The sequence below is a fragment of the Flavobacterium sp. GNP011 genome (genome assembly GCF_056428925.1).
Genome location: NZ_JBWJVJ010000009.1, coordinates 1 through 57,671, shown reverse-complemented (window position 1 = coordinate 57,671; position 57,671 = coordinate 1). Strand labels below are relative to the sequence as shown.

56 protein-coding genes and 1 other RNA gene (1 of these 57 running past the window's edge) are annotated in these 57,671 nt (G+C 32.4%); 14 read left to right on the top strand and 43 right to left on the bottom strand.

The window, feature by feature from the left end; all coding sequences use genetic code 11:
- A protein-coding gene (locus AC061E_RS09655; protein WP_478286054.1) for an NADP-dependent glyceraldehyde-3-phosphate dehydrogenase crosses the window boundary here: on the top strand, positions 1 to 369 show its final stretch. The gene continues 1,212 nt to the left of window position 1, outside the view; only the last 369 of its 1,581 coding nucleotides appear in the window; its start codon lies beyond the left edge, outside the window; the stop codon is at positions 367 to 369.
- A gap of 156 nt (positions 370 to 525) precedes the next feature.
- Here the strand turns inward: AC061E_RS09655 and katG are convergent, their stop codons facing one another.
- Positions 526 to 2,778: a catalase/peroxidase HPI gene (gene katG, locus AC061E_RS09650; RefSeq protein WP_478286053.1), complete on the bottom strand. Its 2,253-nt coding sequence runs from the start codon at positions 2,776 to 2,778 to the stop codon at positions 526 to 528.
- A gap of 258 nt (positions 2,779 to 3,036) precedes the next feature.
- On the opposite strand from katG, the gene AC061E_RS09645 reads away from it, so the two are divergent.
- Positions 3,037 to 3,474: a TerB family tellurite resistance protein gene (locus tag AC061E_RS09645; protein ID WP_478286052.1), complete on the top strand. Its 438-nt coding sequence runs from the start codon at positions 3,037 to 3,039 to the stop codon at positions 3,472 to 3,474.
- Between the two features lie 71 nt (positions 3,475 to 3,545).
- Here the strand turns inward: AC061E_RS09645 and AC061E_RS09640 are convergent, their stop codons facing one another.
- The 14 genes from AC061E_RS09640 to AC061E_RS09575 all read right to left on the bottom strand — a co-directional run bounded on the left by AC061E_RS09640 (position 3,546) and on the right by AC061E_RS09575 (position 15,817).
- On the bottom strand, positions 3,546 to 4,976 hold the full coding sequence (locus AC061E_RS09640; RefSeq protein ID WP_478286051.1) for an OprD family outer membrane porin: 1,431 nt from the start codon (positions 4,974 to 4,976) through the stop codon (positions 3,546 to 3,548).
- Positions 4,977 to 5,116: 140 nt separating this feature from the next.
- Positions 5,117 to 6,811 carry a bifunctional metallophosphatase/5'-nucleotidase gene (locus tag AC061E_RS09635; protein WP_478286050.1) on the bottom strand — a complete coding sequence of 565 codons (1,695 nt, stop codon included), beginning with the start codon at positions 6,809 to 6,811 and terminating at the stop codon, positions 5,117 to 5,119.
- Between the two features lie 88 nt (positions 6,812 to 6,899).
- Complete coding sequence (locus tag AC061E_RS09630) at positions 6,900 to 7,325, bottom strand: DsrE family protein (protein ID WP_478286049.1); 426 nt, start codon at positions 7,323 to 7,325, stop codon at positions 6,900 to 6,902.
- 12 nt (positions 7,326 to 7,337) lie between these two features.
- Positions 7,338 to 8,429 (bottom strand): c-type cytochrome, encoded by a 1,092-nt coding sequence (locus tag AC061E_RS09625; protein ID WP_478286048.1) that lies wholly within the window; start codon positions 8,427 to 8,429, stop codon positions 7,338 to 7,340.
- A gap of 8 nt (positions 8,430 to 8,437) precedes the next feature.
- Entirely contained in the window at positions 8,438 to 8,935 is a 498-nt protein-coding gene (locus AC061E_RS09620; RefSeq protein ID WP_144893674.1) for a DUF6691 family protein, read from the bottom strand.
- Positions 8,936 to 8,945: 10 nt separating this feature from the next.
- Positions 8,946 to 9,509, bottom strand: a complete 564-nt coding sequence (locus tag AC061E_RS09615; RefSeq protein WP_478286103.1) for a YeeE/YedE family protein — start codon at positions 9,507 to 9,509, stop codon at positions 8,946 to 8,948.
- Between the two features lie 101 nt (positions 9,510 to 9,610).
- A complete protein-coding gene (locus AC061E_RS09610) occupies positions 9,611 to 10,180 on the bottom strand; it encodes a TlpA family protein disulfide reductase (RefSeq protein ID WP_478286047.1) in 570 nt (189 codons plus the stop codon).
- A 60-nt stretch (positions 10,181 to 10,240) separates the two neighbouring features.
- Positions 10,241 to 11,455, bottom strand: coding sequence for an MFS transporter (locus AC061E_RS09605; RefSeq protein WP_478286046.1), 1,215 nt, complete (start codon positions 11,453 to 11,455; stop codon positions 10,241 to 10,243).
- Between the two features lie 49 nt (positions 11,456 to 11,504).
- Positions 11,505 to 11,813 (bottom strand): DUF202 domain-containing protein, encoded by a 309-nt coding sequence (locus tag AC061E_RS09600; RefSeq protein WP_478286045.1) that lies wholly within the window; start codon positions 11,811 to 11,813, stop codon positions 11,505 to 11,507.
- Positions 11,814 to 12,135: 322 nt separating this feature from the next.
- Positions 12,136 to 12,351, bottom strand: coding sequence for a hypothetical protein (locus AC061E_RS09595; RefSeq protein ID WP_478286044.1), 216 nt, complete (start codon positions 12,349 to 12,351; stop codon positions 12,136 to 12,138).
- Positions 12,352 to 12,433: 82 nt separating this feature from the next.
- Positions 12,434 to 12,751 carry a rhodanese-like domain-containing protein gene (locus AC061E_RS09590; RefSeq protein WP_478286043.1) on the bottom strand — a complete coding sequence of 106 codons (318 nt, stop codon included), beginning with the start codon at positions 12,749 to 12,751 and terminating at the stop codon, positions 12,434 to 12,436.
- Positions 12,752 to 12,762: 11 nt separating this feature from the next.
- Positions 12,763 to 14,163 (bottom strand): MBL fold metallo-hydrolase, encoded by a 1,401-nt coding sequence (locus AC061E_RS09585; protein ID WP_478286042.1) that lies wholly within the window; start codon positions 14,161 to 14,163, stop codon positions 12,763 to 12,765.
- Between the two features lie 84 nt (positions 14,164 to 14,247).
- On the bottom strand, positions 14,248 to 14,916 hold the full coding sequence (locus AC061E_RS09580) for a carbonic anhydrase (protein ID WP_478286041.1): 669 nt from the start codon (positions 14,914 to 14,916) through the stop codon (positions 14,248 to 14,250).
- A gap of 103 nt (positions 14,917 to 15,019) precedes the next feature.
- Positions 15,020 to 15,817, bottom strand: a complete 798-nt coding sequence (locus AC061E_RS09575; protein WP_478286040.1) for a sulfite exporter TauE/SafE family protein — start codon at positions 15,815 to 15,817, stop codon at positions 15,020 to 15,022.
- 415 nt (positions 15,818 to 16,232) lie between these two features.
- Between AC061E_RS09575 and AC061E_RS09570 the strand changes: the two genes are divergently transcribed.
- Positions 16,233 to 17,477: an acyloxyacyl hydrolase gene (locus AC061E_RS09570; RefSeq protein ID WP_478286039.1), complete on the top strand. Its 1,245-nt coding sequence runs from the start codon at positions 16,233 to 16,235 to the stop codon at positions 17,475 to 17,477.
- A 278-nt stretch (positions 17,478 to 17,755) separates the two neighbouring features.
- Here AC061E_RS09570 and ssrA read toward each other — a convergent pair.
- Both ssrA and AC061E_RS09560 read right to left on the bottom strand, forming a co-directional pair.
- Positions 17,756 to 18,152, bottom strand: a transfer-messenger RNA (tmRNA) gene (ssrA, locus tag AC061E_RS09565).
- A 64-nt stretch (positions 18,153 to 18,216) separates the two neighbouring features.
- On the bottom strand, positions 18,217 to 19,416 hold the full coding sequence (locus AC061E_RS09560; protein WP_478286038.1) for a serine hydrolase domain-containing protein: 1,200 nt from the start codon (positions 19,414 to 19,416) through the stop codon (positions 18,217 to 18,219).
- Between the two features lie 246 nt (positions 19,417 to 19,662).
- On the opposite strand from AC061E_RS09560, the gene AC061E_RS09555 reads away from it, so the two are divergent.
- Both AC061E_RS09555 and AC061E_RS09550 read left to right on the top strand, forming a co-directional pair.
- Positions 19,663 to 20,865 carry an NAD(P)-dependent oxidoreductase gene (locus AC061E_RS09555; RefSeq protein WP_478286037.1) on the top strand — a complete coding sequence of 401 codons (1,203 nt, stop codon included), beginning with the start codon at positions 19,663 to 19,665 and terminating at the stop codon, positions 20,863 to 20,865.
- Between the two features lie 321 nt (positions 20,866 to 21,186).
- Positions 21,187 to 22,251, top strand: a complete 1,065-nt coding sequence (locus tag AC061E_RS09550; protein ID WP_478286036.1) for a tetratricopeptide repeat protein — start codon at positions 21,187 to 21,189, stop codon at positions 22,249 to 22,251.
- A gap of 56 nt (positions 22,252 to 22,307) precedes the next feature.
- Here the strand turns inward: AC061E_RS09550 and fumC are convergent, their stop codons facing one another.
- A complete protein-coding gene (gene fumC, locus AC061E_RS09545; RefSeq protein WP_478286035.1) occupies positions 22,308 to 23,690 on the bottom strand; it encodes a class II fumarate hydratase in 1,383 nt (460 codons plus the stop codon).
- Between the two features lie 203 nt (positions 23,691 to 23,893).
- Between fumC and AC061E_RS09540 the strand changes: the two genes are divergently transcribed.
- The gene (locus AC061E_RS09540; protein WP_086453821.1) at positions 23,894 to 24,064 is read left to right on the top strand and encodes a hypothetical protein; all 171 of its coding nucleotides are present in this window, start codon (positions 23,894 to 23,896) and stop codon (positions 24,062 to 24,064) included.
- 94 nt (positions 24,065 to 24,158) lie between these two features.
- Here the strand turns inward: AC061E_RS09540 and AC061E_RS09535 are convergent, their stop codons facing one another.
- A complete protein-coding gene (locus tag AC061E_RS09535) occupies positions 24,159 to 26,615 on the bottom strand; it encodes a TonB-dependent receptor (protein ID WP_478286034.1) in 2,457 nt (818 codons plus the stop codon).
- 92 nt (positions 26,616 to 26,707) lie between these two features.
- Complete coding sequence (locus tag AC061E_RS09530; RefSeq protein ID WP_478286033.1) at positions 26,708 to 27,052, bottom strand: ArsC/Spx/MgsR family protein; 345 nt, start codon at positions 27,050 to 27,052, stop codon at positions 26,708 to 26,710.
- 79 nt (positions 27,053 to 27,131) lie between these two features.
- On the opposite strand from AC061E_RS09530, the gene AC061E_RS09525 reads away from it, so the two are divergent.
- A complete protein-coding gene (locus AC061E_RS09525) occupies positions 27,132 to 28,052 on the top strand; it encodes a CPBP family intramembrane glutamic endopeptidase (RefSeq protein ID WP_478286032.1) in 921 nt (306 codons plus the stop codon).
- 26 nt (positions 28,053 to 28,078) lie between these two features.
- Complete coding sequence (locus AC061E_RS09520) at positions 28,079 to 29,128, top strand: AMP-binding protein (RefSeq protein ID WP_478286031.1); 1,050 nt, start codon at positions 28,079 to 28,081, stop codon at positions 29,126 to 29,128.
- A gap of 72 nt (positions 29,129 to 29,200) precedes the next feature.
- On the opposite strand, the gene AC061E_RS09515 is transcribed toward AC061E_RS09520, so the two are convergent.
- The 4 genes from AC061E_RS09515 to prfB all read right to left on the bottom strand — a co-directional run bounded on the left by AC061E_RS09515 (position 29,201) and on the right by prfB (position 33,972).
- The gene (locus AC061E_RS09515) at positions 29,201 to 30,829 is read right to left on the bottom strand and encodes an acyl-CoA carboxylase subunit beta (protein ID WP_478286030.1); all 1,629 of its coding nucleotides are present in this window, start codon (positions 30,827 to 30,829) and stop codon (positions 29,201 to 29,203) included.
- 163 nt (positions 30,830 to 30,992) lie between these two features.
- A complete protein-coding gene (gene lpxD, locus AC061E_RS09510; protein WP_478286029.1) occupies positions 30,993 to 31,991 on the bottom strand; it encodes a UDP-3-O-(3-hydroxymyristoyl)glucosamine N-acyltransferase in 999 nt (332 codons plus the stop codon).
- 117 nt (positions 31,992 to 32,108) lie between these two features.
- A complete protein-coding gene (locus AC061E_RS09505; RefSeq protein WP_478286028.1) occupies positions 32,109 to 32,804 on the bottom strand; it encodes an energy transducer TonB in 696 nt (231 codons plus the stop codon).
- Between the two features lie 72 nt (positions 32,805 to 32,876).
- A protein-coding gene (gene prfB, locus AC061E_RS09500; RefSeq protein WP_478286027.1) for a peptide chain release factor 2 occupies positions 32,877 to 33,972 on the bottom strand; the annotation gives its coding sequence in 2 pieces (ribosomal slippage) (positions 32,877 to 33,908 and positions 33,910 to 33,972; 1,095 coding nt in all).
- 178 nt (positions 33,973 to 34,150) lie between these two features.
- Here prfB and AC061E_RS09495 point away from each other — a divergent pair.
- Positions 34,151 to 35,173 carry a threonine aldolase family protein gene (locus AC061E_RS09495; protein WP_478286026.1) on the top strand — a complete coding sequence of 341 codons (1,023 nt, stop codon included), beginning with the start codon at positions 34,151 to 34,153 and terminating at the stop codon, positions 35,171 to 35,173.
- 75 nt (positions 35,174 to 35,248) lie between these two features.
- Here AC061E_RS09495 and AC061E_RS09490 read toward each other — a convergent pair whose 3' ends face one another.
- Entirely contained in the window at positions 35,249 to 35,569 is a 321-nt protein-coding gene (locus AC061E_RS09490) for a YbaB/EbfC family nucleoid-associated protein (protein WP_478286025.1), read from the bottom strand.
- A gap of 66 nt (positions 35,570 to 35,635) precedes the next feature.
- Here AC061E_RS09490 and AC061E_RS09485 point away from each other — a divergent pair, with 66 nt between their 5' ends.
- Both AC061E_RS09485 and capA read left to right on the top strand, forming a co-directional pair.
- On the top strand, positions 35,636 to 37,771 hold the full coding sequence (locus AC061E_RS09485; RefSeq protein WP_478286024.1) for a S9 family peptidase: 2,136 nt from the start codon (positions 35,636 to 35,638) through the stop codon (positions 37,769 to 37,771).
- A gap of 70 nt (positions 37,772 to 37,841) precedes the next feature.
- A complete protein-coding gene (gene capA, locus AC061E_RS09480; RefSeq protein WP_086453818.1) occupies positions 37,842 to 38,882 on the top strand; it encodes a cysteate synthase in 1,041 nt (346 codons plus the stop codon).
- Between the two features lie 137 nt (positions 38,883 to 39,019).
- Here capA and AC061E_RS09475 read toward each other — a convergent pair whose 3' ends face one another.
- A complete protein-coding gene (locus AC061E_RS09475; RefSeq protein ID WP_144893803.1) occupies positions 39,020 to 39,730 on the bottom strand; it encodes a YebC/PmpR family DNA-binding transcriptional regulator in 711 nt (236 codons plus the stop codon).
- Positions 39,731 to 39,788: 58 nt separating this feature from the next.
- The gene (gene gcvT / locus AC061E_RS09470; RefSeq protein ID WP_478286023.1) at positions 39,789 to 40,871 is read right to left on the bottom strand and encodes a glycine cleavage system aminomethyltransferase GcvT; all 1,083 of its coding nucleotides are present in this window, start codon (positions 40,869 to 40,871) and stop codon (positions 39,789 to 39,791) included.
- Between the two features lie 455 nt (positions 40,872 to 41,326).
- On the opposite strand from gcvT, the gene AC061E_RS09465 reads away from it, so the two are divergent.
- From AC061E_RS09465 to AC061E_RS09455, 3 genes are all read left to right on the top strand, one after another.
- Positions 41,327 to 42,175, top strand: coding sequence for an NAD(P)H-hydrate dehydratase (locus AC061E_RS09465; protein ID WP_478286022.1), 849 nt, complete (start codon positions 41,327 to 41,329; stop codon positions 42,173 to 42,175).
- 79 nt (positions 42,176 to 42,254) lie between these two features.
- Positions 42,255 to 43,049, top strand: coding sequence for a HipA family kinase (locus AC061E_RS09460; protein ID WP_478286021.1), 795 nt, complete (start codon positions 42,255 to 42,257; stop codon positions 43,047 to 43,049).
- Positions 43,027 to 43,410 (top strand): DUF3037 domain-containing protein, encoded by a 384-nt coding sequence (locus AC061E_RS09455; protein WP_478286020.1) that lies wholly within the window; start codon positions 43,027 to 43,029, stop codon positions 43,408 to 43,410. The genes AC061E_RS09460 and AC061E_RS09455 overlap by 23 nt, the downstream gene beginning before the upstream one ends.
- Positions 43,411 to 43,435: 25 nt before the next feature.
- Here the strand turns inward: AC061E_RS09455 and AC061E_RS09450 are convergent, their stop codons facing one another.
- The 16 genes from AC061E_RS09450 to AC061E_RS09375 form a co-directional block, all read right to left on the bottom strand.
- Positions 43,436 to 43,960: a GNAT family N-acetyltransferase gene (locus tag AC061E_RS09450; protein WP_478286019.1), complete on the bottom strand. Its 525-nt coding sequence runs from the start codon at positions 43,958 to 43,960 to the stop codon at positions 43,436 to 43,438.
- A gap of 714 nt (positions 43,961 to 44,674) precedes the next feature.
- Positions 44,675 to 45,301 (bottom strand): hypothetical protein, encoded by a 627-nt coding sequence (locus AC061E_RS09445; protein WP_478286018.1) that lies wholly within the window; start codon positions 45,299 to 45,301, stop codon positions 44,675 to 44,677.
- Positions 45,302 to 46,166: 865 nt separating this feature from the next.
- On the bottom strand, positions 46,167 to 47,132 hold the full coding sequence (locus tag AC061E_RS09440) for a hypothetical protein (RefSeq protein ID WP_478286017.1): 966 nt from the start codon (positions 47,130 to 47,132) through the stop codon (positions 46,167 to 46,169).
- A 76-nt stretch (positions 47,133 to 47,208) separates the two neighbouring features.
- Positions 47,209 to 47,769, bottom strand: coding sequence for a helix-turn-helix domain-containing protein (locus AC061E_RS09435; RefSeq protein ID WP_478286016.1), 561 nt, complete (start codon positions 47,767 to 47,769; stop codon positions 47,209 to 47,211).
- A 221-nt stretch (positions 47,770 to 47,990) separates the two neighbouring features.
- Complete coding sequence (locus AC061E_RS09430) at positions 47,991 to 48,641, bottom strand: SCO family protein (RefSeq protein WP_478286015.1); 651 nt, start codon at positions 48,639 to 48,641, stop codon at positions 47,991 to 47,993.
- On the bottom strand, positions 48,610 to 49,203 hold the full coding sequence (locus tag AC061E_RS09425; RefSeq protein ID WP_478286014.1) for a toxin-antitoxin system YwqK family antitoxin: 594 nt from the start codon (positions 49,201 to 49,203) through the stop codon (positions 48,610 to 48,612). Before AC061E_RS09425 ends, AC061E_RS09430 begins: the two co-directional genes overlap by 32 nt.
- On the bottom strand, positions 49,203 to 49,979 hold the full coding sequence (locus AC061E_RS09420; RefSeq protein ID WP_478286013.1) for a YHYH protein: 777 nt from the start codon (positions 49,977 to 49,979) through the stop codon (positions 49,203 to 49,205). The genes AC061E_RS09425 and AC061E_RS09420 overlap by 1 nt, the downstream gene beginning before the upstream one ends.
- A gap of 463 nt (positions 49,980 to 50,442) precedes the next feature.
- Positions 50,443 to 51,189, bottom strand: coding sequence for an SDR family oxidoreductase (locus tag AC061E_RS09415; protein ID WP_478286012.1), 747 nt, complete (start codon positions 51,187 to 51,189; stop codon positions 50,443 to 50,445).
- A gap of 5 nt (positions 51,190 to 51,194) precedes the next feature.
- On the bottom strand, positions 51,195 to 51,737 hold the full coding sequence (locus tag AC061E_RS09410) for an NADPH-dependent FMN reductase (RefSeq protein WP_478286011.1): 543 nt from the start codon (positions 51,735 to 51,737) through the stop codon (positions 51,195 to 51,197).
- Positions 51,738 to 51,746: 9 nt separating this feature from the next.
- Positions 51,747 to 52,829, bottom strand: a complete 1,083-nt coding sequence (locus tag AC061E_RS09405) for an alkene reductase (protein WP_478286010.1) — start codon at positions 52,827 to 52,829, stop codon at positions 51,747 to 51,749.
- 11 nt (positions 52,830 to 52,840) lie between these two features.
- The gene (locus AC061E_RS09400; protein ID WP_478286009.1) at positions 52,841 to 53,710 is read right to left on the bottom strand and encodes a pirin family protein; all 870 of its coding nucleotides are present in this window, start codon (positions 53,708 to 53,710) and stop codon (positions 52,841 to 52,843) included.
- 71 nt (positions 53,711 to 53,781) lie between these two features.
- Complete coding sequence (locus tag AC061E_RS09395; protein ID WP_478286008.1) at positions 53,782 to 54,210, bottom strand: nuclear transport factor 2 family protein; 429 nt, start codon at positions 54,208 to 54,210, stop codon at positions 53,782 to 53,784.
- A 112-nt stretch (positions 54,211 to 54,322) separates the two neighbouring features.
- Complete coding sequence (locus AC061E_RS09390; protein WP_478286007.1) at positions 54,323 to 54,901, bottom strand: Crp/Fnr family transcriptional regulator; 579 nt, start codon at positions 54,899 to 54,901, stop codon at positions 54,323 to 54,325.
- Positions 54,902 to 55,099: 198 nt separating this feature from the next.
- Positions 55,100 to 55,699: an NUMOD4 domain-containing protein gene (locus tag AC061E_RS09385; protein WP_478286006.1), complete on the bottom strand. Its 600-nt coding sequence runs from the start codon at positions 55,697 to 55,699 to the stop codon at positions 55,100 to 55,102.
- Positions 55,700 to 56,406: 707 nt separating this feature from the next.
- The gene (locus tag AC061E_RS09380; protein WP_478286005.1) at positions 56,407 to 56,745 is read right to left on the bottom strand and encodes a hypothetical protein; all 339 of its coding nucleotides are present in this window, start codon (positions 56,743 to 56,745) and stop codon (positions 56,407 to 56,409) included.
- Between the two features lie 162 nt (positions 56,746 to 56,907).
- Positions 56,908 to 57,501: a hypothetical protein gene (locus AC061E_RS09375; protein ID WP_478286004.1), complete on the bottom strand. Its 594-nt coding sequence runs from the start codon at positions 57,499 to 57,501 to the stop codon at positions 56,908 to 56,910.
- Positions 57,502 to 57,671: the final 170 nt, after the last annotated feature.

The window sequence follows — 57,671 nt, the reverse complement described above, 5'->3', positions numbered from 1 at the left end:
CCTGTTGTTCCTGTCATGACTTTCAAAGATATTCAAGAGCCATTAAACGATATGGCTGAGTCTAACTATGGACAACAAGTAAGTTTATTTGGTAGGGATATTAAAACCATTGCACCATTAATTGATAGTTTAGTAAATTTAGTGTGTCGAGTAAATTTGAATAGCTCTTGCCAAAGAGGTCCAGATGTGTATCCCTTTACAGGTCGAAAAGACTCAGCAGTGGGAACACTGAGTATTCATGATGCGCTGCGCTCGTTCTCCATTAGAACCTTTGTTGCCTCAAAGGATAATGAGTACAATAATGAAATTTTACAAGCATTATTAAACAGCAAAGAATCAAATTTTGTAAACACTGATTATACTTTATAATCCGATTTAGTAGTTTTATAAAGCCATCTCAATGAACATGCCCCAATAAGTTAGACACTAATTGGGGCAATTTTTATGGAGAGAAAAATAAAATAGATTTCATAAAAAAGGTGATCTATTGCTAGACCACCTTTTAAACAAATTAAAATTAAAGTTTTAAACCAAGTCAAAACGATCAAGGTTCATCACCTTAGTCCATGCAGCTACGAAGTCAGTTACAAATTTTTCATGTGCATCGTGGTATCCGTAAACTTCTGCAAGTGCTCTTAATTCAGAGTTAGAACCAAAGATTAAATCAACTCTTGTTCCAATCCATTTTAAACCACCAGCCATTCTATCACTACCTACAAAAGCATCATCAGATTCTGAAACGGCTTTCCAAGTTGTTCTTAAATCTAATAAGTTTACAAAGAAATCATTAGTAAGTGTTTCTGTTCTGCTTGTAAAAACTCCATTTTGAGATTTATCAAAATTAGTGTTCAATACGCGCATACCACCTACCAAAACTGTCATTTCTGGAGCTGTTAATGTCAATAACTGTGCTTTGTCAATTAACATTTCCTCGGCAGAAACGGTATATTTAGTTTTTACATAATTTCTAAATCCATCAGCTTGTGGCTCTAAAACTGCAAACGAATCAACATCTGTTTGCTCTTGTGAAGCATCCGTTCGTCCAGCGGCAAAAGGAACTTGAACTTGAATTCCTGCATTTGCTGCAGCTTTTTCAACTGCTGCATTTCCAGCTAGTACAATTAAATCGGCAATTGATACTTTTTTATCAGTATTATGAGAATTGAATTCATTTTTGATATTCTCTAGCGTAGTTAAAACACGATCTAATTGTGAAGGATTGTTTACTTTCCAACTTTTTTGTGGTTCTAATCGAATACGAGCACCGTTTGCTCCACCACGCTTATCAGATCCTCTAAAAGTAGATGCCGATGCCCAAGCGGTACTTACTAACTCTGAGATACTTAATCCAGATGATAAAACAGAAGCCTTAAGTGCTTCAACGTCTTGCTCGTTAATTAATTCAAATGTAACCTCAGGAACTGGATCTTGCCAAATTAACTCTTCAGCTGGCACTTCATTTCCTAAATAACGTACTTTTGGCCCCATATCTCTGTGGGTCAATTTAAACCATGCTCTTGCAAAAGCGTCATTAAATGTATTAGGATTTTCTAAAAAGTGACGAGAGATTTTCTCATAAGCAGGATCAACACGCAAAGATAAATCAGTTGTAAGCATCATTGGTTGGTGCGTTTTTGATGCATCATGAGCATCTGGAACTGTTCCTGAACCGCCATTATTTACTGGTTTCCATTGGTGAGCTCCTGCAGGGCTTTTTGTTAATTCCCATTCAAAACCAAATAAGTTTTCAAAATAATTATTACTCCAATTTACTGGTGTAGTAGTCCAAGCTCCTTCAAGACCACTTGTAATCGTATCTGCTCCATTTCCTGTACCAAACGTATTTCTCCAGCCTAAACTTTGCTCTTCAATAGATGCACCTGCTGGTTCAGCTCCTACATAAACATTTGGATCAGCAGCACCATGAGTTTTTCCTAGTGTGTGTCCTCCAGCAATCAAGGCAACTGTTTCTTCGTCATTCATGGCCATACGTGCAAATGTCTCTCTAATGTCACGTGCTGCTAATAACGGATCAGGGTTTCCATCTGGTCCTTCTGGGTTTACATAAATAAGTCCCATTTGTACTGCTGCAAGCGGATTTTCAAGCTCACGATCTCCTGAGTAACGGCTGTTCGGTTCAGTACTCAATGACAACCATTCTTTTTCTGGTCCCCAGTAAATATCTTCTTGTGGTTCCCAAACGTCTACACGACCTCCAGCAAAACCAAACGTTTTAAATCCTGCTGATTCTAAGGCACAGTTTCCTACTAATACCATTAAATCTGCCCATGAAACTTTGTTACCATATTTTTGCTTTATTGGCCACAATAACAAACGAGCTTTATCTAAGTTGGCGTTGTCTGGCCAGCTGTTTAATGGTGCAAATCTTTGTGTTCCAAAACCTGCTCCACCACGACCATCAGCAATACGGTATGTTCCTGCACTGTGCCAAGCTAAACGTATAAAAAAGGGACCGTAGCTACCATAATCAGCCGGCCACCAGTCTTGAGAAGTTGTAATGACTTCTTTGATATCATTTTTTAAAGTCTCTAAATCTACTTTTTTGAATTCTTCGGCATAATTAAAGTTGGCTCCCATGGGATTGTTCTCTAATGAATTCTGACGAAGGATATTCAAACGGAGTTGGTTAGGCCACCAATCACGATTTGTTTTACCGTGAGTAACACTTTGTTTTGGAGCAGATGTTGAAGCTCCCGAGAAAGGACATTTACTCTCTCCGTTTACATTGTAAGAGGTTGGTTTTGCATTATGTTCCATAGTATGTTTGTTTTTTATTTTTCTGGATACAAAGTTATTTAAAAAACTCGTAGTAAATTAAAAAATCAATAGATAAAAATTATAGTTTGAATTGTTATTTATATGCTAATATATAAAATGTTACTCTTTTAACCTCAATTTTAAGGTGTTAAGTTCGTGTTAGTCTCTTATTATTTTGAATTTCTTTGTGACATTAAAATATGCACACTCTAGATTGTTTTTATAAATGGTTAATTGTAAATTTAGAAAAAAAATATTTTGGAAAAAGACATTATTACTATGGAAGAAAACCCAATTCAATCTGAAGCTGAGGCCTGGTTAGGAATTTTATATACTTGTATAAAAGCTGATCATTATATATATGAAGCCGAAAGAAAATCACTATCAAGAATTCTGTATTCTAAAGAAAAATTTAAGCATGTAGATTTCGGACCTTATTATGAAACTGCCGTCGTATTATATCAAGAGTTGGGACAGCTTAAATATATAAAGGCTTGTTGCTCTTGGATAGAAACCGAAGATAAAGAAACCTTGTTTGCTCTTGCCTTAGACGTCTTATTGGCTGACGGAACATTAGAAAAAGAAGAAAAAAGTCTTATTGAAATTTTATCCAATCATTTAGGTGTGAGTAGCTCTATGTCTAGTAAAATTATAGAAGTTATGTTTTTAAAAAACAGAGGGAATATTAAAGTGTAGTTGTGGTTTAGCGCTAAATAAATGTTTTTTTTTAGTAATTGAGACTACAGTCTTTACTATAAAACAAGGTTTTAAAAATTGAAGTTGACTATTAAATTGATGTTACTCATGTTGGTCTTATTGAAAATAAAATTTTTATTGCCGTAAGTTTCAACTTCATTAAATTTGTGTACAAACAATAATTGAGCGTCAAAACCTTTTAACATTCCTTGAAATTGATAGCGAAAATCTACATTTGTTTGAACATAAGAAGGTAATCCGTATTTATTTAGGGTAACGTTTTTTACATCTGGTAAATCAAAATATCCTATAGCTAGTTGCGATTTGAATCTCTTTTTAGGATTTGAATATTGTATTTTGGTCATTAAAGCGTGCACATCCCCAAAACCTTCATTTCGTTCTCTGGCCATAAAGGTGTAAAACGGGTCTCGACCCCATTCTCTGGGCATGAGATACCGACCTTTAGCCGTTATTCGGTTGTAGTTTAAAGTAAATTCTATTTTTTTATTTTGCCAACCTAATCTTCCTCCAAAGGTTTGAGAAGTACCATTTTTTTCGAAATAAGTTTTGCTTTGATCCTCATTTCCGCCAAAATTCAATGCATTTTGATAAATTGATTGAAAGCCAAAAAGCAGTTTAGAATTGGGATTCAAATCGTATTTATAATCCATTTGGAACAATGCAGAATTGAATATATCCTCAGCATATTGGTTCCATAAAAGTATCTTTAAATTTTTTATAGATTCATTTTGTAAACCAACAATATAAATTCCGCTATTGTTTAAATTTCCAGCATAATTAGATTTTGTTCCATCGGGATTGATGCCGGAGGGATAAATGCCTATAGATTCTCCCACGTCAAAATATTTCATGGTGCTTCGTGGTGAAATTCCATATAGGTAGCCCAGATTTATTTTAGTTTTCTTGAGTTCATTAAAATCAATCCAAATTCCATCCACTACGGTTGGGCGCATTCTGCCGTCTTGCAGATTTATAAAGGACGTATTGAGTAATTGTTTTCCAAGAGTTATATTCGAATTTTTGAAATTGTATTTCAAGTACAATTCTTCTAGTCGGCTTAAATTGTCTTTGTTTGATGGATTTTGAATGTCAAAAAGCGCTACCTCGTATCTGTTTGATAAATTGGTCACAGGATCTTTTTTAGAAAAATTAGAAGAACCAATATTGAATATGTAATAACCGCTGACACCAAATTGAAAATTATGAAATTTGGCCGTTTCAAATTTCACGCCTCCACCAAGTGCATTGGCATAATAATCAGATAAGCCACTTTCATTATTAGTACTCATAAAAAAATAGCGGAAGTGACCATTGAAATTCCCGTTTTTGAAAGTATTTAGAATTGAGGTAGAATCAACTTTTTCGTTATTTTTTTCTTTCCAAACCGTTGGCTTTTCTGAAATTTCCTGATGTTGCGCTATTGTATTTATAGAAAAAAAGAGAGTGGTAAGTATATAAATTAATACGAAAAACTTTTTCATTTTTGAACGTTTAGATTTGGTACAAAAATAACTCCATCAATATAAATGGGAAGTAACTTTTATCACATTGACCCATAAAAACAAAGCCGAATGTTTTTTATACATTCGGCTTAATGACTTTATAATTAAATACTTAAATTTTATCTGAAAGTATAATCAACACCAGAAACCTGAGTTAGTAGTGTTTCTGGAGCATCAAGAATGATTGCATTTTTTTGAGGTGTAGGCGTTACGGGAGAGTTTTGTTTTAAATATTCTCTCATTACCGTATGCAATGTTGAAGTTGTATTTTTGGCATCCATAACGCCTTTCATTCTGCATAACATGTCTACAGGATCTCCGTCCCGTTCACAAGCCATTATAGTATATATTTTTTCAGGATCTAATGGTATATTTTTAACGGTAATGCTTTGCACTCTTTTGTCTATTTCTGCAAAAGCGTTAAATTGTACTTCCATTCCTTTGAATTTCACGACCCATCCACCAAAACGTTTTGAAGCATCTTGTGCAAAGACATTATTTAATTCTTTTTCGAGCCAGTTTTTCAATTGCTTTCCAGTCACTTTTGCGGTTCTTACGGTGCTGTCTACGGGAAGCATATCAAAAATAAATCCGTTTGTGATAGGGATATTTCCGGTTTGATCAGGAGTCGTTTTTGGCGGACAAAAACGAAATCCATTAGAAAGATTAATGTCAATTTCTGGAAATTTCCAGTTTAGTGCATTCAGAATCATCGTGTCAATAGGATTTTCCACCACAAAATAACGGTACAAAGGAATCGTGCTGTAACCAATAACCTGATTTATTTTTTCTTGGTAAACGGCTTCTTTCTCTTTCAATAATTTTTCAATTTTTGCATCCGGTTTTATTTTTGGAGAATCAACTTCTATTAATTCATAACTGTCTTCAATCACTTTTCCGTTAATAATGGTCAAATCTAATTTACCAATAAATGAACCGAAGGCTCCCGGTTCCACCACTTTTGAATATTTACAAACAATAGGTTTTCGGACTCTCTCGTGCGTGTCGCCTCCTAAAATATAATTGACACCTTCACATTCTGGTCGGTTTGCCAACGCTATTTGCTGCGATAAACCCAAATGTGCAATCATAATGACATAACTGCATTGTTCTTGATTTCTAAGTACATCTACATAATGAGCCAGATTTTCTTCGGGATTGGTGTATAAAATTCCCTTACTGTAATTAGGACTTTGTCTCAAAGGTACTAGTGGATCAGTGTACCCAAGAAAACCAATTTTTGCTCCCGCAATATGCCAAATTGTGTAGGGTTGAAAAATAAGTTCACCTCTTTTTCCTTCACCTAAATCATGGTACATATTGGTGCAAATTTTTGGAGCATCCAAAGAACCCAATAAGGTTTGCATTTTTCTTTTTCCATAAATTACTTCCCAATTTCCCGGAAGATACAAATCGTAATTCAATGCATTTAAAATGGGAACAAAAGCTTCGCCAGTGGTTTCTACGCTTAATTCGCTGCCTTGAAACATATCTCCAGTATCAATAGTAAAAGTGTTTGGGTTTTTCTTTTTTAATTGATTTAGCAACGTTGCCATATAAGAGTAACCTCCTGTTTTTCTAAAAACAGCTTTTCCATTTTCCCAAAATAATTCGTCGTGCGGATGAATCTGACAATGCACATCGGTGGTTTGAAGAATAGAAATAGTTTGGGGTTTATTTGGGTCAACATTAGTATCTATTTTTGCTACCTCTATTTTGTTTGTATTTGCAATACTAGAAATTGGCGAAATTATTGTTGCTCCTATACCTAATGTCCCTACTGATTTTAGAAAATTCCTTCGGTTGTTACTCATCTTTTTTAGTTGTTTAGTTTTGTTTTCTGCAGTTGTAATGAAACAACTATTGCCAATGTAGTAGTAAAACCATAATCTACATTTTAATTTAAAACCCACCTTTTATATAACTCCAGCCTTGTTCTTGTTTTTCAACAATTTCAGCGATTCCGGCCGTTACATACTCCACTTCTGGAATGAACTGCTCTTTGCTTATTTTTCGAGTTGTCATTGTATTTTCGCAAACTATAAAACGAACTCCTTTAGCATGAAGCGCTTTAATTGTTGTAATATGTTTTGATTTTGAGGGCATTAAAAACTCTAATCCCATATTGTAAACCACAACCTCGTATTTTGCTTTAGGCCAATGGTTCGTTAAATTATTTAGTTGGTTAGCAAATGCTTTTTGTTGTAGCGTATCGATAGCATTTGTAAACTGAAAAACTATTTTATGATTGTTAGGTCTTTTTTGGGCATAGGCAAATACTGTAAATAATCCAATAAGAATGAGAGTGGTTAGTTTCAAATTTTTCATTTGTTTTATGTTTTAGTTTTTTAATTTTCCCTTAACTTCTTTCATTTTCTTTTTGACTTCTTTAATAGGTTTGAAAGGACCAAATTTATGTTGAGTTTCCGTAAACGAATCTGAAAAAGGACCAAAAGGATGATCGATTGTTTTTTTAGAAATATCGGGCCAGTCTTGACTTAAATCTTTTTTAGGTCTGTCAAGACTTTCCACATAAGCTGCAATATCCCAGGACTCTTCATCAGTTAATTGGGGATTTTCATACATTGCACCCAAGGGCATATTGTATTTAATGTAACCAGCAAAACGACTAATTCTAAAAAGTCCTGCACCGTTATTATATGAATTTTTGCCCCAAAGTGGCGGATACGTATATTCTTTTTTGTCCGCTGCCAAAATTCCCTCACCATTCAATTGATGACAACTTGCACATTTGGCATCATATAATGCTTTTCCTTTGGCAGGATCAGCAGCACGATCTAAATATTCTAAATCAATAATTCCAGATGCGTTTGCTTCTTTACCCTTTGGAACATTACTGCCAATGTATTCAATGTAGGCAATCATGGCTTTCATTTCTTTATCATCTTCTTTGAGTGGCTGGCCATTTAAGCTTCTTTCCATACAATCATTTACTCTTTTATATAGATTTTCTACTTGTCCACTTCTGGCTCTCATTTTTGGATACATTGAATATACGGAACCATAATTGTTTCCCCAAGGTTTTGTACCCGCATCCAGGTGGCAGTTGTTGCAATTCATCCCATTGGTAATTTGTTTCACACTTCCATTTGGGCCCAAGTATTTAGCCGTATGTGCAATTAGATCTTTGCCATATTCGACTTCTTGTTTTAAATTGGTATCTGTAATCAAATTAATATCAGCTGGCTTCCAGAATTTTGCCGTCTCATTTTGTAAAATCACTTTTTTCTTTGCATCAATATAAAGAGAATCGAGGTTTGAATCACTATTTTGAAACCAAGCGGTGATGGATGAATGAAAAAACACAAGTAATAACAACCCCATGACTAAGAAAATAATAGTCATGAAGAGATAAATCAGTCTTTTTACAACCAACTTAAATTGGACGATATTTTGTTTTTCTGGAATCATAAAATATATTAATGAGGCAGTTTATCTCTAAAATAACCATAAACCCATGTTCCAACGATTGCAAAGAATAGGGTTACAATCATCACGGTGGCTCCCGTTCCAATTTGTGCAAACAACGGTCCTGGACAAGCTCCGGTTACTGCCCAACCCAATCCAAAGATAAGTCCACCATAAATTTGCCCTTTATTGAAGGTTTTGTCGTGGAACTCAATTTTTTCTCCATAAATGGTTTTGATATTGAATTTTTTTATCAGGAAAACGGATATTATTCCCACAACAACTGCACTTCCAATTACGCCGTACATGTGAAAAGATTGGAAACGAAACATTTCCTGAATGCGATACCAACTGATAATTTCTGCTTTGATGAAAACAATTCCAAACAATATACCAATAACAAGATATTTTAAATTATGGTACCATTTGTGTTGTAATTGACTTTCGTTAATACAAACCGTGTCCAAGGAACGCGTTTCGAAATCTGTATTTTGATCTTTAATATTCATAATTCGTAATTTAAAGTGAAAGAATAAATGGTAAAATAAGGTTTGCCATAATCAATCCGCCAATGAAGAAACAACATGTCGCAATTAATGATGGTATTTGTAAATTAGACAAACCAGAAATAGCGTGACCACTAGTGCAACCTCCCGCATAACGAGAACCAAAACCAATGAAAAAACCACCAACGACCATCATGAAAAATCCTTTAAGTGTAAACAAACTTTCCCAAGAGAATAATTGTTCTGGCAACATTCCGTAAATTTCAGTAATGCCGTAACCTGCCAATTCGGTTTTTAGATTTCCATCAATGACAATCGGATTAGGATTTGACAAAAAGCTGTAAGCAAGTATACCACCCAATAAAATACCGAAAACAAAAAACATATTCCAGATTTCTTTTTTCCAATCGTATTTGAAAAATTTGATATTTGCTGGTAAACAAATGGCACAAGTATGACGTAATGAGGCGCTGATACCAAATGATTTGTTGCCAATGATTAACAAAGCTGGAACTGTAAGTCCAACTAATGGGCCTGCAATATACCACGGCCAAGGTTCTTTGATCAATTCTAAAATTTCCATAATTATATTTTTATGGTAACAAAGGTTGTAATTACAAATGAGTAGTTATGTTACTTTTGTCACACAAGGAAAAAAAAGTAAAAATGAAATCGATTTTATTTTTTTAGTAACTCCTCTAGCTTTACTCGAAAAGAATCACTGTTCCAATTTGCTGTTCCAATTTTGGCTACAATTATATTTCCTTGTTGATCAATAAGATAAGTTACTGGAATTGTTGAAGATTCCATTTCTATAGGAGGATTTGTAACCGATTGATAAACAGGAAGTGTCAAATTTTCTTTGACCATAAAAGCATTTGCTTTGTCAAAAGAATCTGTTGTCACAAATAAAAAGACCATTTTATCTTGATAATCAACATATAATTTTTGAATACTTGGCATTTCGGCAATACAAGGCGGACACCATGTTGCCCAGAAATTAATGAATATTATTTTTCCTTTGTATGTTGATAATGACACAGTTTTTCCGTCTACGTCTTTTAATTGCCATTGAAAACTGGAAAGCATTTTTTGGTCTTTAACTGCGATAGTTTTAGGTGGAAAAGAAATTAAACGGTTTAAATGCACTTTTACAAAAGTTCCCAGCGGACTAAATAAAAGCAGTGCTATCAATACGATAAAAACAATATTTTGAATAGTGGACTTTTTTGAATTTTTTGATTCCATTTTTTTAATTGTTATCCTCTAAAAAGAGATGACTTTAGATTAAAATTTGCGGCTTACTTTTTAAAAAGAGTCTTTCGGCATTCGGATTTCAATAATCACCGATGATACAATGGTGATGACACCAATCAGAATAATAGCATAATTTACACCAAATAAATCAGCTGTTATTCCTGAAATAATAGCGCCAATTGCATATCCTAAATCCCTCCAAAGCCGGAATGTACCAATACTTTCAGCTCTTTGATGGGGATTTGTCGCTTGAGCAATGGCTGATAAAAAAGTAGGATAAACTAAGGCTGTTCCCAAACCTAAAAACGCTGAAATAGCAGCCAATTGATAGAATTCTGCAGTAAATGGAATAAAAAGTATCGCAATTCCCTGCAGTAACATTCCCCAAAACAGCATCTTTTTTTTCGAATAAACATCAGACATTTTTCCGGTTATTAATTGTCCAAAACCCCAAACGGCAGGGTAAATAGCGGTTATAATTCCAATGTTATGAGAGTCGTAATTCAATGAAAGCAATACAATTGGTAAAAGCCCCCAAATCATTCCATCATTTAGGTTATTGACTAATCCTGCTTGCGTTATGGCGCTTAATGCTTTATTTTTGAAAGTGGTTTCAAGGAAAATATTTTCTAATTTTTCAGTTGAATTGGTCGCATTTTCTTGATGTACAAATGCTCGGGTGTCATTCACAAAAAACAAGGTCAATAGAAAACCAATTATTGAAATCCCGATACCTAAGTAAAAAGGGTAGGGCGTAATGCCGTATTCTTGTGCAATATAGCCTGACAGAAAAGCAATTAATCCAACAGCAAAATAACCTGCAAATTCGTTGAGTCCCATCGCAAGTCCTCGATCTTTTTCTCCTACCAAATCAATTTTCATGACTACCGTGCTGCTCCAAGTAAGTCCTTGACTGATGCCCAAAAGAATGTTGGCAAAAATTACCCAATTCCAAGTTTCTGCATAAATTAAAATAAAGGGAATAGGTATGGCCAAAAGCCAACCAAATAAAAGCAAATTTTTTCTGCCAAAGCGATTCGCCAGTTTGCCTGTAAAATAATTGGTAATGGCTTTTGTGATTCCAAATGCAATGATAAAAGATAGAATAGCCGTTTTTGAAGCAATACCAAATTCAATCTCAGCAAATTTTGGAATAATAGTTCGTTCCATTCCTATCATTCCACCAACAAACGCATTGACAATAACCAAAATGGTAAACTGTTTCCAATTTTCTTTCAGTCCAAGTTTGGTTTTGTTTGTTTTCAATTGAGGTGGATTTTTTTAGAAAAGAAATTTGGTGCTTTAAGAGTCACGATTATAATTTGTAATATTCTAATTGATAGTCACCAATGTGTTTTTTATTTTCTGCAATAGATTTTTTGTGCTTAAAATAGTTCACTGTTCCAAAAACAAAAATGATAAAGGAAGTAATAAAAAGTGCTATCTCAATTAGTAAACTATTTTCAATCATCAAGAGATTTCTCAAACTCAAACCTGCGATCAAAAAATACATTGACGTTCTCAAAAAGGAAAGAAAAGTAGATTGATTAGCCAAAGTAGTTCGTTGTAATGCTAATTTTTCTCTTAAAATTAAGTCTTTGTTTGCTGGTTTTAAGTCTTCCATATTATTTTTTTCTTATTGATTTTAAAGTTAATTACAACTGTCTTTGATGGATATAAAAAGAAAAATTTAATACCATTTTTTCCAATGACTTTCAAATTTACCTATTTTAAATCAATTTAAATTTTTAATTTTTTCTAGGTGATTTTGCAAACATATTAAAAATTAAACTTCACGTTAACCACCATATAAAGTGCCATTTAGAGGTTTGGATGTTATGGCACAAGTACGGAATCACAACCGATGCTCAGATATTACAAATAGCTGACAATTGCTCAGAGAATCACACTAACAACTGTTTTGATGATTGCTTTTTTCAATACTATTAATTTTTCTTGCTGATTTTATTTTCTGATTTCGGAACAGCGCAACCATTTGAACCGCAAAAACTAGTATTTAATAGTGCCATTCCGGTAAATAAAATTCCGGGAAGCAGGAACAAATAATTTTTAGTATAAACAGCTTGAATCATCACAATAAGCCCTAAAATCATACGGATAACTCTGATGTAATTCCAATTGGTGTACATATTTTTAATCATATCTTGATATTTAAACAATTGTGCAGTTTAAAACAAAAAAACGGTTTTGTTTTAAACTACACAGATGTAAATTTCCTGAAGTCTATTTCTGAATCATTTCGTTTACATCCTGCCAAGTTCCGCCATTGGTAACGTTTTTGAAACCATTTTGTTCCAAAATCATTTTGGCTTGACCACTGCGATTCCCACTTCGGCAGAAAACAATTATATGTTCTTTTCCTTTGAATTTTTCTAGTTGGCTTGCCACTTTATCCAAAGGAATATTGGCAGAGCCTTTTACGTTACCTTCAGCAAATTCTGCTGCTGTGCGAACATCTACAAGAAACGCACCTTCTTTTATTATTTTTTCCATTTGTGTGGTGTCTTTTTTTGAAAACATGTTTTTAAAAATTCCGAACATAATTGTGGTTTTTAGTATTCAACATCGTTGTTTTGGTTCACCCATTCATTCATTCCAGGACTATAATTAAATACATTTTTATAACCATTTTTTGCCAATAAAGAATAGGCAATTGCCGCTCTATCTCCTCCTTGACAATGAATTAATACTTTTTTATCTTTACTTATTTTGTCTAGATTATTTACTAAAGTACCTACAAATACATTATCAGCTCCTTTTATATGACCTGCATTATATTCTGCAACACCTCGAAGATCAACCACCTGAACGTCTTTTTCTTGTTGTAAGGCTTTAAATTCTTCGATAGTAATCTGATTCACATTCTCCAAAGAACCGCCGTTTTCTTCCCATATTTTTGTAGAAGGAACATAACCTTGAATATTGTCTAGTCCTATTCTCATTAGTTTTCTGGTCAAATCATCCAATTGTGACTCATCGGCAAGCAAGATAAAAGGTTCTTCATACGTAAGGAACCATCCTGCCCAAGTAGCAAAGGAATTGTTCCTCTGAATGTTGATGCTTCCTGGAATAAATCCTTTAGAAAATTCCAATTTATCTCTGGCATCAATTAATTTAGTTCCATTGGCTAAAGCCGCCGTTAATTCGTTGTAATCCAGTTGTTTTAATTTTGGAACAGTTGTAAGCAACGGACGATCCACTTTATTAAGTTTTTTCATCATTGCAAAATACTTAGGTGGTTCTGGTTGGTCTTCCAATAAATATTTTACAAATCCAGCTTCATCATTTTTATGCTGAAAAGCCCAGTTTCTTACTTTTTCATAACCTACCGTTGTACTTGGTACAGCTCCTAATGCTTTTCCGCATGCAGAACCCGCTCCGTGGCCTGGCCAAACTTGAATGTATTCAGGTAATGCGTCAAATTTATTAATTGACTGATACATTTGCTTTGCGCCTGCATCTTGAGTTCCTTTTATTCCTGCTGCTTTTTCAAGTAAATCAGGTCTTCCTACATCTCCCACAAACACAAAATCACCGGTGAACAACATAACTGGCTCTTCGCTAGCAGGTACATCTGTCAACAAAAAACTGATGCTTTCTGGAGTATGTCCAGGTGTGTGAACTACTTCTATCTTTAAGTTTCCTACTTTTAGAACATCGCCATCTTTTATGTCAACATGCGGGAATTCATATTTCCAGTCAGGACCACCTTCTGCTGAAAGGTACATTTCTGCTCCTGTTAAAGCAGCTAATTCTCTAGAACCTGCAAGGAAATCAGCATGAATGTGTGTTTCTAAAATATGAGTAATTTTCATATTGTTTTGTTTGGCAATTTCAAGATAGGTGTCAACATCCCTTTTAGGATCGATAACTGCTGCTACTCCTGCTTTTTGACAGCCAATAAAATAACTTGCTTGAGCAAGACTCTTGTCGTAAATGTGTTGAAAATACATATTTTTATTTTTTTAAGTTTCTAATTTATAGGACAAAATTAATGTATGGATTATTGAAATTTAGTGACTTATGTTACATAGCCTTTATAACCTAATTATTTGGCCTGTATGTACGTCATAACGCATAGAAATAATTTTAGTGTTGTGCTCTTTTATAATTGAATTTTCTTGAATCAGACTATTTGAATGTTCAATATTTGCATTGATGCAACCCAATATATTGTCTTGTTTTGGAGTTTGTTTTTCAGCTTCTAATTCTTCTTTTTCCTCTGCAATAGTTTCAATTATGTCATCAATATGAGTTAGATGTTTTTTGTAACTTTTATTTTCATCATTGATATAAGCTTTAATAGCTCCGCATTCTGTGTGTCCTAAAATGACGATTAATTTTACATCCAGATGCGCAACTGCATATTCAATACTACCCATATCAATATCAGAAATCAAATTTCCCGCATTCCTAATTACAAATAAATCGCCAATTCCCTGATCGAACAGAATTTCAGGTGAAACTCTGCTGTCTGAGCAAGTGACCACAACAGCAAAAGGATGTTGTGCGTTTTGATTGTCTAAAATTGATTTTTTATTTTGATGCGGATGAATTGTTTTTTCTTCTAAAAAGCGCTTATTCCCCGAAACTAATTTTTCCAATGGACTCTGGTTTTTATTTTCATCCAAATTTCTTGTTTCAGTTTTATCACATCCACTCACATTGAAAAGTATTAAGAAGGCAACTAAAATTATTTTTTTCATCACACTGTATTTTTTCTTTGCATGATTTGCACTAATTTCAATAGTTTTATTAAGACTTAAAACTTCTTGATTGTTAGTAAGAGAATTACAAACGCTAACTTTGTTACTTCATAAAAAGCTCCTTTGTAATGATATAAATTCCCATGACTAAAACAAACCAACCAAAGGCAGGTTTCAGTTTATTGCCATCTGTTTTTTTAGATAATGCTGTACCAATGAAAATTCCAAAAATTGCAAATCCAGAAATGGTAACTAGAAATTGCCAATCGATACTGTTTTCTCCACCTTCTCCAAAGAAACCAATCAATGATTTGGCCGCAATTATTACTAATGAAGTTCCAACGGCTTCTTTCATAGGAAGTTTACTTAAAATAACTAAAGCTGGAATAATCAGGAATCCACCTCCAGCTCCTACAAGCCCAGTGATAACGCCTACTAATGCTCCTTCAATAAGAATAATTGGATAATTGAATTTTTGTTCCTCAGCTTCGTCACAAGATATTTTTTTCTCTTTTTTTATCATGCTATATGACGCAATAATCATGATTACAGCAAAAAGCAACATTAAAAAAAGATCCTTTGTGAGGATAAAATCGCCTATCGAAAAAATTTCTTTAGGAATTTTAGGAACTATCAAAGCTCGTGTAGTAAAAACTGCAATAATAGATGGGATTCCAAAAACCACTGCTGTTTTTATGTTTACCAAACCTTTTTTGAAATACCCAACACTACCCACGGCACTTGTTAAACCCACGATGAATAGAGAATAAGCTGTTGCAATTACGGGCTCAACAGCAAATAAATATACTAAAACGGGAACAGTAAGAATACTACCGCCGCCGCCAATGAGTCCTAATGCAACACCTATTAGTATTGATGCAAAATATCCGAAATATTCCATAACTATAAATTTTATGATGCAAATATTATCCGTTTAAATTGCTGTTACAGTAACATTTATCACACAGCGAAATTTTTTTAAATCAAAGCAAAGATGTTAAAGCCTTTAAAAGAACATTTTAGTTCTGATAATCAATTGTTTAATAAATTAGATTTAGCGATTACTATTTTAAATTTTACTTTTTCATATTTTACTTTTTTCTTTTTTTACTGATAAAAAAGGGACGTGTAACTTTAATTAGGAATACATTTTTAAATTAAAATCTGCGAAAGTTGAATTTAATTTCATGTGATCATATAAAAAGACTTTGAAACTAAAATAAGATTTTATTGTAAGGTCATTCTTTTTATTATTTTTACCGCTTTTTTAAGGATAGCATTATGAGTATGCACCTAATAATTAATTGTAGTAGAATATGGTTTTAAGGATAGTATTTTTATTTCTAATTTTTTCATCTCGGGTAGGTTACGCACAAGATATTGATTCAAATGGTAAAAAGGATCATCGTTTTATAGGACTTGGTTTTTCTATGGGTAAAACATTGCCATCAATAAGTATTTTTCCCGAGACTGAAAATCAAAAAGGTATTGATTTAACTTTTGGAAAAACCACCTATCAAAATAAAACATGGGCTAAATTCCTGAATTATCCCAAAACTGGAATTGCAGTCACGTACGCCGATTTTGGTAATCTTAAGCAAGTAGGATACAGTGTTGCCGTTTTGCCTTTTTTAGATTTTGGAGTATTCCAAAGCTTTACAAATAGAGTTCGTTTTCAAGTAGGACTTGGTGCTTCCTATCACAGTGTGATTTATGATAAGGTTACAAATCCAGGTAATTATGGGGTTTCAACACCTATAACTTGGGCATTTAGGTCTTTTGTGTATTATGATGTAGCACAAACAAACCAAGTAGCTGTAAAACTTGGAGTGGGGGCAACGCATTTTTCTAATGGACATACTAGATTGCCTAATCATGGTTTGAATTCGGTTTTGGCCACGCTTAAAACTGAATTTAAGTATCCTAAAAAGGAGTATATTGACTCGAACAAAATTATAGATACTAGCCAGTCAATGACACAAAATTATATTTCAACACGTTTTGGTCTAGGACAAAAAGTATTGGCAAGAGGCTATAACTCGGTTAAAAGCGTGTACACAGCCTCATTTGCTATTGGAAAAATAAAAAATAAGACCTACAAATATGGTTTAGGTATGTACTACCGTTTTTATGATGATTATTATGATTTTATAAAAAGTAATGATGAGTTGTCAAAGAATCAATTTGCATACTTAAAGGAAAATCCATTTCATAACGCAACCACTTTAGGAGTGTATGCTAATTTTGAAATTTTAATGAATCATTTTAGTGTCGAAACGGAATTGGGAGTCAATTTTTACAAAACCTCCTATAAATTAGATTGGTATTTAAACAACGGAAGCTCAAGTTCAGGGCAATATGTTGCCCAAGATTTTGGTGCTAAAGCCAACATAAAACAAGTAATTTCCTCTCGTTTGGGTTTTAGATATTACGCCTTTTCTACTCAAAAATTTCCACAATACAATGTATTTCTTGCAGCCAATATAAATGCAAATTTGGGTCAAGCTGATTTTTCTGAACTAAGTTTGGGATATGTTTACTCTCCTAGGATTAAAAGGTAATACTTACCAAGAAAAGTATTGAAAAGCATTCTAATAGAATTTTTAGCAATATTCTAGAAATTATTTTAGTTACTTTTAGGTAGCATAAATCAACTTTGAAAATGCTTCCTAGTTACTGATTTTACTTCTAAAAGCTTGTGTTGAATAAATATTCAATTGCTTAATTATTATGACTTTTATTAATATTTTTTTATTAAAATTAGTAATAGGAAAATGTTAAAATAAAAGACAATAAAAAAAACCGTAAAAACTTTAAATAAAGTATTTACGGTTTTTTAAAGTGGAGTCGCCGGGAATCGAACCCGGGTCCAAACAAGCAATTCATACACTTTCTACGCGCTTATTTCCTGATTGAATTTTAGACGCAGTGCTAGGCCAGAAACAGCCACACTTTGCTTAGCTACTTTAGTTTCGAAAATTGCACGTAGCTTACAAAATTCTAGGTTTTAATTTACGATTCCCCTGTTTCGAACGCTAAAAACCAGAGCTTTCGAGGAGAATCCTGCTTTCCTACCTGGTAGGACGAGGCTAATCTTACTATAATTCGGATTATGCAGCAAGAGCGTAGTTTCCTTCGCCGTGTAAATGTTTTGAAACCTTTTATTAACGAGAATTGTCCCAGTTCTCGACGTGCTTATGTATCAATTCGACTTGCTGTCAAAACCAGTCGACCCCTTTTTTAATCAGGTTGCAAATGTACAACTAATTTCAGCCTTTAAAGCAAAAATCATTCCTAAATTTATTCATCTCCAATCTTAAACGGATAATCCCCAAAAAGAACGGCCAACTTCCTGACATTGTAGGTTTTTCTTGTGAATTTATTAGACAATGCAATAATTGTAACGCCTTCCTCTTTTAAGGTAATATAAGATGAGGTATTACCATGCCACCAACCATTGTGAAAATAAAAGTTTTGTCCCGAATCCCAGTTGATCATTCTAATCCCAAGACCGTAATTTTTTGTTCCTTTACGCTCGTTGCTGTAACCCGTGTAGACTTCTTTTAATAATGAAGGATTTAGAAATTGAGAACCACTTCTTGCACGGTCAAATTTTAATAAATCTCTAGGCGTTGAGTAGATGTTTTTGTCTCCAAAAACAGCATCTAAATAGTCTTTACCAATTTCTATTTTATTCCCTTTATATGACGTAACAGCAGTATTTTTATCTTTTTCATAGTCAAAAACGTAAGTTTTCTTCATGCCAAGCGGTTCAAATATAAGTTGTTTCATGGCCTCTTTATACGTCAAGTTGGTAACTTTTTCTATCAACAAAGCTAGTATAGCATAATTGGTATTACAATAGCTAAAACGAGTATCTGTTTTGAACTCTAATGCTATATTTTTTGTAGCTAATAATTTAAGAATATCTTGATTCGTTAAAATATTTTTCCTGTCCCAAATATTTTTGTCTCTATCTGTGAAATAAGCATAGTTACGCATCCCGCTTCTGTGATTCAATAAAGTTCTCACGGTAACCTCAGGGTATGGAAATTCTGTTAAGATCGTATTCACCTTTTGGTCTAATGTAATTCTTTTAGCATTTACTAATTTTAAAATAGCAGTAGCCGTAATTACTTTGCTAACTGATGCAATGTGAAGTGGTGTGTTTGCATTTATTAATGTTTTCGAATTAAAATTAGCATAACCTTCGTATTTTTCAAAAATAATCTGACCATTTTTAGCTACCAGAAAACTCCCGTTAGCAGTATTATTAGGCCAGTTTTTTTTGTAAAAAGAATCTATTTGTGCTCTTTTTTTACTAATAAATTGTGCCTCTAGTTGCGGTTCTTTTTGTAATAAAGGTTTCATTATAGGCAAAGTAGTTTTAGGAAGTTGATCATCTCTAAGTTCTACTTTCTTTTTCTCCTTCTCACAAGAGCTTAAAATGAATAGGAGCAGTATAATATGTAGTATATTTGTATTTTTTGGAAATTTCATCAAATGTGGCTTTAAAGGCAAATATATAGAAATGAAGGCTCTTAAGATGCACTTATTTTTGACCTTAACACAATTTTATATGCATTTATACAATTGATTTTTGTTATTAATTTGTTATTCAAGCGTTAGTAAAATAGCCAAGGAATGAAATTTTCAAAAAAAAGAGAATTTTAAGATACTTTTGTTATATTTGTAACAAATACATATCATAAAGTTATATAAATTTAATTATAAGTTATTTAAATCATGAAGTTCGGAATTATAAAAGAAAGAAAAAACCCTGTAGATCGTAGAGTTATTTTTTCGCCAAATGCCATTAAACAAATTTTGACACAGTTTGAAGGTGTGTCGGTGCAGGTTGAAGCATCAGATTGTAGGGTTTTTTCGGATTCACAATATGAAAATTTAGGAATACCAGTTACACAGGGTTTGAGTGATTGTGATTTCTTATTTGGAGTTAAAGAAGTTCCTATTGAGAATTTAATTCCTAATAAATCATATTTCTTTTTTTCGCACACTATAAAAAAGCAACCCTACAACAGAAAGTTGCTTCAAGCAGTTTTAGAAAAAAATATTGACTTATATGATTATGAAACCATTGTTGATGAATCAAATAAAAGACTTATTGGTTTTGGTAGATATGCAGGTATTGTAGGTGCTTACAACAGTATAAGAGCATTTGGACTTAAATTTGAACTTTTTAAATTGCCCAAAGCTGAAACGTTATCAGGTAAAGATGCTTTGATTTTACAACTTAAAAGAGTAATACTACCACCGATAAAGTTTGTTGTTACAGGAACAGGTAAAGTAGGAAATGGGATCAAAGAGGTATTAGATGCTATAAAAGTTAAAGAAATTTCAGTGGAGAATTATTTAACAAAAAATTATACCCAACCTGTTTACACGCAAATTGATGTGTTAGATTACAATATTAGAAAAGATAAATCTATAAAGGATTTTACAGATTTTTATCAAAATCCGAAATTTTATGAATCTAATTTTGAGCGTTTTACAAAAGTTTCAGATATTTATATTTCAGGTCACTTTCATGGAAATGATGCTCCGGTAATATTATCTAGAGCTATGTTGCAATCAAATGAATGTAAAATAAAAATTGTAGGAGATGTGTCTTGTGATGTTAATGGTCCAGTTGCCTGCACTCTGCGAGCATCTACTATTGAGGAGCCATTGTATGGATATTTACCCAGTGAAGATAAAGAAGTTGAATTATTTCATCCTGCTGCTATTGTAGTAATGGCAGTAGATAATTTACCTTGTGAATTGCCAAAAGATGCTAGTGAAGGATTTGGAGATATGTTTATAAATCTAGTGATGCCAGCTTTCTTCAATCAAGACAAAGATGGAATTCTTGAAAGAGCTAAAATTACCGAAAATGGAAAGTTAACAAAACGATTTAGTTATTTACAAGATTTTGTAGATGAAAAATAATTTTTTAATCAAATAAAGGTAAAAAAACATTTAAGTTTTTTATCAAGTAACAATGTAAAATTAATTTTAAAATATAAAAAATATATAATATTTCTAACCAAAATCAATATTTACACCAAAATAGAAAAAATTAAACAATTCTTAATTTTAAACTCTAAGTAAATATTTATTAAAAGAAAAAAAAATATTTTTTTTGAAAAATATTTCTGGTATTGTTTTTGAAAATGAATTAAATAATCTAATTTGCTACACTTAATATAGTGTTAAATGTTAAAATTCGATATTTTAATAATTTTATTAACCAAATACCTCATAGATTTTATGAAAAAGAACTTTACTTTATTATTATTGTTATCCTACATTTTTGTTGGATATGCCCAGAAAGATCAAATCAAAGAGGCACAACTACAGTTTAAAAACGGTAATTCTCAAGGAGCATTATCTATTTTAAAAAAAGCGCAATATCTAATCAATAATGCTGTTGCAGATGACAAGTCAGAGTTTTTCAAGCTTAAAGCTGAAATTTATAAAAGTCTTGCGGATCAAAAAGTTGAACCAGCTACAAACCTTTCTGCTGCAGTAGCTACTTACAAGGAATTGATTGAGGAGGAAGACCGTATTGAAACCTATAAATACTCTGTAAAAGCCCGCGAAGCTATTAAGTTAATCAAAGATGAGGTTCAAGGTAATGCAATTGCAGATGTAAAGGCAAACAACTTTAGTGAAGGAGCAAAAAAAATGTATTCCTTGTATGAGATAGACAAAAAAGATACGCTTAACTTATATCTATCTACTTCATATTTTATGAAGGTAAATGATTATGAAACTGCCTTACGAAATTATAAAGAGTTAAATAAACTCAATTATACGGGTAGAGTTATGGAATATTATGCTATTAATAAAAAATCTAAAGTTGAAGAATTGTATTTAAGTGTAGCTGATAGGGACGCAAATGTAAAAGCTGGAATGGCAGAAAATCCTAGAAATCTTATGGCTGCATCTAAGAAAAGTGAAATTCTATTAAATATGGGTTTTATTTACAGAGAAAAAAAAGATTTAGCTGCAGCTGAAAACTGTTATAAGCAGCTCATTGCTTATGATCCTAATTCAGTTGATGGATATTTAGAAATGGCATATTTAAGTATAGACAAGAAAAAAGTTATAAGCGAGCAAATGAGTGTATTAGGAACTTCAAAAGAGGAAATGCTTGCCTATGACAATTTAAAAATTAAAATGGATGACATTGTAAAAGGTGCTATTAAATATCTTGAAAAAGCAAATGCATTACAGCCTAATGATAAAACAGTTTCAGATTTGTTATTGAAACTATACCGTTCTATGGATTTGATTGCTGAATATAATGCTTTAAAAGCCAAAACAAATTAAAAAAATTCTCAGTAATTTTATCATAGCCCTGTAATCTAATTACAGGGCTTCATGTTTTATATCATTTCTGTTGGTTTTACCCAATTATCAAAATCTTCAGGTGTTACATATCCAAGACGTTCTGCTTCGTATTTTAAAGTGGTACCATTTTTATGTGCAGTTTGAGCAATTTCTGCTGATTTGTAATATCCTATTTTTGGGTTCAAGGCAGTGACTAGCATTAATGATTTTTCTAGTAACTCTTTAATTCTAGAGTAATTAGGTTCTATTCCTTGAGCGCAATGAAGATCAAATGATAAGCATGCATCACCAAGTAGTCGAGCTGATTGTAAAAAATTTGATGCTATAAGTGGTTTGAATACATTTAATTCATAGTGACCTTGCATTCCACCGATTGTAATTGCGATATCATTTGCTATTACTTGTGCGCATACCATGGTCAAAGCTTCACATTGAGTAGGGTTTACTTTGCCAGGCATTATAGACGAACCGGGTTCGTTTTCAGGAATGAAGATTTCATTAATTCCAGATCTTGGTCCAGAGGATAGCATACGGATATCGTTTGCAATTTTATTTAGTGAGATGGCCAATTGTTTTAAGGCTGCATGACTCTCAACCATAGCGTCATGAGCAGCTAATGCTTCAAACTTATTTTTAGCTGTTATAAATGGGTGTCCGGTAAACTCGGCAATGTAATGAGCAACTTTCACAGCGTATCCTTTTGGAGCATTTAAGCCAGTTCCTACAGCTGTTCCTCCAAGTGCTATTTCAGATAAATGGGGTAGTGAGTTTTTTAAAGCTTTCAAACCATAATTCAATTGGGCTACATATCCTGAGATTTCTTGTCCAAGTGTTATAGGCGTGGCATCCATCATGTGGGTTCGACCTATTTTAACAATAGTATTAAATTTAATTGCTTTAGCTTGAAGTGTGTCTTTTAGTTTTTCAATATTTGGAATTGTACTTTCAATTATTATTTTGTAAGCAGCAATGTGCATTGCTGTTGGAAACGTATCGTTTGATGATTGCGATTTGTTTACATCATCATTTGCATTAATAAATTGATTTTCACCTATTTTTAAACCTTTAAGAATTTGAGCTCTATTTGCAATAACTTCATTTAGATTCATATTACTTTGAGTTCCAGACCCAGTTTGCCAGATTACTAATGGAAACTGATCGTCAAGTTTCCCCTCTAAAATTTCATTACAGACCATCTCAATACAATCTCGTTTTTCCTCGGATAGAATTTTTAAATCACAATTGGTGTATGCGGCTGCTTTTTTTAAATATGCAAAACCATATATGATTTCTTTTGGCATAGAGGCTGCCTCTCCAATTTTGAAGTTATTTCTAGAACGTTCTGTTTGAGCTCCCCAATATTTATCTATTGGTACACGTACTTCGCCTAATGTATCTTTTTCGATTCTATACTTCATTTTAAATGGAATTATTAATGGATGGAAATGGTTATTCTTTCATAAATTTTAGGAATTACGATTAGCTCTACAGAAGTTCGTAATTATGTAATTTAAGAATAATTATTATTATGACAAGGACATACTTAGTTTTTTGTGTTTTTTTATTGCTACCAAAAATAATTAGAGTTATATTTGTACCTACATTCAAAATTCCGGAAAACATGTTTGAATTTTCACAGTATTTAGGCTTTTTACTTTTCTTAACCATCCTAACAATGGGATTTTGGTTAATGTTTTTTCTAGTTGGTTTCGTATCCTATTGGGTTGGCGGTGCAAGTTGGGAAGCATACAAAGAGAAGAAAGCAAAAAAGAAGCAAGAACAATCTGTTTAAGCTTTTTAGTTTTATAAAAGAACTCATTTTATGAGTTCTTTTTTTTGTTTTAAATGCATAAAAAAAGGACTCATTTTACATGAGTCCTTTTCTTTTATCCTTGATAATCTCCTTCGTTATCATTTTGCATTTTACGAGTTGGTTTTTCTCTTTCGTTTTTAGGTTTGTTGAAGCGATAGGTAAACGATAAGTTGATTTGTCTCACTCTCCACTGCATTTCACCATAAGAATTTGCAAATTGAGGTAGGTAAGTTTCCATGATTCTTTTTCTAGAATTAAAAACATCGCTTACATTAAATGAAAGTGTCCCTTTGTCTTTCATTATATCTTTACTAAAGGCTAAGTTTGCTGCAAATACACCCAAACTTCTTCCTTGTGCGTTATTTTGAGGGCCATTGTAAGTAGCATTTGTTTGCCAATCAATTTTGTATGGCAACGTTATTTTTGAGGTAATTCTAGTAAACCAAGAAGTAGCAATGTTATTAAAATCTTGTGTTACTTTTTCGTTTCTAAAATTGGTGTACTCGTTTATTCCTTGCGTTTCATTTCTGAAGAAATTAAAGTTACCGTTCAATTTCCACCATTTGTAAGGAGAATAGTTAAGTGTGAATTCAAAACCAGCTCTGTATTCTGTAGCTAAATTAATAGGTGAGCTAATTGTAATAGGAATTCCATTTACGAAATTTCCTGATTCTCTTCTAGCAAATTGAAACACATCAGTTGTTTTGTTTACATATAAAGATGTGTTAAAAGTTAGTTTTTCCCATCTTCTGATGTATCCAAAATCCAGTGCATCTGTAAATGCCGGATCTAAATCTGGATTACCTACAAAAATGTTAATGTTACTAGATAAGTTGCTAAATGGGTTTAACAAACGTCCTCTTGGTCTTTGTATTCTTCGGCTATAACTTACTGAGGCACTACTCGCATCAGATAGTTCGTAGGTAAAGAAAGCGCTTGGAAAAAAATTATTGTACTTTTTAGTATTAAAATCATTAGTAGCTAGTTGATTGATGTTGATGTTTGAATCTTCAAAACGCAATCCAAAAAGAGCTGAAAATTTATTTATTTTGACACCATATTGTGTGTATAAGGCATTTACTTTCTCTTTGTATTCTAATTTATTTGTAAAGTTATTATTGATTACACCATCATTATCAACTCTATAATCTGTAAGTAATTCTAAGAATTCACCACGGTATCCAGCTTCAAATTGACTTGATTTGCCAAAAGGAAGTACATAATCTAATTGTAATAAATTTCGATTTTGTGATTGATTATTAAGTGTATTATCGAATTTTGTTCTAGTAGAGTTAGTTGCAGTATCAGTTATTAATGCATCATTAAACTCATCACTTGTAGAAAAGGAACCATCAAGAGTTAATTTGTGTCCGTCTTTTTTGAATTTCTTTGTATAGTTTGTTGCAAATTCAACATTTTCACTGTCGCTGTTTTCTAGGTTGATACGTGTTCTTCTATAATCAAAACTTCGATCAGCTTTGATATAATCTTGAAAAACGTTGTCAATATTGTTCCCGTTACTTTTTCTGTAATTAAAGCTGTTTGTCCATGTCGCTGTTTCAGAAACAAACCATTCCATACCAAAATTACTATTATAGCCTTTATTGAATCTGTCATTTTTACGAGATTCATTTACAGAATTGGTAATTTCATTATTATCATTTAAATAATCAGTATTGGTAAAAGCGTTTCCAGGATTGCTACGATCATTATAACCTTGAGTCGTAAAAAGGTTAAAGTTTTTTGATTTGTAGTTTAAGGTGCCACTCAATCCATAATTTTCAGGATAACCAGTAGATGCAATTATAGTTCCGTTTAATCCTTGGTTTTTTCCTTTTTTAAGAATAATGTTTAGTAAACCTCCACCACCTTCAGCATCATATCTTGCAGATGGATTGGTAATAACTTCTACTTTTTCGATTGCATCAGCTGGAATTAATCGTAATGCTTCAGAGATATTAATTGCGTTTGAGGGTCTACCATCAATTAAAACTCGAACGTTGTCATTTCCTCTCAAACTCACATTTCCTTCAACGTCTACGGACACTGACGGGATATTGTCTAACACATCACTTACGGTTCCGCCTTTTACCATAAGGTCACTACCTACGTTATATACTTTTTTGTCAAGTTTGATCTCAACGGTAGTTTTTTCTGCTCTTACAATTACTTCATTCAATTGTGCCGCATCTTCTTCTAAGCCTATAACTCCTAGATTTGTACTTTTTGTTAAGTTTTTTTGTTTGATATCATTTCCTTTAAATGAGATAAACTCAATTTTGATGTCATACGTCCCCGGTTTTACTTCTACATCAAAATCTCCAGTTGCATTTGTAATTCCACCAGCCATTGGTTTTGGATTATTTGGCAATGAAAAAGTGATGGTTGCATATTCTAGCGGTTGTTTACTTATTTTTTCAATAACTTTTCCAGTTATTTTAATTTTAGGAGCACCTCCGCCTGGCTGTGCAAATCCTATCATTGCTGTTAAAAAAAAGGCAAGAATTAAAAAAGGTTTGATTAATTTCATTATTGATTACTTTAGTTTTTTTCATTAGACGCACAAACCTTGAATTAGTTTAATAGGACAAATCACAAATAAATGTTAAGACTAAGATTTATCTATTTCAAAAAGTTCTCTACTGATTCAAAATCTCTTCCTATTATTGCTTTTTCACCATCAATTACAATTGGTCTTTGCATTAATATTGGATTTTCGGCAATAATTTTTAATATTTCTTGATCATTCAGGTTTATGTTTTTATAGTTTTCTATCCAAATTTTTTCTTTGATGCGCACTAAATCTATAGGTTTTATGTTTAGTTTGCTAACAATAGTTGTTAATTCATCAATAGATAGGGGGTGAAGCAAGTAAAGTTTAATTTCAAACTCCTTATTGCTCGTTTCGATTTGTGCTAAACATGCTCTTGATTTCCCGCAACGAGGATTGTGATAAATTTGAATCATTTTTTTTGATTTTGAATTATGATGTAACAAAAGTAGTATTTGTTAAACTAATAATATGAAAACATAATTTCAAAAAAATATGTACATAGCCCAAGGTTTTAAGTCAGGAAATACTTTTTGGAAATACATTCAGGGATCAGTTTTACTAATTCTGGCTTCTTTAGCTGGTCAGTTATTTTTTGCAGCAGTTGTTGTTTTAGACTCTTTGAGCTCTGGGAAACAGTTTCAACCCGCAGGATTGAATATGATGACCTATTTTGATTCTAATACTACGTTGTTTTTTTTATTACTCACATTTGTTTTTGTATTGTTAGCTCTTTTTTATATTTTGAAATTTTTACATTATCAAAATATACTTTCGGTTACTACTTCTAGAAAGAAAGTAGATTGGAACCGAGTACTGACTGCTTTTGGGATTTGGTCTTTTTTTACAATTGGATCAACACTTATCCTGTATTTTTCGAATCCTTCTAGTTTTGAAATTAATTTTAAACCTATTCCTTTTTTAATTTTAGTACTAATTGGTATCGTAATGATTCCTTTACAAACAAGTGCCGAAGAATACATTTTTAGAGGGTATTTAATGCAGGGCTTTGCTGTTTTAGCTCGTAATAAATGGTTTCCATTAGTAATGACTTCATTAATTTTTGGAGGTTTGCATTATTTTAATCCCGAAGTTGAAAAAATGGGTCCTATAATTATGGTGTATTATATAGGAACTGGTTTGTTTTTAGGTATTTTGACACTCATGGATGAAGGCATGGAGCTTGCGCTAGGTTTTCATGCTGCTAATAATACTATTGGTGCTTTTTTAATCACATCCGATTGGACTGCCTTTCAAACGAATTCTATTTTAAAAGATGTCTCTAATCCATCTGCTGGAATTGATGTCATTTTACCTGTTTTTCTTATTTATCCAATACTTTTGTTTATCTTTAGTAAGAAATACCAATGGACCAATTGGACAGATAAATTAACCGGCAGGATTCCGTCGGTTTAGACTATAATTTTGTAAATATCACAATCATGACCACTACCGTTACCTATCAAAACGTACATAATTTGTTTAAATTAAATGGTTTTCACCTTGATCGTGATGATTTATGCCGAGTTGCGTATAGTTTTATCAAAGAAGGCGAGGCCTATGAAAAAGCTGTAGGAGATTTTCTTTTAGATTGGTTTGATTCTAAACCATATCTCATGCTCAATACATCTGGAACTACTGGAAAGCCAAAACTCATTCGTATGGAGAAACAAGCCATGGTAAACTCGGCTTTGGCCACTGGAGATTTTTTCGATTTGAAACCAGGAGACAGCGCTTTACACTGCTTGTCGACCCAATTTATAGCGGGAAAAATGATGTTGGTACGCGGTTTTATATTAGGTTTAGATCTTGATTTTGTTGCCCCAAGTGCAGAACCTTTAGTTCGTAATTCAAAGAAATATGATTTTGTCGCTATGGTTCCTTTGCAAGCTCAAAATTCACTAAATGCATTGCAGAATGTGAAAAAAATGATTGTTGGTGGTGCAAATATTGACAAGGTACTTGAAAATGAGTTGTCAAAAGTTTCCACAAAAGTGTATGAAACCTATGGAATGACAGAAACAATTACTCATATTGCAGCAAAAAAAGTTGGTGAAGACTTCTTTTCGGTGTTGCCCAATATTAAAATTTCGCAAGATGATAGAAATTGCTTGGTGATTGATGCGCCTTTAGTTTCTAATGAATCTATTGTTACGAATGATTTGGTAGAAATTAATGATGACAATCAATTTGTTTTTTTAGGTCGAGTTGATAATGTAATTAACAGTGGTGGAATAAAATTGATTCCTGAAAAAATTGAACAAAAACTATCTGCTAAAATAAAGGAAAGATTTTTTGTCTCCAGTATTAAAGATACTGAACTCGGAGAAAAGCTAATTTTAGTTATCGAAGGAGAAAATCAGTTGTTGCCCGATGATTTTTTTGATGGTTTAGACAAATATGAAAAACCAAAAGCTGTTTTTTATGTTCCAAAATTTAAAGAAACAGATAATGGTAAATTAAAACGAGCTGAAATTGTAAATAGCTTGTAGTGAATTTTTTATAAATTAAAAAGCATCCCGAAATATACTTTCGGGATGCTTTTTTTATAATTGGTAAGAATGTTATACTTGAATAACGCCTAAATTGAATTTCTTTTCAATAGGAGCGTGGTTTGCCGCTTCAATCCCCATGGAAATCCAAGTTCTAGTGTCTAATGGATCAATAATAGCATCAGTCCATAATCTTGAGGCCGCATAATAAGGAGAAACTTGTTCGTCATATCTTGCTTTTATTTTGTCAAATAACTCTTTTTCTTTACTTTCATCAACGACTTCACCTTTTGCTTTGAGCGATGAGGCTTCAATTTGTGCAAGTACTTTTGCAGCCTGTGTTCCTCCCATTACAGCTAGTTCAGCACTTGGCCAAGCAAAAATTAATCTAGGATCATACGCTTTTCCACACATGGCGTAGTTACCTGCACCATATGAGTTACCAACAATCACAGTAAATTTGGGTACCACAGAGTTAGACACTGCATTTACTAACTTGGCACCATCTTTTATAATTCCGCCATGTTCAGATTTTGATCCTACCATGAAACCAGTTACATCTTGAATGAAAACTAAAGGAATTTTTTTCTGGTTGCAATTGGCAATAAATCGGGTGGCTTTATCAGCACTATCCGAATAGATTACACCTCCAAATTGCATTTCTCCATTTTTAGTTTTTACCACTTTTCTTTGATTGGCAATTATCCCTACAGCCCAACCATCAATTCTAGCATAACCTGTGATTATCGTTTGTCCATAACCATCTTTGTACGTGTCAAACTCAGAGTTGTCTATTAATCGGTTGATGATGTCCATCATGTCATATTGCTCGCTACGTGCTTTTGGCAATATTCCATACATTTCATTTTCATCAAATTTTGGTTTTTCAGCTTTGATACGGTTGTATCCAGCTTTGTCAAAATCGCCTATTTTGTCAACAATATTTTTTATACGATCAAGTGCGTCTTTATCATCTTTCGCTTTATAATCAGTCACTCCAGAAATTTCGCAATGTGTTGTGGCTCCACCAAGAGTTTCATTATCAATGCTTTCACCAATTGCTGCTTTTACCAAGTAGCTGCCCGCTAGGAAAATACTACCCGTTTTGTCTACAATCATAGCCTCGTCACTCATGATAGGTAAGTAAGCACCACCTGCTACACAACTACCCATTACAGCGGCAATTTGGGTAATGCCCATGCTGCTCATGTGTGCATTATTTCTAAAAATACGACCAAAATGTTCTTTGTCAGGAAAAATTTCATCTTGTAATGGTAAATAAACTCCGGCACTATCCACTAAATAAATGATAGGCAATCTATTTTCCATTGCAATCTCTTGAGCTCTAAGGTTCTTTTTAGCAGTTATAGGAAACCAAGCACCTGCTTTAACTGTAGCGTCATTTGCAACTACAATACATTGTTTGCCTCTTATATAACCTATTTTTACAACAACTCCACCAGAAGGGCAGCCACCATGTTCAGGATACATTCCTTCTCCAACAAAAGCCCCAATTTCTATACTTTTAGCCTTTGCATCAAGTAAATAATCTATTCGTTCGCGGGCAGTCATTTTACCCTCACTATGTAATTTTTGAATGCGTTTTTCTCCACCTCCTAATTTTACGGTACTTAACTTTTGGCGTAATGCAGAGAGTAGGAGTTTATTGTGGTCTTCATTTTTATTGAAGTTCAAATCCATGATTTATTCGATTAAAAAGTTTCTGCTAAAATACAAAATACTACTAAATATACCTTGATTATTTTGACTTGTAAAATCAAAAAAAATGTATTTATTTTGATTTTAAATAAAAAAAACAGAAGCGAACTTCTGTTTTTTTATGAATTTGATAAAAATAAAGGTTTTATTTTTTTGATTCGTTTAGCAGTTTTCTTAGGATAGCCCATTGTCTTAAGGCGTCTCTAGCTTCAATAGCTGGGTAGCCTAGCATAGTTTTACCTGCTGAAATATCACCTATTACGCCTGATCCTGCACCCACGATAGCACCATCGCCTATAGTTGTATGGTCTTTTATAGAAGCGCTTCCGCCAATAATAACGCCGTTACCTAATGTTACTGAACCAGCAAGTCCGCTATTACCTGCCATGATACAAAATTTACCTAATTTGCTATTATGACCTATTTGTACAAGGTTGTCAATTTTACAACCGTCACCTAGTACTGTTGAACTAAATTTACCTCTATCTATGCAAGAATTGGCTCCAATTTCTACATTATTACCAATGATTACATTGCCTATTTGAGGGATTTTAACTAATCCGCGTTGTGGATCAGGTCTAAAACCAAAGCCATCTGCTCCAATTGTTGCATTAGGGTGAATGATACAATCACTACCTATATGACAGCGTTCTCTTATCACGGTACCGGACCAAATAACGGTATTTTTACCAATAGTTGATTCATCTAAAATGGTTACGTTAGGGTATATTGTACTGCTATCACCTATTACCACATTAGGACCTACATAACATCCTGCCCCAATCTGAACGCCATTGCAAATTTTTGCACTAGCATCAATCACTGCTGTAGGATGTATGGCTACGTTGAATATTGGAGTAGGTGGAGCAAAAAGCTCAAGTACTTGTGACATGGCTAAGTCAGCGTTCTTTACTTTGATGAAGGCACGGTTTTCACCAGGTTCAATACTAATATCCTCATTTACTATAGCTGCACAAGCCTTTGATGAATTCCAGTATTTTTCGTACTTTTTGTTACCAATAAATGAAATATCAGTAGCACTTGCTGCTTCTAATTGCTCTGGTGCGGTAATGCCAGTTAGGGTTGATCCAATAATTTCTCCTTTCAGAATTTCATTTATTTCTAGAATTGTATAGGATTTCATTAAAAAATAGGATGTTTATGAGTTAAATATTTTTCAAATAAAAGAATTTACCCTTAGTTATCCTAATTAATCCTCCATTTTAGTTCGAACAATTTTTGATTGTTTTTCTTCAAATAATTATAATGTAATCGGAAGTTTGTGCTTTGTTACGATTGCCTTACCATCAATTTTTCCAGGAAGCCATTTTGGACTTCTTACTAATGTCTTGATCACTGCTAAATCAATTTCTTTATTGACACTTTTTATTACTTCAAAATGATTTAAAGAACCATCCAATTCTACTGAAAATCCAATTATAACTTGGCCAAAACTATTATTTGGTTTTTTAAAATCAGAGGCAATGAAGTCATGAAAAGCTTTTTCTCCTCCAGGGAATTCTGCTTTTACGGAGTAAGGAAAAAACGCAATTTCTATTCCATTTTCATCAAAACATTTTCCATCAACAAAGGAACCATTTAGGAAGTTTTCGATTCGCTTTACTTTTCCAGATTCATAGTAACGTGTTTGTGGACCTTCTTGTTTTCCTTTTACATATATTGCTAAAGATTCTTTTTTTCCGTTAGAATACCAGCGTTCTGACGTACCATCAATTTGTCTTTTTTTATAGTTAGAAAAGTAATCTTTAGAGTAAATCGTGTCATTTATATAAAAAGTGGTTCGTAGAGTACCTTTGTCTTTTTGTTCGAAGATACTGTAATATTTTGCTGTCTCTGCGTTGGGAAGTTCTTTAAAATCCTCCGTAAAATAAATCTTCTTTTGTGCAAAAACGTGAAAAGAAATCAATAAAATAATTGATGTAAAAAAGGTTTTCATAAGTGATGTGTTTTTTATTCAAAATTAATAAAAAATCCTACACAAAAATAGAATTGTGTAGGATTTTATCTTTTATGATTCTTTTTGTCCCATCATCATGAGATAGGCTTTTAAGAATTCGTCTATTTCTCCATTCATGACGCCGTCAACGTTGCTGGTTTCATAGCCAGTGCGTACATCTTTGACTAATTTATAGGGTTGCATTACGTAGTTGCGTATTTGTGATCCCCATTCAATTTTCATTTTTCCAGCTTCAATATCGGCGCGTTGTGCTTGCTTCTTTTTCAATTCAATTTCATATAATTGCGAACGAAGCATTTGCATGGCTCGTTGCCTATTGTCTTGTTGCGAACGCGTTTCAGAGCACTGAATTTGAATTCCGGTAGGCTTATGAAAAAGCTGTACTTTAGTTTCTACCTTGTTGACATTTTGTCCACCCGCACCACTAGAGCGAGAGGTAGTTATTTCTATATCAGCAGGGTTGATTTCAATTTCTATACTGTCATCAACTAATGGGTAAACATATACGGAAACAAAAGAGGTATGCCTTTTAGCATTACTATCAAAAGGTGAAATACGTACCAGTCGATGTACACCGTTTTCTCCTTTAAGATATCCAAAAGAATAATCTCCTTCAAACTCAAGGGTTACCGTTTTTATTCCAGCAGCATCTCCTTTTTGAAAGTTCAACTCTTTAATTTTATAACCGTATTTTTCGCCCCACATCATGTACATTCTCATGAGCATTTCGGCCCAGTCACAGCTTTCGGTTCCACCTGCGCCAGCTGTAATTTGTACTACAGCACTAAGTGTGTCACCTTCATCCGAAAGCATGTTTTTAAATTCAATAGCTTCAATGTGATTATTAGTAGCATTGAATTGTGTGTCAAGTTCATCGGGTGTAAGTTCACCTTCTTTATAAAATTCGTAGGCAAGTTCCAATTCGTCTGTCATTTCAACAGCCAAATTGTAATCTTCTATCCACTTTTTTTTATTTCGAAGATTTTTCACCAGTAGTTCAGCCTCTTTTGGACTATTCCAAAAATCAGGAGCAAAGGTTTTTTCTTCTTCGTTTGAAATCTCAATTAATTTGGCATCAACGTCAAAGATACCTCCTCAACGCACCAAGGCGCTCCACAATACCTTTTATTTGTTCGGTAGTTGTCATAAGTTAGTTTTTATTTTTTAGAAATCGTTTTGTAATATTCCTTTTGTTTAATTGTTTTAGTTTTAACGGAACTTTTTGCAATATACAAACCGTATTATGTAAATTTGTGCTGCAAAAATAGAAATTTTTTACAAAGGGACAATTCGCGAACCATTCGCACTGAAAATAAAAGAATACTATGGAAATAAATTTAATTAGCGATACCATTACAAAGCCATCTCGTGAAATGCTTGTTCACATGTTAAATGCTGTAGTTGGTGATGATGTGTATAAACAAGATCCTACTGTTATTGAACTCGAGGCGAGAGTAGCTCAAATGTTTGGTATGGAGGCAGGGCTTTTTTTTCCATCGGGAACAATGGCCAATCAAACTGCAATTAAGCTTCATACTCAGCCAGGGGAACAATTAATAGCTGATAAATATGCACATGTATACCATTATGAAGGAGGCGGTGTTTCCTTTAATAGTGGAGTGTCTTGTTGCTTACTTGATGGAAATCGAGGCATGATTACTGCTGACCAAGTTGCTGCAGCTATCAATGATCCAGAGTTTTATCACAGTCCATTAACAAGTTTAGTGTGTGTTGAAAATACAACAAACAAAGGTGGAGGTGCTTGCTATGAACTGGAAGATTTACAAAAAATTAAAGCAGTTTGTGATGCTAATGCTTTGAAATTTCATTTAGATGGAGCACGAATTTGGAATGCTTTGGTTGCTAAAAATCAAGATCCTAAAGCGTATGGTAAAATTTTTGACACCATTTCAGTATGTTTGTCAAAAGGTTTAGGCGCTCCAATTGGTTCTGTATTACTTGGTGACAAAGAAACAATTCACAGAGCATTGCGTATTCGAAAAATACTTGGTGGCGGAATGCGTCAAGTAGGATATTTAGCGGCAGCTGGATTATATGCTCTTGAAAATAATATCACGAGGTTAGCCGAAGATCACCGTAGAGCAAAAGAAATTGCCGAAGTGCTCAAGAAAACAAGTTGGGTAGCATCTGTAGAACCAGTGGAGACTAATATTTTAATATTTTCTTTGGTTCCAAATTGTATCGAGAAAAATCTTATTGAACTCTTGAAGCAAAAAAATATCTTTATCAGTTCTATGGGTCACGGAAAATTAAGAATCGTGACGCATCTTGATTATAAGGAGGTTATGCATACGTATGTTCTTGAAACGTTGCAGAAATTGGTATAAAAAAAAAGTAAAGTTTATGAATTATGAGTTTTGACAATTTGAAAAACTCATAGTTCATAAACTCATAATTACTGATTACTTAAACAAATTATCCATTCCAGGAATCATTGGCATGTCCATTTTTGCTACTGCATCAAGTTCAGCTTCGTTTGTTTTTGTAGCCTTTTCAATCGCTTTGTTTAAAACCAGAATTAAATAATCTTCTAATTGTTCTTTATCTTCAAGTAAAGCGTTATCAATTTGTATTGATTTTATTGCTCTATTAGCAGTTATAGTTACTTTTAATAAACCATCAGTGCTTTGTTCATCAATAAGAACAGTATTTAATCTTTTCTTAGTATCTTCAATTTTTTGTTGGGTTTCTTTTAATTTACCCATCATGCCCATTAAATCCATGTTAAAATTATTTTAAGTTTTAAATACAAAATTACTACATTAGTGTTTCAATTCAATAAAAGAATCATGAAAAATAAAGCTTTACTAAGTGGTCTTTGTCTTATTTTTGCACTTTCAATAACTAAAATAAACGCACAGCAAATGTCCAAAAATATAAAAGCACCTTTAGCAAAAATAATTCCAACAGTTTTAGAGAAACACGGTGATACTCGTGTGGATAATTATTTTTGGTTAAACAAAAGAGAAAATCCAGAGGTTATTGATTACTTGAATCAAGAAAACAGTTATTATGAAGCTATGACTGCGGATACCAAAGGTTTTCAGAAAGAATTGTATGAGGAAATGAAATCTCGTATTAAGGAAGATGATGAATCAGTACCTTATTTATATAATGGATATTACTACATTACTCGTTTTGAAACAGGAAAAGATTATCCTATTTACTCTAGAAAAAAAGGAAGTTTAACTGCTGCCGAAGAGGTTCTTTTTAATTGTAATGATTTAGCCAAAGGTCATTCTTACTTTCAGTTGGGTGGGTTGAGTATAAGTCCAGATAACAAGTTTGCTAGCTTTGGTGTGGATACTATCGGAAGAAGAATTTACGCTATTCAAATAAAAAATTTAGAAACAGGGGAAATTTTATCTGATAAAATAGAAAATGCAACTGGTAGTTCTGTGTGGGCCAATGACAATAAAACGATTTTTTATACCAAACAAGATGAAGTTACACTGCGTTCTGATAAAGTATTCAAGCATAAATTAAATACAAACTCGGATCAAGATGTACTAGTGTTTTTTGAAAAAGACGATACTTTCAACGTCTCCGTTGGGAAGGAAAAATCAAAAAAATATATTGTAATAGGATCGGGGAGTACCTTGACTACCGAGTATAGAATCTTAAATTCAGACACTCCTGATGCTGAATTTAAGGTTTTTCAACCTAGAGTTCGTGGGTTAGAGTATAGTATTTCACATTTTGGAGATTCGTTTTATATTTTGACCAATAAGGATAAAGCAACAAACTTTAAGTTGATGAAAACTCCTGAAAGCGCTACTGCAAAAGCAAATTGGGTTGATGTCATTGCGCATAGAGATGATGTTTTGCTGGAAGATATTGAAATTTTCAGAAACTATCTTGTTGTTGAAGAACGTTCTAATGGTTTAAATCACATCCGTATTATGCCGTGGAGTGGTGAGGGAGAATATTATTTGCCTTTTGGAAGTGAAACTTACAATGCCTACACTACTACAAATGTGGATTTTGACACTGATATTTTGCGTTACAGCTATCAATCCTTGGCAACACCATCTTCTGTAATTGACTTTAATATGAAGACCAAAGAAAAAGAGGTTAAGAAGGAGCAACAAGTTCTAGGTGGAAAATTTGATAAAAACAATTATGTAGAGGAACGAGTTTGGGCCACTTCAACTGATGGAACCAAGGTGCCAATTTCAATGGTTTATAAAAAAGGTCTGAAAAAAGACGCTAATAATCCGGTACTACTTTATGCGTATGGTTCTTATGGCGTGACTATGGATACTTATTTTTCATCAACACGTTTATCTATTTTAGACAGAGGTTTTGTTTTTGCCATTGCGCACATTCGCGGCGGTGAAGATTTAGGAAGACAATGGTACGAAGATGGGAAATTGCTTAAAAAGAAAAATACTTTTACCGATTTTATTGATTGTTCTAAGTATTTAATTCAGGAAAAATACACTTCTCCAGAACATTTGTATGCCGAAGGCGGATCAGCAGGTGGATTGTTGATGGGTGCAGTGGTGAATATGGCGCCAGAATTATACCATGGTGTTATTGCTCAAGTTCCATTTGTTGATGTTATTTCAACCATGCTTGATGATACCATTCCTTTAACAACGGGTGAATATGACGAATGGGGTAATCCAAATGAAAAAAAATATTACAAGTACATGCTATCCTATTCTCCTTATGATAACGTAAAAGCACAAAAATATCCTAATATGTATGTTTCTACTGGCTTGCATGACTCACAAGTACAATATTGGGAGCCAGCAAAGTGGGTTGCAAAGATGCGTACGCTAAAAACTAACGACACAGCGTTGTATTTAAACACAAACATGGATGCAGGGCATGGCGGGGCTTCAGGTAGGTTTGAGGCTTTAAAGGAATTAGCAAAGGAGTATAGTTTTTTATTAGATTTAGAAAAAATTAAAAACTAATTAGAATATTTTTGTTAAATTTGCACTGTTCGTAGTTGAATTAAAATTTGCTGCGACTAACTATTTTTTTATGAAAAAAGAGATATCTGCTTATAATAATGTCTTAGAATTAATAGGTAATACTCCACTTATTAAGCTAAATAAAGTTACTGAAGATTTAGTTGGAAATTTTTACGCAAAAGTAGAAGCTTTTAATCCAGGACATTCCTCTAAAGATAGAATTGCATTATATATTATTGAAGAAGCTGAAAAAAGAGGGATTTTATCACCTGGTGATACTATAATTGAAACTACATCTGGTAATACTGGGTTTAGTTTGGCTATGGTAAGTATTATCAAAGGGTACAATTGTATACTAGCAGTAAGCTCAAAATCATCTAAAGATAAAATTGACATGCTACGCAGCTTAGGTGCTAAGGTTTATGTTTGTCCAGCTCACGTATCAGCAGATGATGAACGTTCCTATTATAATGTAGCCAAGCGTTTACATGAAGAAACTAAAGGTTCTGTTTACATTAATCAGTACTTCAATCAGTTAAATATTGATGCACATTACAATTCTACAGGTCCAGAAATTTGGAAACAAACTAATGGAGCCATTACGCATCTTGTAGCATGCAGTGGTACTGGCGGAACTATTTCAGGAACTGCAAAATACCTAAAAGAGCAAAATCCTAATATTAAAATTTTAGGAGTAGATGCTTTTGGTTCAGTATTGAAAAAGTATCACGAAACTAGAGAATTTGATAACGAAGAAATTTACCCTTACAGAATTGAAGGTTTAGGGAAAAATCTTATTCCATCTGCAACTGATTTTGATATTATAGACAAGTTCATGAAGGTGACAGATGAGGAGAGCGCCCACACTGCCAGAGAAATTACTAAAAAAGAAGGTTTATTTGTTGGATATACTTCTGGAGCGGTGATGCAAGCAATTAAGCAATACGCAGAAGAGGGAGAATTTGACGAAAATAGTAACGTAATAGCTATTTTTCCAGATCATGGTTCTCGTTACATGAGTAAGGTTTTTAGTGATGACTGGATGAATGAGCAAGGATTTTTTGACAGTATCAATGAAGAAGAAGTTCAAAAAATTGAATTTATAAAATAGATCAAATTGTAATAGTCTTATATGAAACTCCAGAATGTATCTGGAGTTTTTTTTTGTTAAGTTTTAAAATATTTATTAGGGTACGGGCAAAAAAAACTCCTGATTGCTCAAGAGTTTTTAGGTTTTTAAGAAAGGAATTATTCTTCCATAGTATGATACACGTTCATCACGTCATCATCCTCTTCAATTTTTTCAATTAATTTTTCAACATCAGCCATTTCTGCTTCTGTTAACTTTTTTGTGATTTGAGGAATGCGTTCAAAACCTGACGATAAAATTTCAATGCCGCGACTTTCAAGTTCTTTTTGAATAGTTCCAAAACTACCAAAAGGAGCATAAATTAAAATTCCATCTTCATCAGCAAAAATTTCTTCTGCTCCAAAATCAATAAACTCTAATTCAAGTTCTTCTACATCTTGATTGTTATTTGGAATTCGGAAGTTACATGTATGATCAAACATAAACTCAACAGATCCTTGTGTTCCCATAGTTCCATTGCATTTATTGAAATAACTTCTAATGTTTGCAACAGTTCTATTATTGTTATCTGTTGCAGTTTCTATTAAAATTGCAATTCCGTGTGGCGCATAGCCTTCAAACAATTGTTCTTTATAATTTGCAGTATCTTTATCAGTAGCTTTTTTTATGGCACGTTCCACATTTTCTTTAGGCATATTCACTGCCTTAGAGTTTTGGATTACGGCTCTTAGCCTAGAGTTGGCCTCAGGATTTGGACCACCTTCTTTAACAGCCATTACGATATCCTTACCTATTCTGGTAAATGCTTTGGCCATTGCTGACCAACGTTTCATTTTTCTTCCTTTTCTAAACTCAAACGCTCTTCCCATTACTATTTTTTATTTTGAACTGCAAAAATACAATAATTATGCAGGTTTAAAAATCATTTTATTTCTTATAAAAAGGCAATTTTACCACTTTAGCTAACACATCATTTTTTCTAATACGAATAAAAATATCATTATCTAGTGCGCTATTGGCAACTGTAACATAACCCATTCCAATTCCTTTGTTCATTGACGGAGACATGGTTCCAGAGGTCACAATCCCAATCACACTTCCTGATGCATCTACAATTTCATAATCGTGTCTTGGTACAGCACGTTCTTGCATTTCAAATGCTACTAACTTTTTAGTCACTCCAATTTCTTTCTGCTTTTTTAAATTTTCAGCATTTGTGAAATCCTTAGTGAATTTAGTAATCCAACCTAAACCAGCCTCTAAAGGTGAGGTTGTATCGTTGATGTCATTGCCGTACAAACAAAAACCCATTTCTAAACGCAATGTATCACGAGCAGCAAGTCCTATTGGTTTTATGCCAAAAGGAGCACCTGCTTCAAAAACTTTATTCCAAATTTGTTCTGCCTCTTCATTTTTACAATAAATTTCAAAACCTCCTGATCCAGTATATCCCGTTGCTGATATAATTACGTTTTCAATTCCAGCAAAATCACCTACCTCAAAATGGTAATATGCAATGGCTGATAAATCTTTTGAGGTTAAAGATTGCATAGCTTCAACCGCTTTTGGTCCTTGTATGGCAAGTAAAGAATAGGCCTCCGAAATATTTTTCATATCTACACCCATATCATTTTGGGCTGAAATCCAGTTCCAATCTTTTTCAATATTCGAGGCGTTAACAACCAGTAAATATTGTTCTTCCTTCATTTTATAAACTAGCAAATCATCTACAATACCGCCGTCTTGATTTGGTAAACAAGAATATTGTGCTTTGCCAATCGTTAAAGTCGAAGCATCATTTGAAGTTGCTTTTTGTATCAAAGCCAATGCATTTGGACCTGTAAGCAAGAATTCACCCATGTGAGAAACATCAAAAACTCCTACTGCATTACGAACCGTTTCATGTTCTGCATTGACTCCTTCGTATGAAATTGGCATGTTATATCCAGCAAACGGTAGCATTTTTGCTCCCAAACTCTCGTGTATGTGCGTTAGCGCAGTATTTTTCATGGTGTTTTGATATAAAATTTGAAGTGGCTAATTTATTGATTTTATTTTGGCTTACAAAGACTGTAGGAGCAAAGTTTCAAACGTTTTCGGTATTTTTTAGTTTGTTTAAAAAAATAATTTTAAGGAGCTATTTCCTGCTATCCGCTATATCTTTATTACTGTTTTCAGCCATTTTGATGGCTGTAGCCAGTAATAAAGGATGCCACTACTATCAGGGCTATGGCCTTTATTATCTTGAATTGTATTTTTCTTTTTGAAATGTGTAACAAATAATCGATTGTTATGACAAATTGCATTTGTGTTGTATTAAGAAATTATATATTTTTTTTTTTGATAAATTATATAAAATGAGAACTATTAACTTAATTTCGATTTTTTGATATTTATTTTAAAGATTTAATTATTTTGATGATTTCTTATTTAAAATTAAATTTTGTATTTTTAAAAAAAAAATAATGCCAAAACTATTGCCTATAAATCATACTGAAATACGTAAGATTTATAAAGAAATAAATCAATTTACACATAAAGGAATTCAAGGGCATGCAATGATTATTGGTGGAAGTTATGGAAAAATTGGTTCCATAAGTTTAGCTTCAAAGGCTTGTTTAAAGACCGGTTGCGGATTGGTAACTGTTTTTATTCCAAAATGTGGGTATACAAGTATTCAAACTTCAAATCCTGAAGTTATGGTACTAACTGATGAAGATGAAGAAGTCATATCAGAGATTCTTTTTGATATTAAGCCACAAGCTGTTGGTATAGGTCCTGGATTAGGTCAATCGGATAAATCACATAATGCCTTACAACTGTTTTTAAAAACCTATAAAATTCCAATGGTTATTGATGCTGATGCTTTGAATATTATTTCAAAGTTTAAAAAATTATTAATCCATGTAGCACCTAAAACAATCATTACTCCACACCCAAAAGAACTACAATTGTTGATAGGTAGTTGGATTTCTGAAAAAGACAAGTTAAACAAAAGTATTTCTTTCTCTAAAGAACATCAAATTATCATTGTCATGAAAGGTTCTCCTACTCGTGTTATAGATGGTGAATCAGTTTATGAGAATACTACAGGAAATGCTGCTCTAGCCACAGCTGGTAGTGGAGATGTTTTAACAGGAATGATTACTAGTTTATTAGCACAGTTGTATTCTCCTCTTCATGCAGCCTTGATAGGTGTTTATCTACATGGTTTAACAGCTGATATTGCACTTCCAGAAACCGGCATACAGTCCTTTATTGCTTCAGATATTATTGCCCACATTGGCAAAGCTTTTTTGAGTTTAGAAAAGTAACAGAAACTAAATTAAGACTGTAAATTCATTTCTTAATTTGTAAATTTGTGCTAAACAAAACTGCATTATCCTATTAGTTATGGAAAAACAACCCCATCTTAGAACAGTAAATGTTACCCGATACATCACACCCTTAAGGGAAGGCGGTTCTTTACCTGCTCTTGCTGAAGCTGATGATGATTTTAAATATGTTCTAAAGTTTAAAGGTGCAGGTCACGGTGTAAAAGCTTTGATTGCAGAATTGATAGGAGGTGAGATTGCCAGAGTTTTGAAATTAAAAATGCCTGAGTTAGTATTTGCAAATCTAGACGAAGCTTTTGGGCGTAGTGAAGCTGATGAAGAAATTCAGGATTTATTACAAGGTAGTCAAGGACTTAATTTAGCCTTGCATTATTTATCTGGAGCAATTAATTTTGATCCTGTAGTAACTTCAGTTGATGCCAAACTGGCTTCACAAATTGTTTGGCTAGATGCATTTATAACTAATGTGGATAGAACATTTAGGAATACCAATATGCTTATTTGGCATAAAGAATTATGGCTAATTGATCATGGAGCAAGTCTTTATTTTCATCATTCTTGGAGTAATTGGGAGAAACATGCAAAAAGTCCTTTTGCGCTCATAAAAGATCATGTATTATTACCACAGGCTTCCTTATTACAAGAGACAAATATTGATTTCAAAAAAATTCTTACTTATGAGGTTTTAAAAAATATCGTTAACCTAATTCCTGACAACTGGCTTCAGTGGGAAGAAACTCAGGAACAGCCCGAAGCCATTAGGGAAGTTTATTTTCAATTTTTAAGTACTCGTTTAGATCATTCCGAAATTTTTATAACAGAAGCACAAAATGCAAGAGCAACACTTATATGAGTATGCCGTGATTCGTGTTGTGCCAAGGGTAGAGCGCGAAGAATTCCTTAATGTAGGGGTTATTCTTTTTTGTAAAAAAGCAAAATTTATAAAAGTTTTATTCGAAATTAATGAGGTTAAACTCCGTCTTTTTTCGAATGACTTAGATGTTGAACAATTGAAATTAAATGTTCAAGCTTTTGCAAAAGTAGCTCATGGAGAAAAAGATGCTGGGCCAATAGGACAATTTGATCTCCCTTCACGATTTCGATGGTTAACTGCGCTGCGTAGTTCAGCTATTCAAACTTCTAGACCACATCCAGGATTATGTGATAATTTAGACCAAACAACAAAGCGACTTTTTGAAGACATGGTTTTGTAGTGTAAGAGAAACTATAAACGCCCTTTTAATTTATTTCAGGTTTTATTAAGATTTTACAAAGTACCATAAATTCTAAAGGTTCATTAGCAATAGGAATATGTACATCACTTGACGGAAACGGTTCTCTGGCACCAGTGTCCTCATAACCGTTACGCAGGTACCAAGAAATTAATTCTTCACGTACCGTAATTACGGTCATAATAATTTTTGGTAAACCTAGTTCCAAAGCATGAATTTCAGCTTGCTGCAATAATTTTTTTCCAACGCCACCATTTTGCAAATGTGGTGCAACGGTCAACATTCCTAAATACAAATGTTCCGTTTTGTCAATTAGTAAAATGCAACCTACAATTTCATCATTACTACTAAATTTTAGTAATGTGTTTTTTGTATTTAAAATGGTTTCTTTTAATTCAGTCTCTGTGGTACGCAATCCCTCAAGAATGTTAGCTTCGGTCGTCCAACCTTTCTTAGAGGTTTCTCCGCGATAGGCTGAATTAATTAATTTATTCAACGCAGTAAGGTCTTCAAGTGTAGCTTTGGAAATCATAGATAGCTGTTTTTTTTAGATTCCAAAGGTAGAAAAAACCATTTCACATTTTAAATAAATTTGTTTTTTGTTAAGTTATTGTATTTGAATAAAAGTATTTAAATGGATCTTGAGGAAAAAATTTTATTTGAAGCTAAATAGTTTTTTATTATTATAGGATGAATTATTATTATTGTTATTAATAATAAAGTGAATACAATTAAGTCTTTAAAATTCTTATTTAATTGTTTTGTTTTCAGTGATTTGAAACTCTAAAATTGTATAGATAATTCTAAAGATTAAATAAAAGTAAGTCATAGGTTTATGGTACCAATACCCTTATTATAATAAAACTTAGGTTAGTTATTCCTATCTAACAAATTCCATTTTAAATTAAAAGAAATATGGTGTTTTCATTCAAAATGTTTAGAATTAATGAGTTTGCCAATCAAAATTTGAAAGCGATTCAAACTCCAACAACATTTAAAACTTGAAAAAAGAAAATATTAAAAATCAATGGTAAAGTTCCTGTATTAAATTATTTTTTTTTGACTTTGAAACCCAAGTTTAAAAACCTAGTTTTCCATATGATATTTATTTTAGTAAACAGGATTTGAAATAGAGGAGAAATGGCGGATGAAAGCCTCAATTTTCGGTTTATCACAATTTTTAAATTTAAAACTAAAAATAAATAAGCCTAAATCCGCCATATTCTTAAAAGGTGGTAAATACCTTTTATTGTACTTTTATCTTAATTGAATCATAACTACCGGAATTTGAACCAATCAATCCATAAACTGTTTCTCCTTTTTTGATTGTTTTCCCATTAAGGTCAAACTTCATTAATTCATTTTTAAAATTTTTATTTGCTGAACTGGCTGCAATCATATTTCCTCCCGCTAAACCAGGACCTGCAATAAGTCCAATAGGAAATGTGTTTGTTGGTTTTGTTTCTGTATAAAATCCATTTGATGTAGTTGTAGTTCCTGAATACAATTGTAATGGCGATAAAAGTAAATACCATAAATAGGATGCGGGACTTTGTTTAATAATTTTAAATATTTTTTCAGTTTCAATTAAATTAACTTCATTACCGTTTTCATAAGAAAGTTTAAAATCTCTTCCTAAAACTATTTCTTTTTCAGTATTATTTGTAATCTTGACAGCTATAAGCTTTATATTGTTTTTTGTTTCTTTCTTTTTGTATTTTTTTTCTAATAAGTCATATTTGTATTCTAATATAATATTACTTTCAAAGTTTTTTGATGCATAATTTATTGTTTCAGGATTTATTTTTTTATAACCAGATGCACAACTATTCAAAACTATTGCACAAGCTAAAAGTAAACTAAATCTAATCATTTTAATCATTTTGTATTTATTTAAGGTTTAATATTTATTCTCGTTTTTCATAATTTCCGCATACTAATAACAATATTAAATTGTTGTTTTAGTTTTTGTATAGTAATCATTGTACAGTAATAGTTTTAAATTTGGAACTGTTAGATGCTATTTTGAAATCTGGAGTTGGCTTTTACGTCTGGTTATTAAATTAAGTATTCAACTAATGAACCCCCAATTTTTACATTTTCCAATTTTGCGATATCCAAAAGAAAAAATGTTTGCGAATAGAGATTACTTTTCATAAAGACAATTCCCATATCCTTTACCCTTATCAATTTTGTGTTTGGCTTTCATTTATCATTCAGAATTGTTAACATTTGTCTAGAAAACATATCATTTTCTTATTTTTTTAAGTACAATTGATAAGCTTGATTTAATTTTTTTTTAGCCACCTAATTTTTGTGATAGTTTTGATAAATCATAGTTTATTTGAATACTAAAATTGATAAAAAGGTCTTCTATATTGAAATCATTTAAATTAGGGATGTGATAGCTATTATTACCTTAAGGTTTCCAGTGGGTTATTATAAACTTAATTTAGTAATTTTTTTAGTTCACTTTAGTCTTGTTTTTCAATTTGACATTCCAATATTATTTGTTTACTTTCTTCAAAAAATGTATCAAAAATTTAGTTTGTATGATAGATAACCTTAATAGTCTCAAGACCTCCAATTTTTTTGCAAATGTAGTCGATTTAAACTACAAAAAAAGACTTTCTTCAAAAAGTAGTTTATAGATATACTGTAAAGAAAACGTATTGAATACTTACAAAACATTACTATGCCTGGTTATTTAAGTGTTACACTCAATAGATTTATTAGTTTTATTCGATATTTTCAAATATGCCCATCTTTTGATTTTTACAATCTAATATTAGGACTTTATCTTTGACTATTTTATTACCAATCATACCGCCCATTCCAGATAATTTCATCAATGTGTTTTGAACAAAAGTTGTTCCTTCAATGTACGTTACTTCGTTAAGATTAATTATAATGTTTTCAAATTTAATATTTTTGTCACTTGCAGTGGTGTACGTTTTTAGAACATTTCCCCAAGAATTTGCTTTTTCAATCTTAATTTCTTGATTTTTTTTTGATAGTTCACTCCATATTTTTTTACTGGTGATCAGTTCAAATGCACTTGTGCCAGAGTCATAAAGTAAATTGTAGTTTTCATCATTTATTTTTGCTGGAATTAAAATTTTACGTTTTTTAAAATCAAACGATATTAAACTATTTCTAATTTTTTTATTTTGAAATGAAGTTCCAAAAAAACAATAGTTTTCTTTGAAATTCAATATTGCTATTTTTTTTTCTAGAAAATCGTTTCCTATTGTTCCAATGATTTTAAATGATTTTGGATCATTCCAATTGATGTTGTCTCCATGATTTATTATCGAAAAGGTATTTGAAGTGACAGCAATTTTTCCAATACTAAAATGTAACTTAACACTATTGGGAGTAATATCTGTAATACTGAGTTTAGTTGGAAATTTTTTATGGATCGATTCTATTGCGTTTTTATAAAAAATTGTGCTAGATGATCCAGTATCAAATTGCATATAAAATGTAGTTGCGATACCATCAATTTTTACGGGGAGTAGCATAGCTGCTATGGGGCTTATTTCATTTTTAATCCATGTGATAGGAATTGTATCGTTGTTTTTTGATACTGTTAAATAGTTTTTCGGGGGACTAAATTTTATGTCGAAATAAACATATCCACCAAGTGAACTTAATACGAATAGCACAATAAACCCAAGAATAATCTTTTTAAATGTTTTCATTTTTATTTTTCTTGCAAAAATGAAACTAATTACTCTTTTTAAATGCGTAAAAATGACGACAATATTACGACAAATCTTAAAAAATATGTATTGGTGAAGTAATTTTAGGGATTGTGTTTTTGTTTATTGAAATCGTATTTTTCAAAATGATGTAAACATTTATAATAGCTAGAATAATAAAAACTACTAATAGTAATGGAAATTTAAGAGATAATAATTGCTGTAAAAAAGGACAAATAAGTAATAGTATAGATGTAATCAAAGTCCACAAAATTTGAATGTTTATAATTTGTAATCCAATTTTATTTACTTGTATTTGAGTTCTATTTTTATACCAAATTACTATAGGGAAAATTAAATTTCCAAAAGGAATAATTAAGAACAAGAGTGTCGAAATATTTAAAAATTTTATTGTAACCAAGTCAGATTTATGATTTTCAACTGGATCTATTTCAAGCTCTTCAATAAGTTTTTCGATTTCAATTTCGAAAACCTTTGCTATTGCATTTAAAGTGTGATTTTTAGGAATGTTTCCAGATTCTATTCTTTGAATTGTACGAAGCGACAAGCCAGATTTTTCTGCAAGTTCAGTTTGAGTAAAATTTAGTTTTTGTCTATAAAATACAATTTTATTCATTTTTATTTCATTTTTATTTTAAGGTAAACATTAGTCTTACGTTTATCTACTTCTAAAGTTTTACTACTATATTTGATTTTTTATTCAATTGGTTATATTTAGATCCTTTTATATATTTAATTAAGCGATAGCAAACCAACTAGGCAAATCACCCCAAATACAAAACCAATTTTCCATTAATTTTACATGTCAATTTCTTTCAATCGTTGTTGGTGGAGGTATTATTTTTCATCATTTTTTAATTTTATAATATCATCAATTAATTGCTCCATTTCTAGTTGCAATGTTCCATTGTAAATGCCTCGAATTCTTTTGTTTTTGTCAACTAAAATAAAATGTTCTGTGTGTAAAAATTGCGAACTGTCTTTGCTAAATCCAATATCTTCTTCGGCAAAATAAGATTGACGCGCTAGCGTATATATGGCTCCTTTTTTTCCCGTAAGGAAGTGCCAATTTTTATCAGTAATTCCATAATCCGATTTAAATTTCTTTAAAACACTTGGTTTGTCAATCCATGGGGTTACAGAATAGGATAAGAAAACGATGTCTTTATAATTTTTCAAACTATCAGAGACTATTTTTAAATTCTGAGTCATTGTTGGACAAATACTTCCGCAACGGGTAAAAATAAAATTTGCTACATGAATTTTATTCTTAAAAACATTTTGATTGATTAGGATACTATCCTGATTTAGAAACGAAAAATCAGCAATAGTATGATGTATACTCCTTTTAATTTCTGCTTTGTTTTTCAAAAATATAGGTGTAAAATTAGGCTCATTGTAATAAGGCAACGCAATGGAATTATCTTCCTTCTTAACACAACTAAAAAAAAGCAAACTACTTACTATTAAAAATACTATCCGATACATTTTTACAATTTTTCGTTCCTAATAAACCATATCTCTTACCGTTTATTATAACATAATTTGCTTTAATCTTTCCGTTTTCATAATACAATTGCTGACTACCATTCTCTTGACCATTTTTATAATGAAAATGTTTAAGTAATAATCCATTGCTATTCCATTCTTTAAATTCATTGGTATATTCATCATTAGATACTGCAAATTCAAATTTTCTCTTCCCATTTTCCCACCAACCTTTATGAATACCTTCCTTTTTTCCATCAATATACAATCTTTCTTCTGCTAGTTGTTTGTTAGCGTACCATTTTTTGGTGATGCCTTCTTCTAAACCTTTTAAATAGGGTTTAATAAAAGCCGTATCTCCTTGTTTATATAAAGAGTATTGAATTCCAGAAAATTTTTTATGGTCAAAGTAAACAGTATCTTGATGCATTTGAAATAAATAGTTTGAGGCATCTTTGTAAACTAATGGAACTTTTTTTAATGGTTTAGAAAAAATAATTTTCTTCTCTTCATTTTTACAAGAAAAGAAGAAAATTAGTGTAAAAATTACAATTTTTTTCATTATTGCGTAACTGTTCCAGGAGTACCATAAAATCCATTACCATTAATGTACGGAGCAGTATTTGAAATATGATAATGATAAATTCCAGAAGGAAAATCAATAGTAACATGAGTGTGACCATGATAAACATCAAGATTAGAAGGGTCAGTGTTATTTTCTTCTTTAGGACCATAGACAGGAAACCCATCTAATAAGAAACCCAATAACCCCCATTTTGTTGCACCAGATTTAACCGTTGTTAAATAATAAGGTTCAACATGATAATGGTACATCCCAGATGCTTGTGGATGTCCCCAAGCTTGGTCAAAACCATTTACTTCTCCACCTAGCGAAACACCTCCAGCAGCATATTGATTAAAAAAAGGAACGCCATCTAGTGCTACACCCATAACACCCATTGGTGTGGGGCTATGTGTCGTTGCAACTTTAGGATTTAAAGGTATCTTCAAGGTAATTGTTTGTGAAGTAATATTATTTGGAGCCTTGATAAATGCACCACCAGTAAACGATGGACTAGTTACAGATGGAGTGAAGGCTTCATACAAAGAATTAGTATTAGCCCAATAAGCACTTTTGTGGTTGGGCTGATCACTGGTTTTTATTGTAATAAAAGTACCATCAGAAGTAATACTTGTAGCTCCATATATTTTTGAATAAACAGATGGAATTGAAGTTGATTGCGAATTGGGTGAAGGAGTATCATCTTTAGAACAACTAAAAATTGATAAAGCAATTGTTAAAATACTTACAGCGAAAAAAAGTTTTTTTGATTTCATACTATTTATTTTATTAGTTGGACTTTTCTTTTTTGAAATGGTTTAACGATTTCGAACTCAATACCTCAATTCAACAATGCCATTTATTTTCTAGTTATCCAAATATACTATTTTTTATTAAGGATTAATTATTTTCAGAATAATCGTTTTGGCTTTTGTAAGTGGATAAAAGATATTTCAGAATATTCACTATAGCAGTTTATTTAGCTTAACTGTTATAAACAACATTTGCAATTATTTAAATAAATGCATTCTAAATAAAAAGTCATAGAGTAAATTCCAACGGAATTTCGCTCAATCTTTTTCTTAACGTTTCGCGGCTTTAAGAAGTTGGGGATTTGTAAGCCCGAAACTTTCGGTTAAAAACAGAAAATCAAATTACAAAACAAACTTTAAATTAAGCTCAAAGCTCCCAATTTCTCAAAACCGCTGTTGTGTTTTTTTGCTTTTTCGAGACTTGTTTTTATATTCTACCTCCACCATTTACAATTATTTGTTGTCCGTTTATCCAAGAACCTTCTTCACTTGCTAAAAAGGCAACTACTCCTGCAATGTCTTCGGGCTCTCCCATTCTGCCCAAGGTCATTGATTTACCTATTCTTTCCATTTCTTCTTTTGATACTTCTTTTTCCATTAATGGAGTTTTTGTTGGACCGGGGAAAACGCTATTGACGGATATTTGTCGATGCCCAAGTTCTTGTGCCAAAATTTCAGTAATTACTTTTCCTGAGGCTTTACTGGGTGCGTAAATACCAAGACCTGCCGCTGGATAAAGAGAACTCGTTGAAGAAATTTGTATAATTCGTCCGCCATTCCGAACGTGCTTAGCTGCTTGTTGCAAAACAAAATAAGTGCCTTTGTGATTTACAGCATTAATTCGGTCAAAATCTGTTTCTGTAACATCAACAATAGGAATACCCATAACTGCTATGCCTGCATTAGCTACTACAATATCAATTTGACCGAAGGTTGCATTTACATCATCAAAAAGTTTAACAATCTCTGCTACAACACTTACATTAGCTTGAAAACCCATTGCATTTCCACCAGCTTCTTTTATTTCACTAATCACCTCATCTGCTTGACTTGAATTCCCGACATAATTAATGGCAACTGCAATTCCGTCTTTTGCCAAACGAATGGCAATTGCACGACCGATACCTGTTGCAGCTCCTGTTATTAAGGCTACTTTCTGTGTTGTCGCTTTCATAATTTTTATTTCAAAAAGTCAGCTTTTACTTTTTCAATTTTTGCCTTTAAGTCGGCATTAAATTCTGTATTTACAATGCCACTCTCTGCATTGAAATTTTGGTAAAAGCTTGGTAATGAGAATGTCTCTACTACCTTTGCACCATAGTAAGGAAGCGTAGTCGTTGCCAAATTCAATACTGACGCACCACCTCTTGGGCCTGGCGATGTAGCCATTACAAATGTGGGTTTATTGCCCCAAAATGCTTTACGGTCTTGAATTACCGAAATCCAATCAAAGATGTTTTTAAAAGCAACAGTGTATGCTCCATTATTTTCGGCAAGTGACATAATAAGAAAGTCGCATTCATCAATTTTTTTCGCAAAATCTAATGCCAATTGAGGCAAGCCATTTTTTGCTAATTTATCTACACTAAATAAAGGCATTTCATAGTCATTCAAATCAAGAATTTCTATTGAATGCTCTTTGAAAAATGATGAAGTGTAAGTTGCTAATTTTTTGTTGATTGAGTCAGAACTATTGCTACCTCCAAATGCTAGTATTTTCATCTTTTATCTTTAATTAAAACGTGGATAATCGGTAAACCCAACTGCATCAGCAGTATAAAATGTTGTATTATCGGGTTTCGCCCATTCATGGCTATTTTCAATACGATCTACCAAGTCAGGATTGGCAATGTATGCCGAACCAAATGAAACCATATCAGCTTCCATGCGCTCTATTAAAAGCTCTGCTCTTTCTAAGTTATAACCGCCATTTCTAATTAAAATATTAGAGAAATTATTTCTAATATCTGTAAGCAATTGTCTGCCCTCTTCAGTTGCCAATGCAGCATAATCAATAATATGCAAATAGGCGCAGTTTAATTTACCTAATTCAACCGATAAATAACGATACATATCGGCAATATCACTATAAATTGGCATGCTATTAAATTGATTGTAAGGAGATAATCTTACACCTAATTTATCAAAACCAATGGCATCACCCACTTTTTTAACGACCTCTAAAAGAAATTTAGCTCTATTTTCAATAGTTCCGCCATAGCCATCTTTTCGGATATTTGTTTCACTATTTAAAAACTGCTCTATTAAATAACCATTTGCTCCATGTAATTCAACACCATCAAAACCTGCTTTTATAGCGTTTTGAGAAGCAATTACAAACTCATTAATGGTTTGATTGATTTCATCAATAGTCATTTCTTTTGGCAATTCTGTTTTTTGCATGCCTTGTGTATCGGTCCACATATCAGCATTTGCACTTATAGCCGATGGTGCTAATAAGGTAGCTCCTGCAATCATATTGGCACTATGCCCAATACGACCAACGTGCATTAATTGAGTAAAAAAAACAGTGTCGTTTTGCTTTGTTTTTGTAGTTACATTTTTCCACGCTTCTATTTGCGCTGAAGAATAAATACCAGGTGTACGAGCATAACCAATTCCATTTATACTTGGAGCGTTGCCTTCTGTAATAATCAAACCTGCATTATTTCTTTGAGTATAATACGTGGCTATTAGGTCGTTTGGTAAATTGCCTATGGCTCTGCTACGGGTCATGGGTGCCATAGCTACTTTGTTTTTTAGTGTAATTCCACCTTTAGTTAAAGGATTTAATAAATTTGAGTTCCTTTTCATTTTTTACAATTTTAAATATTATTAATTTTTATTTTTCCGTATTTTCCTGCATAGAAATCACGGTAAGCTTCCGCTATTTCTGATTGGGTGTTCATTATGAATGGGCCTTCTGCAATTATGGGTTCGGTGTAAGTTTCGCCTCCAAAAAGCATTATGTCAATGGCTTTGTCAGAAGTGTTTTTAATCTCAATTTCTCCTCCATTTCTATCAAATTCCACAAAATCTCCTTTCTGATATTCTGTATCATTCAAAATTACATTGGAAGTTGGTAAAAAGGCAGCAACTTCAATTTTATCTTTAAAATTTAAAGTAAAATATTTTAAGGGTTCTAAATGGATATGATACAAAAATTGCTCTGAATAATTGGGAATTTTGGAACTTAACCCTTCATAATTTCCAACCACTACTTTTAGCCATCCGCCATTATCGGCTATTTGTTTTTGTGGTACTTCATTGGCTTGAATGGCTATATGTTCAGGTTTTTCAGCTTTATTCTTGGCTGGTAAATTTAACCAAAACTGAAATCCGTGTATGTATTTGCTATCGGTTTGGCTGTCATAATTAAAATTTTCATCGTGTATTATTCCATTCCCTGCTTTCATCCATTGCATTCCACCTGAATATATTTTGCCTGTATTACCTGCACTATCGAAATGCTCCACTTCGCCCTGCAAAATGTAAGTTAATGTTGCAATACCTCTGTGAGGATGAGCACCCATTCCATTTTTATTGATAGTTTCTTTGATGGCTGGAGCTACATAATCCAAAAATACAAATGGTCCAACTGCATTGGCATATCGGTTTGGCAACATTCGTTGTATTTGCAAAGGACCTAAATCAGCTCTTTGCCCTTGTGTAGAAAAATTTGTTAATTTTTTCATTTTTATTTTTTGAAATGATGAATAATCATAAAAGCCGTTGAATTTCTACAACGGCTTTACTTATTTAAGTATTATTCAGCAAAATTCCCGCCGCTCATTGCTTTTTGAAATGCTTGTGGATTCCAATATTCACGGTAGTTAACAATTAGATCGTTTTCAAAAGTTACAAAAGTTGCATAGCTCATTTCGTAAGGATTACCATTGCCAATAACTACACCTGAAGCGCTCCATTCGGCAACTGCCATATTTGGATTATCCGTGCCATAAATTTTTAGCGTAGGCAATGTCTTAACGTCAATAAAACTTGGGTAATCTTTCAAGTAGTTGTAGAGAGCTTCTTTTCCTTCAAATCTGTTTTGCGTTCCTTCTGGTGCAAAAGGGAATTCAGCAACTACATTGTCTGCACATAGTTCTGACCAACCTTTCATGTCTTTTGCAATAAATTTGTCTAAACTGTTTTGAAGTAATTGAGTTGATGCTATTTTGTTAGAATTTTCCATTTTTTTTGTATTTTTTAATTAATTTAATGATGCAAATTTGCACCCTAAATGAACTAAAAAACGACCCCAAAAAGCAAATAATACCGTTGCCTTTTGACAACAAAAAAAGTGATTACTTTTTGATGCCTCTAATACGGCTTAAAGTACTTTTGGTAATACCTATATAAGAAGCAATAATATGTAATGGAAAACGTTGGACAAATTGGGGATGATTTTCGGCAAATTCTTTGAAACGTTCCTCTGCGTTGCTGCTTATTGATGAATTTAATCTTCGATGAGAGGCTATCGCATTTCTTTCATCCAATTTTTGAAACATTTTAACTAATGCAGGTATTTTTTCCATTAGTTCAAGCATCTCTACCCTTGAAATAACTAGTAATTCAGTATCTTCCCAAGCATCAATATTATATCTAGAAGGTGTAAGCATAATAGAACTTTCACGGTCAGTAGCCCAATAATTTTCGGTATATAAATGTAGAATATGCTCAATTCCATTTTCATCAACTCTGTACTGTCGCATGGCACCTTTTATAATAAAACCTGCGTATTTACAAACTTCTCCCTCTTGTAAAAAATATTGCTTTTTTCTTAATTTTTTTAATTGAAATGAGGAAACAACTAAAAGTTCTTCTTCTTTTGTTAAAGGTTCATTGTTGTGTTTGTTAATGTATGGAATGATAATTTGATGCATAAATATTTATTTTTTTTCAATGTTTAAGCGGTTTTTCGTAGAATAACATTTTACAACTTGCTGAAGTGGCGGATTAAGGAATCCTAATTTTTCGGTTAAACACTGACTTTGCAAGTACACAACCATCTTTTAATAAAGCCTGATACCCAAATTGCTTGTAGCGTGTATTTTCAGTTCGGTTTTTTATTTATTTCGTTTTCAGATTTTCACTTGGCTCCAATTTTCGCCACTTTTTATCCTTCTGATTTGCATTTCACTTACGCCAAATTGTTTTGCAATCATTTTTAATCTTGTTCTTTGTTCAGGTTTTGCTAAAAGTCTTTTGATTAGCATAACTTTAGTTACGGTTAATTTTCTTCCGTTAGATTTTAAATTATGTTCCAATAAATTTTCCCTCGCTTGGATTACAAACGGACTTTTTCGCCTAAATTCAAGCATTTCTTCTCTTGTTGCCCATTTCAGATTTCTGTAATCATCATTATCACGCTTTCTATCTAAATGTAAAACGTACGTTTGTTTTTCTGAAGTTTTAGGTATAAAATATTCAGCAATAAGTTTTGAGAAAAATAGAAGCTTGTTTGTTATTTTTCCATTTTTATAGATTTTATAATTGAATGTTTTGTAACCATCAGCAGTTCCGCCTTTCAATTCTCTTCCAAACTTTATATCGTCTACAAAGCTAATTAATCTTCCTTTATTTGAAATTGCGTAACGTAATTTTAGTTTATCCTCAATTATTATTTCCCTAAATTCTTCGTTTGGAAAAACTCTAATCGGTATCATTGGTTGAAGTTTCATTTTAATATAAATTTTGATTTTTTTCGCTGTTTTTCTACGTTTCCGCCAAACTGACGGCTAACGTCCACGCGCTACAAGAAGTTTGGTACTAAATTAAGCTCTATTTTCTGATTTGCCAAATCTTAAAAATACAAGTCCAACTTTCCATTAAGCCTAAAACCCAAATTGCTTGTAACGTGTGTTGGCAGTAGGTTTTCCCTAATTTATACATCCTGCTAACGTAAGAATGATTATTGTCGATAAAAATAGAAATATTTCTTTTTTGATTTCTTTGAAAGTTTCCTTCTGAAATTTTCCTTTAATCAAAATTATAATAATAGATAGAAGAGAAAATATCAAAATGAAAAGAGAAATGTAAACAGCAAAAAAATTGAAGCCATACGATTTAACTGAACCAATCGAGATTTTTAGCCAAAATATAAAGCTTGAACAAATCAGTGCGAACCAAAGGATAAGATTAAGAAAATATTTCATTAAATAATGTCTCTATTTAATGTTTGGCACGAAGCTAATGTAATCTTTTGAGTCATTTTTTCTTTATTTAGTTGTGTTCGTCGAGTTTCAAACTTGCTGTTAAAGTCCTTCGGCTTGGATAGATTTGGGACTAAATTATTTTTTTTGGTTTATGTCTAATTTTTCAAAGACAATACCAATTTTAAATTCAGCCGAAAACCCAAATCTTGCCAAACGCTCTTAGCAGTAAGTTTTTAATCTTGAAGATATTTTTTTATACTTCCCTTTTTTAATTTATTTTTCAAGTTATCGCATTCTATTTTAACCATTTCGTCATCGTATTGAGTTTTTCCGAATTCTATTAGAAAACAGCCATTATTTCCTGAAACAACTAAAGAATCATTATTCCAATATGCTTCGGTCACATCACTTACGTAAACTTGACTTGTATTATCACCTGTCAATTTAGTTAAAGATATTGACGAAAACATTTCTTCATATCGAATTGTAAAATTATCTTTAATGCTAACAGATTCATCGCAAGAAATGAAAGTTAATGATATAAAAATTGCGCTAATTTTTATGAATTTCATTTTCGAATATATGGTTAAACTTGCCGCTAATGTTCCCGCACTACAACGGGTTTGGTACTAAATTAGCGTTATTTTTCGGATTAGCCAAAATTCCAAATACAAAACCAATTTTAAATTAAGCCCAGTACCCAAATTGCTTGTAGCGTGTGTTAGCAGTAGTTCTTATTTATCTACTTTTTTCAATGAATTTAAAATTTCTTCCATTTCTTTTAAATCATTTTCGGTACAATTCATTTTTGATAAATGTACAATAACAAATAAATCGTTATTAAACATCGCATAACCGTACATGTGATTTTGAATGATTTTACTTCCTTGTAAATTAATTTCATTTTTTCTAAACATAAAATCATCAGTCATTTCTCCCCAACTTATATCATTCTCCTCCATTTTTTTTAGATTTGAATTGTTTTTAAAGTAGACATAAGGAAAAACAGGAGAGTTTTGCGGAAACTCTTTTCCACTTTCTTTCATTTTTTCTGAAATTTGAATTTTAGGAACTTCAACAAGAGCTAGCTTTTCTTCTTCATCAAGTTTGTAAAAAAGGATAGAGCAAATAAAACCGTCTTTTTCTGCATAGTAATAGTAATCTGAACCTCTCCATTCTTTTTCAAATTTTTTAAAATGATCCGATGATAAACTTATTTTTATGTTATTTTGTTTTGGATAAATAAATTCGAAAGATTTCTTTTCAAGAATATTAAAAGATAATATTGTGATAATGACTAAAGCAAAAAGTGTTTTTTTAAGGTACATATTTTAGTTTCTATTTTGGTGTTAGTTTTTTATGCTGAGTGATTTAAAATTACTTTGTTTTTTTGGTGTTGAGGGCGAATTAATACCAACGTCCTGCTACTAAAGCGGGTTTGCTACTAAATTAAGCCCATTATTCGGATTTGCCAAATCTTCCAAATACAAAACCAATT

Excerpts from the sequence above, each read along its gene's own strand:
- katG (WP_478286053.1), bottom strand. The coding sequence starts at position 2,778 with ATGGAACATAATGCAAAACCAACCTCTTACAATGTAAACGGAGAGAGT.
- AC061E_RS09640 (WP_478286051.1), bottom strand. The coding sequence starts at position 4,976 with ATGAAAAAGTTTTTCGTATTAATTTATATACTTACCACTCTCTTTTTT.
- AC061E_RS09635 (WP_478286050.1), bottom strand. The coding sequence starts at position 6,811 with ATGAGTAACAACCGAAGGAATTTTCTAAAATCAGTAGGGACATTAGGT.
- AC061E_RS09630 (WP_478286049.1), bottom strand. The coding sequence starts at position 7,325 with ATGAAAAATTTGAAACTAACCACTCTCATTCTTATTGGATTATTTACA.
- AC061E_RS09625 (WP_478286048.1), bottom strand. The coding sequence starts at position 8,429 with ATGATTCCAGAAAAACAAAATATCGTCCAATTTAAGTTGGTTGTAAAA.
- AC061E_RS09620 (WP_144893674.1), bottom strand. The coding sequence starts at position 8,935 with ATGAATATTAAAGATCAAAATACAGATTTCGAAACGCGTTCCTTGGAC.
- AC061E_RS09610 (WP_478286047.1), bottom strand. The coding sequence starts at position 10,180 with ATGGAATCAAAAAATTCAAAAAAGTCCACTATTCAAAATATTGTTTTT.
- AC061E_RS09600 (WP_478286045.1), bottom strand. The coding sequence starts at position 11,813 with ATGGAAGACTTAAAACCAGCAAACAAAGACTTAATTTTAAGAGAAAAA.
- AC061E_RS09595 (WP_478286044.1), bottom strand. The coding sequence starts at position 12,351 with ATGATTAAAAATATGTACACCAATTGGAATTACATCAGAGTTATCCGT.
- AC061E_RS09590 (WP_478286043.1), bottom strand. The coding sequence starts at position 12,751 with ATGTTCGGAATTTTTAAAAACATGTTTTCAAAAAAAGACACCACACAA.
- AC061E_RS09585 (WP_478286042.1), bottom strand. The coding sequence starts at position 14,163 with ATGTATTTTCAACACATTTACGACAAGAGTCTTGCTCAAGCAAGTTAT.
- AC061E_RS09580 (WP_478286041.1), bottom strand. The coding sequence starts at position 14,916 with ATGAAAAAAATAATTTTAGTTGCCTTCTTAATACTTTTCAATGTGAGT.
- AC061E_RS09575 (WP_478286040.1), bottom strand. The coding sequence starts at position 15,817 with ATGGAATATTTCGGATATTTTGCATCAATACTAATAGGTGTTGCATTA.
- AC061E_RS09570 (WP_478286039.1), top strand. The coding sequence starts at position 16,233 with ATGGTTTTAAGGATAGTATTTTTATTTCTAATTTTTTCATCTCGGGTA.
- AC061E_RS09560 (WP_478286038.1), bottom strand. The coding sequence starts at position 19,416 with ATGAAATTTCCAAAAAATACAAATATACTACATATTATACTGCTCCTA.
- AC061E_RS09555 (WP_478286037.1), top strand. The coding sequence starts at position 19,663 with ATGAAGTTCGGAATTATAAAAGAAAGAAAAAACCCTGTAGATCGTAGA.
- AC061E_RS09550 (WP_478286036.1), top strand. The coding sequence starts at position 21,187 with ATGAAAAAGAACTTTACTTTATTATTATTGTTATCCTACATTTTTGTT.
- fumC (WP_478286035.1), bottom strand. The coding sequence starts at position 23,690 with ATGAAGTATAGAATCGAAAAAGATACATTAGGCGAAGTACGTGTACCA.
- AC061E_RS09540 (WP_086453821.1), top strand. The coding sequence starts at position 23,894 with ATGTTTGAATTTTCACAGTATTTAGGCTTTTTACTTTTCTTAACCATC.
- AC061E_RS09535 (WP_478286034.1), bottom strand. The coding sequence starts at position 26,615 with ATGAAATTAATCAAACCTTTTTTAATTCTTGCCTTTTTTTTAACAGCA.
- AC061E_RS09530 (WP_478286033.1), bottom strand. The coding sequence starts at position 27,052 with ATGATTCAAATTTATCACAATCCTCGTTGCGGGAAATCAAGAGCATGT.
- AC061E_RS09525 (WP_478286032.1), top strand. The coding sequence starts at position 27,132 with ATGTACATAGCCCAAGGTTTTAAGTCAGGAAATACTTTTTGGAAATAC.
- AC061E_RS09520 (WP_478286031.1), top strand. The coding sequence starts at position 28,079 with ATGACCACTACCGTTACCTATCAAAACGTACATAATTTGTTTAAATTA.
- AC061E_RS09515 (WP_478286030.1), bottom strand. The coding sequence starts at position 30,829 with ATGGATTTGAACTTCAATAAAAATGAAGACCACAATAAACTCCTACTC.
- lpxD (WP_478286029.1), bottom strand. The coding sequence starts at position 31,991 with ATGAAATCCTATACAATTCTAGAAATAAATGAAATTCTGAAAGGAGAA.
- AC061E_RS09505 (WP_478286028.1), bottom strand. The coding sequence starts at position 32,804 with ATGAAAACCTTTTTTACATCAATTATTTTATTGATTTCTTTTCACGTT.
- AC061E_RS09495 (WP_478286026.1), top strand. The coding sequence starts at position 34,151 with ATGGAAATAAATTTAATTAGCGATACCATTACAAAGCCATCTCGTGAA.
- AC061E_RS09490 (WP_478286025.1), bottom strand. The coding sequence starts at position 35,569 with ATGGATTTAATGGGCATGATGGGTAAATTAAAAGAAACCCAACAAAAA.
- AC061E_RS09485 (WP_478286024.1), top strand. The coding sequence starts at position 35,636 with ATGAAAAATAAAGCTTTACTAAGTGGTCTTTGTCTTATTTTTGCACTT.
- capA (WP_086453818.1), top strand. The coding sequence starts at position 37,842 with ATGAAAAAAGAGATATCTGCTTATAATAATGTCTTAGAATTAATAGGT.
- AC061E_RS09475 (WP_144893803.1), bottom strand. The coding sequence starts at position 39,730 with ATGGGAAGAGCGTTTGAGTTTAGAAAAGGAAGAAAAATGAAACGTTGG.
- gcvT (WP_478286023.1), bottom strand. The coding sequence starts at position 40,871 with ATGAAAAATACTGCGCTAACGCACATACACGAGAGTTTGGGAGCAAAA.
- AC061E_RS09465 (WP_478286022.1), top strand. The coding sequence starts at position 41,327 with ATGCCAAAACTATTGCCTATAAATCATACTGAAATACGTAAGATTTAT.
- AC061E_RS09460 (WP_478286021.1), top strand. The coding sequence starts at position 42,255 with ATGGAAAAACAACCCCATCTTAGAACAGTAAATGTTACCCGATACATC.
- AC061E_RS09455 (WP_478286020.1), top strand. The coding sequence starts at position 43,027 with ATGCAAGAGCAACACTTATATGAGTATGCCGTGATTCGTGTTGTGCCA.
- AC061E_RS09450 (WP_478286019.1), bottom strand. The coding sequence starts at position 43,960 with ATGATTTCCAAAGCTACACTTGAAGACCTTACTGCGTTGAATAAATTA.
- AC061E_RS09445 (WP_478286018.1), bottom strand. The coding sequence starts at position 45,301 with ATGATTAGATTTAGTTTACTTTTAGCTTGTGCAATAGTTTTGAATAGT.
- AC061E_RS09440 (WP_478286017.1), bottom strand. The coding sequence starts at position 47,132 with ATGAAAACATTTAAAAAGATTATTCTTGGGTTTATTGTGCTATTCGTA.
- AC061E_RS09435 (WP_478286016.1), bottom strand. The coding sequence starts at position 47,769 with ATGAATAAAATTGTATTTTATAGACAAAAACTAAATTTTACTCAAACT.
- AC061E_RS09430 (WP_478286015.1), bottom strand. The coding sequence starts at position 48,641 with ATGTATCGGATAGTATTTTTAATAGTAAGTAGTTTGCTTTTTTTTAGT.
- AC061E_RS09425 (WP_478286014.1), bottom strand. The coding sequence starts at position 49,203 with ATGAAAAAAATTGTAATTTTTACACTAATTTTCTTCTTTTCTTGTAAA.
- AC061E_RS09420 (WP_478286013.1), bottom strand. The coding sequence starts at position 49,979 with ATGAAATCAAAAAAACTTTTTTTCGCTGTAAGTATTTTAACAATTGCT.
- AC061E_RS09415 (WP_478286012.1), bottom strand. The coding sequence starts at position 51,189 with ATGAAAGCGACAACACAGAAAGTAGCCTTAATAACAGGAGCTGCAACA.
- AC061E_RS09410 (WP_478286011.1), bottom strand. The coding sequence starts at position 51,737 with ATGAAAATACTAGCATTTGGAGGTAGCAATAGTTCTGACTCAATCAAC.
- AC061E_RS09405 (WP_478286010.1), bottom strand. The coding sequence starts at position 52,829 with ATGAAAAGGAACTCAAATTTATTAAATCCTTTAACTAAAGGTGGAATT.
- AC061E_RS09400 (WP_478286009.1), bottom strand. The coding sequence starts at position 53,710 with ATGAAAAAATTAACAAATTTTTCTACACAAGGGCAAAGAGCTGATTTA.
- AC061E_RS09395 (WP_478286008.1), bottom strand. The coding sequence starts at position 54,210 with ATGGAAAATTCTAACAAAATAGCATCAACTCAATTACTTCAAAACAGT.
- AC061E_RS09390 (WP_478286007.1), bottom strand. The coding sequence starts at position 54,901 with ATGCATCAAATTATCATTCCATACATTAACAAACACAACAATGAACCT.
- AC061E_RS09385 (WP_478286006.1), bottom strand. The coding sequence starts at position 55,699 with ATGAAACTTCAACCAATGATACCGATTAGAGTTTTTCCAAACGAAGAA.
- AC061E_RS09380 (WP_478286005.1), bottom strand. The coding sequence starts at position 56,745 with ATGAAATTCATAAAAATTAGCGCAATTTTTATATCATTAACTTTCATT.
- AC061E_RS09375 (WP_478286004.1), bottom strand. The coding sequence starts at position 57,501 with ATGTACCTTAAAAAAACACTTTTTGCTTTAGTCATTATCACAATATTA.